The organism is Streptomyces sp. NPDC004838 (assembly GCF_053600955.1).
This window is the reverse complement of sequence record NZ_JBSGAW010000003.1, coordinates 226,895-284,565: the sequence shown is the minus strand read 5'-3', so window position 1 is coordinate 284,565 and position 57,671 is coordinate 226,895. Positions and strand designations below refer to the sequence as shown.

Below are 57,671 nucleotides of genomic sequence, written 5' to 3'. Positions count from 1 at the left end.
GATCGCCGATGTGCTCGCCCGGTTCCAGGACGAGCAGGCCGAACTGCTGGAGCACCAGCACCTCGGACTCGCCGACATCCAGCGGGCCGTCGGTCACGGTGAACTGTTCGACGCGCTCGTCGTGGTGGAGAACCTTCCCGCCGCGGGTGAACCGGCCGATCCGTCGGGGCGGGTACGCATCACCGGATCGCACATACGCGACGCGGTGCATTACCCGCTGGCGCTCACCGCCCTCCCCGGCGAACGGCTCGAACTGCGGCTCGAACACGATCTGGCGCGGCTGGACACGGCGACCGCCCAGCGGTTCGTCGACCGGCTGAGGGCACTTCTCGGCCAGGTGATCGCCGACCCCCGGCTTCCGGTCGCACGGCTGGCCACGCGCCCCGCGGACGAGCAGCCGAGCACGCCCGGCCGCCTCGCCGGAGCGGAACACGCCCTCCCCGGCGGCACGCTGCACGGAGCCTTCGCCGAACAGGTCCGCCGCACCCCGGACGCGACCGCGCTCGTCGACGAGGGCGCGCCGACGACGTACGCCGAACTGGACGAGCGGGCCGAGTCGCTGGCACACCGGCTGCTCGCCCACGGCGTGGGCCCCGAGACCGTCGTGGCGGTCGCCGTCCCCCGGTCGGCCGACTCGCCGGCCGCCCTGCTCGGAGTCCTCAAGGCGGGCGCGGCCTATCTGCCGGTCGACCTCGACCATCCGGCCGACCGGATCCGGTATCTGCTCGCCGACTCGGGCGCACGGACGGTCGTCGCCACCGGGGAGTCCTGGGCCCGCCTGCCCGAACTGGAGGGCGTGACCCCGGTCCTCCTCGGGGAGCGCGGGCACGGGGCGCCCGCCGCCCCCGATTCCGTACCGGCCGCACCCGGCCCCATGCCGACCGCGCCCGATTCCGTACCGACCGCGCCCGATTCCGTACCGGCCGCCCCCGGCCCCGTGCCGACCGCGCCCGATTCCGTGCCGACCGCCCCCGGCCCCGTGCCGACCGCGCCCGATTCCGTGCCGACCGCCCCCGGCCCCGTGCCGACCGTGCTCGGCCCTGTGCCTCCGGTGGCCGATCTCGTGTCCGCCGATCCGGACAGTGCCGCGTATCTGATGTACACCTCGGGGTCGACCGGCCGTCCCAAGGGCGTGGCGGTGACGCACCGGGCGGTCGTCGGGCAACTGTCCTGGGCGGCCGGACGGTTCGGGTTCGGCCCCGGCGAACGGGTGCTGCACCAGTACTCGACCGCCTTCGACCCGTCGGTGCAGGAGATCTTCGCCCCGCTGCTCACCGGCGGGACCGTGGTGATCGCCAAGCCGGACGGCCACCGCGACCCGGCGTACCTCACCGGGCTGATCCGCCGCGAGCGGGTCACCGTCGTCGACTTCGTGCCCTCGCTCTACGGCGCGCTGCTCGCCGAGGAAGCCGATGGGAGCCCGCCGTGGTGGGCGAGTCTGCGCAGGGCGTTCAGCGGGGGAGAGGCGCTGTCCGTTCCGCTCGCGCGGCGCTGGCGCGAGCGCACCGGGGTACCCCTGTTCAACGTCTACGGGCCGACCGAGGCGGTCATCCAGGTCACCGGCTGGGAGGCGGGCTCCGAGCCGGGCGAGCAGAGCACCGTGCCCATCGGACGCCCGGCGTGGAACACCCGGCTCCACGTCCTCGACCGGTACCTCCGCCCTGTCGCCGAAGGGGAGCCGGGCGAGCTGTACATCGCGGGCGCGCAACTGGCCCGCGGATACCACGGACGCACCGCGCTGACCGCGGAGCGCTTCGTCGCCGATCCGTTCGGCGGACCGGGAGAGCGGATGTACCGCACCGGGGACATGGTCCGGTTCAGTGGAGACGGAGTGCTCACCTACCTCGGGCGCACCGACCACCAGGTCAAGATCAGGGGAAACCGGGTGGAACTCGGCGAGATTGAAGCACTGCTGCGCGACGAGCCGGCCGTCGGCGACGCGGTGGTGGTGGCCCGCGGCGACGACGGGGGAGCCGGTCGGTTGGTGGCCTATCTGGTCCCCGCCGCGGGAACCGTGCTCGATGTCGCGGCCGTACGCGGCTCGTTGGCCGGTTCGCTGCCCGCGCCCCTGGTGCCCGGCCACTTCGTCACGCTCGACGCGCTGCCCCTGACTCCGGGCGGCAAGACGGACCTCCAGGCCCTGCCGGCCCCCGACGTCCACAGGAGCCGGGGACGGACCGCGCGCCAGGGCCGCGAAGAACGGCTCTGCGCGATCTTCGCCGCCGTGCTCGGACTCGAAGAGGTCGGCGCGGACGAGGACTTCTTCACCCTCGGCGGGGACAGCATCCTGTCCATGTCGGTCGCCTCCCGCGCCCGCGCGGCCGGGGTGCCGATCAGCCCCAGGGACGTGTTCGAGCACCGCACACCGGCCGCGCTGGCGGTCCGCGTCGCCGCGCCCGACGGCTCGGAAGCCCCCGACGGCACAGACGGGTCCGACGCCCCCGGCACCGCGGCCGCGTCGGCCCCCGCCTCCGACGGTGTGGGCGAAGTGCCGCTGCTGCCCATCGTCCACCAGCTCCGCGAGGACGGTGGCGCGATCGGCCGCTTCAACCAGTCGATGCTGCTCCAGACCCCCGCCGCCGCGGACGCCGACGCGCTGGCACGCGTCGTGCAGGCGGTCGTGGACCACCACGAGGGGCTGCGGCTCACGCTCTCCCGCATGGACCTCGGACCGGCGATCCCCGCCCTCTGGTCGGCACGGACGCGGGCCGTCGGCGCGGTGGACGCGACGTCACTGCTCCACAGCGTCGATGTCCGCGGTCTCGACGACGGCGGACTCCGCGCGGCGATCGCAGAGGAGTCCGACGCCGCCGCCTCGCGGCTCGATCCCGACAACGGCGTCATGCTGCGGGCGGTCTGGTTCGACGCGGGCGGCGACCGGCCGGGCCGGCTGCTGCTCACCGTCCACCACCTGGCCGTGGACGGCGTCTCCTGGCGCGTACTGCTCGGCGATCTCGCCACCGCCTGGGAGGCCGTCTCACGGGGGGAGCGGCCCGTGCTGGAGCCCGTGCCCACCTCGCTGCGGCGGTTCGCGCGGGACGTGGCCGAGCAGGCGACCTCACCGCTACGGCAGGCCGAACTGCCCTACTGGGCCCAAACCCTGGCGCCCGGAGCCGAACTGGCCCAGGACGCCACTCGTCACGGAACGGCCGGTACGGCGCGGGAACACCTCGTCACCCTGTCCACCGAGGACACCCGCGCGCTCCTCACCACGGTGCCCGCAGCCGCCGGAGCCGATGTCACCGAGGTCCTCCTCACGGGGCTGCGGCTCGCCGTATCGCGCCGGCGAGACGACCCGAACGACCCGTCCGGCCTGAACGACCTGTCCGGCCTGAACGACCTGTCCGGCCTGAACGACCCGGGCGGGCGCGACGGGCGGGACCGCGACCTGCTGGTGGACCTCGAACGCCACGGACGCGACGCCGCCGACCTCGACATGTCCCGTACCGTCGGCTGGTTCACCAGCCTGCATCCCGTACGGCTCCCCGCGACCGACGACGCCCGCGACGCCCGCGATGCACTTGACGCACTCGACGTGCTCGACGTGCTCAAGCTCGTCAAGGAGGCCGTGCGGTCCGCACCGGGATCCGGCGAGGGGTACGGCATGCTGCGCTACCTCAACCCGCAACTCGCCCCCGTCTTCGCCCGGCTCTCCACCGCACAGGTCCTGTTCAACTACCTCGGCCGGCTGCCCGCCGAGCAGACCAGCGACTGGGCCCCCGCCGCGGAGGCCGACGCCCTGTCCGCGGAACCCGACGACGACCTCGCCATGCCGTACGCACTCCAGGTCAACGCCGTCTGCGCGGACACCCCGCACGGCCCCGAACTCCGCGCCACCTGGACCTGGACCCAGGACGACGCCCTGACCGAGGACGATGTGCGGGCGCTCGGCCGCGCCTGGGCGGCGGCACTGCGCGAACTCATCGCGCGGACCTCGGAGTCCGGGGCACCGGCGCGCGCCCTCACCCCCTCCGACGTGCCCCTGGTCCCGCTCACCCAGGCCGACATCGACCTGATCGAGCGCGTCAGCCCCCTGCCCGTAGCCGACATCTGGCCCCTGTCACCGCTTCAGGAAGGCATCCACTTCCACTCCAGCTACGACACATCCGCACTCGACGTCTACACCGCACAGGACACCTTCGACTTCGGCCACCGCCTCGACGCCGAACGGCTCCGCTCCGCGTGCGCGGCACTGCTGCGCCGCCACCCGAGCCTCCGCGCCGGAATCACCGGCGACGGCCTCCCCTCACCCGTGCAGTTCGTCTGCCCGGCGGCCGACGTCCCCGTACCGCTGACCGAGGTCGACCTGAGCGGACTCGGCGAACAGCAGCGGCGGACACGGCTCGACCGGATCGCCGACGCCGACCGGCGGCAGCGGTTCGACCTGGCCGCGCCTCCGCTCTTCCGGCTGAAACTCATCCGGCTCACCGAGAACACCGACCGCCTGATGCTCAGCCACCATCTGGTGGCCTGGGACGGCTGGTCGCAGTCCCTCTTCCTCGACGAACTCCTCGCGCTCTACGCCACGTCCGGCGAGGACACCGCGCTGCCCGCACCCGGCAGCTACCGCGACCATCTCGCCCGCCTCGCGGAACGCGACGCCGACGACGCCCGTGACCGCTGGCGGCACGCGCTGGCCGGACTGGACGAACCGACGCTCATCGCACGGAACCGGGGAGACGAACCGACGATCCCACACCGCCGCGGCCTCGATCTCACCCCGGAGCTGAGCGACCGCCTGCGCGCCTTCGCCCGCGAGCACGGACTGACGATCAACGCGGTGCTCTCCGCCGCGTGGGCCCTCGTGCTCTCCGCGACCGTGGGCCGCACCGACGTCGTGTTCGGCACCACCGTCGCCGGAAGGCCGGCGGACCTGCCCGGAGCGGACACCACCATCGGCATGTTCCTCAACACCGTGCCCCAGCGCGTCACCCTCGACGCCGGCGAGCCGGTCGTGGACCTCCTGCGCCGCGTACAGTCCGAGCGGGTCGCGCTGATGGACCACGAATACCTCGGCCTGGCCGAACTCCAGCGCGCCGGCGGCCACCCGAACCTCTTCGACACCCTGTACGTGCTGCAGAACTTCGCCGACGAGGGCGCGTTCCGGCGACTGACCGAACGGCACGGCATCACCGCCGTGGGCAGCGTCGACGCCACCCACTACCCCATGACCCTGATCGTCAACCCGGCCGAAGTCATCAGGGTGAAGCTGGAGTACCGCCCCGACCTGGTCGACGACGAGCAGGCCGGGGCCGCGCTGGAGCGCTTCGGGACCCTGGTGGAGAGGCTGACCGGTGACCCGTCCGCATGCGTCGGCTCCCTCGACCTGCTGCTGCCCGGCGAACGTGCCGCCCTCCTCTCCGCATGGGCGGCCGGAGACGACCCGGTGCCGAACGAGACCGTCGCCGACATGCTCGCGGCCCAGGCCGTCCGCACCCCGGACGCGGTGGCGCTGGTCTTCGGCGAGCACGCACTCACCTACGCCGAGCTGGACACCCGGATCAACCGGCTCGCCCGGCGGCTGCTCGCCCTCGGCGTGGGACCCGAGAAGGCCGTCGCCCTCGCGCTGCCGCGCTCCATCGAGACGGTGGTGGCGCTGTTCGCGGTGCTGCGCACCGGCGCCGCCTATCTGCCGCTCGACCTCGACCACCCCGCCGACCGGCTCCGGCTGATGGTCGAGGACACCGGACCCCTGTGCCTGCTCTCCACGACGGCGGTCGCCCCCACGCTCCGGAGCCCCTCCGGCCCGCTCGCCCCCGAACTCCTCCTGGACGACCCGGCCGTCACCGCCGAGATCGCCGGCCTCCCCGGCGGAGCGATCACCGACGACGAGCGGCCCGCGTTCGCACTCGACCTGCCCGACCGGCTGGAACACCCCGCCTACCTCATCTACACCTCCGGCTCCACCGGTCGGCCGAAGGGCGTCGTCACCCCGTACCGCGGGCTGACGAACATGCAGCTCAACCACCAGAAGGAGATCTTCGCCCCGGCGATCGCCGCCGCGGGCGGACGACGCCTGCGCATCGCGCACACCGTCTCCTTCGCCTTCGACATGTCCTGGGAGGAACTGCTCTGGCTCGTCGAGGGGCACGAGGTCCACATCTGCGACGAAGAACTGCGCCGCGACGCCGAAGCCCTGGTGGCCTACTGCGACCGGCACCGCGTCGACGTGGTCAACGTGACGCCCACCTACGCCCAACTACTCATCGAGGAGGGCCTACTCGACCAGGACGAGACCACCGGCAAGCACCGGCCCGCCCTGGTCCTGCTCGGCGGCGAGGCCGTCTCCGACACCGTCTGGACCCGGCTGCGCCGCACCGAGGGCACCTACGGCTACAACCTCTACGGCCCGACCGAGTACACGATCAACACCCTCGGCGGATCCACGGAGGACAGCCCGACCCCCACGGTCGGCACACCCATCCGCGGCACGCGGGCCCGCGTGCTGGACACGATGCTGCGCCCCGTCCCGCCGGGCTGCCCCGGTGAGCTGTACATCGCCGGCGCCGGACTGGCCCGCGGCTACCACGGCCTGCCCGGCCTGACGGCACAGCGGTTCGTCGCCGACCCGTACGGCGCGCCCGGCGAACGCATGTACCGCACCGGGGACCTCGTACGGCAACGTCCCGACGGACTACTGGACTTCCTCGGCCGTACCGACGACCAGGTCAAGATCCGCGGCTACCGGATCGAACTCGGCGAGATCTCCGCCGCCCTGTCCGCCCACCCCGAGGTCGCCCACGCCGCCGTCGTCGTGGCGTCGACCGCCGGGACGAAACGCCTGATCGGCTATGTCGTACCGGAAAGCACAGAAGGCACAGAAGGCATAGAAGGCACAGAAGGCACAGAAGGCACGGAAGGCACGGAAGGCAGCGACGAACCGGCCGAGGAACTGCCGCGACGGCTGCGCGACCATCTCAAGGCCGGCCTGCCCGACTACATGGTCCCGGCCGCGCTGGTCGCCGTGGAGGCACTGCCGCTGACCGTCAACGGCAAGCTCGACATCGCGGCCCTCCCCGCCCCCGGACCCGCGCGTCCGAGCACCGCCCGCCCGCCCCGGTCGCCCGAGGAGGAGACGCTCCGCGCGCTCTTCGCCGAAGTGCTCTCCCTCCCCGAGGGCGACGTCGACATCGACAGCGACTTCTTCGACCTCGGCGGCCACTCTCTGCTGGCCACCAGACTCATCAGCCGCGCCCGCACCGCGCTCAAGGCCGAGCTGGCGATCCGGGACCTCTTCGAGGCACCGACCGTCGCCGAACTGGTGGAGCGCGCGACCGGCTCGCCGACCGCCGACCGACCGGCGCTGACCGCCGGGGAGCGGCCCGCCGAACTGCCGCTCTCCCACGCCCAGCAGCGTCTGTGGATGATCCAGCAGATCGAAGGCGCCTCGGCCGCCTACAACTTCCCGCTGGTGATGCGGCTGCGCGGCGCGTTCGACCCGGACGCCTGGCGCACCGCGCTCGCCGATGTGACGGCACGTCACGAAGCGCTGCGCACGGTCTTCGCCGAACGCGACGGGCAGGTGTGCCAGCGCGTCCTGCCCGTCGAGCGGGCGCACCCGGTCGTGGAGACCGTCCGCGCCACCGAGGACGAGGTCGCCGCCGTCGTGGACGCCGCCGTCAACCGCCCGTTCGACCTCGCCGCCGAACTGCCGCTCCGGGCGACGATCGCCGCAGTGGGGCCCGAGGACCACGCCGTCGTCCTCCTGCTCCACCACATCACCACCGACGAGTGGTCGGACCGGCCCTTCCTGCGCGATCTGGCCACCGCCTACGCCGCCCGCCGGTCGGGCTCGGCCCCGAACTGGGAGCCCCTGCCCGTCCAGTACGCCGACTACGCGCTCTGGCAGCAGCGGCTCCTCGGCGACCCGGCCGACGCCCGGAGCCTGGCCGCCCGGCAACTGGACTACTGGCGTACGACACTGGCGGGCGTCCCCGAGGAGATCGAACTGCCCGCCGACCGGCCACGGCCCGCCCGGCCCGCCTTCACCGGAGCCGAACTCGACATCGCCTTCGACGCCGAGGCCCACCAGGGGCTGAAGCGGCTGGCACGGGAGAGCGGCGCAAGCATGTTCATGGTGGTCCACGCGGCCGTCGCCGCGCTGCTCCATCGCATGGGCGCCGGTACGGACATCCCCCTCGGCTCGCCCATCGCCGGGCGCGGCGAAGAAGCCCTGGACGAACTGGTCGGCTTCTTCGTCAACACCCTCGTACTCCGCACCGACCTCACCGGCGACCCGAGCTTCACCGAACTGCTGGCGCGGGTCCGCGACACCGACCTCGCCGCCTTCTCCCACGCGGACGTCCCCTTCGAGTCCGTCGTCGAACGGCTGAACCCGACGCGCTCACTCGCCCGCAACCCGCTCTTCCAGGTGATGGTCGGCTACCACCACCGCACAGGCGACGAACTGGAGCTGCCCGGACTCGATGTGGAGTACGTGCCGTTCCGGATCGGATCGGCCAAGTTCGACCTCGTGTTCAGCTTCACCGAGCAGACGGCGGCCGGCTCCGACGGAACCGGCACGCTCGACTGCCGGCTGGAGTTCGCCACCGAACTGTTCGACCGGGAGAGCGCCGAGCGGCTCGCCGCCGCGCTGCGCCGGCTCGTCTCGGCGGTGGCCGCCGAACCGGAACAGCCCCTCTCCCACGCGGAGATACTCGCCCCCGACGAGCGGAGGCTCGTCCTGGAGGGCTTCAACGCCACCGGCCGGGCGGTCGAAGAGTCCTCGCTGCCCGCCCTGTTCGCCCGGCGGGCCGCCGAACGGCCCGACGCGGTCGCCGTCGTGGAGCCCTCCCGGTCGGTGAGCTACGCCCAGCTCGACGCCCGCTCCGACCGGATCGCCCGGCTGCTCGCCGCGAGCGGGGTGGGGACCGAGAGCGTGGTCGGCGTGGCCGTGCCGCGCTCGGTCGACATGGTCGCCACCGTGCTCGCCGTCCTCAAGCTCGGCGCGGCGTTCCTTCCCCTCGACCTGGTCCACCCCGCCGACCGGCTCGCCTACATGATCGAGGACTCGGGGGCCGCCGTCGTCGTCGGCACCGAACCCGTCGCCGGGAAGATCCCCGACACGGCGGGGGCGTCCATGGTCCTGCTCGACGCCCCGGAGACCGCCGCCGAACTCGACCGGCCGCTCACGACAGAAGCCGACGGCCCGCCGGTCAACCTGCACCAGGCCGCGTATGTGATCTACACCTCCGGTTCGACCGGCCGCCCCAAGGGCGTCGTCGTCCCGCACGAGGGCATCTCCAGCCTGGTCGCCACCGCCGTCGACCGGATGGGCCTGCGAACCGACAGCAGAGTCCTCCAGTTCGCCTCCATCGGCTTCGACGTCGCGGTGTTCGAACTGGCGATGGCGCTCTGCCACGGCGGCCGGCTCGTCCTCGTACCCGACGAGGCGCGCGTCGCCGGACCGGCGCTCACCGACTTCCTGGCGGACCAGCGGATCACCCATATGATCCTGCCGCCCTCCCTGGTGTCGGCGCTTCCGGCGGAGTGCGAACTGCCCGCGGGATCCACGGTCCTCGTCGGCACGGAGACGGTGCCCCCGGACCTCTTCGACCGCTTCGGCGCCACCGCCGATCTGATCGCCGCGTACGGACTGACCGAGGCCACCGTCAACTCCACGCTGTGGCCCGCCCGGCAGGCGGGCGGGCGCCCCGCCGGGCGCGTGCCCATCGGCCGGCCCGACCCCAACACCCTCTGCTATGTGCTGGACGACCGGCTCTGCCCGGTCCCGCCCGGTGTGGCGGGCGAGCTGTACGTCGCCGGGCGCGGGCTCGCCCGCGGCTACCTCGGCAAGTCCGCGCTGACCTCCGAACGGTTCGTCGCCGACCCGTTCGGCCCGCCCGGCAGCCGCATGTACCGCACCGGGGACCGCGCCCGCTGGCGCGGGGACGGCAACCTCGACTTCCTCGGCCGCGTCGACACCCAGGTCAAGATCCGCGGCTTCCGGATCGAGCTGGGCGAGATCGAGGCGGCACTCGCGGCACACCCCACCGTCGCCCAGGCCGCCGTGGTGCCCGACCGCCGGGGCGACATCGTCCGCCTGGTGGCGTACGCGGTTCCCGACGGCGTCCCCGGCGACGGCGCCGCGCACGGGGAACCCGATCCACGGACGCTGCGCGCGCACGTCGCCGGGCTGCTGCCCGAGTACATGGTGCCCGCCCTCGTCGTGCCGCTGGACGGCCCTCTGCCGCTGACCCCCAACGGCAAACTGGACCGCGAGGCCCTGCCCGTACCCGACTGGTCCGCGATGACCGGTGACGCGGCCCCGGCCACACCGACACAGACCCGCCTCGCACGGCTGTTCGGCGAGATCCTGAAGCTGGAGGACGTCGGCGTTCACGACGACTTCTTCGCGCTGGGCGGCCATTCGATGGCCTCCATGCGGCTCCTCGGCCGGATCCGCTCCGAGTTCGGGGTCGAGCTGAGCATCCGGGACGTCTTCGACGCGCTGACCGTCGCCGGCGTCGCCGCCAAGCTCGACGGCGCGTCGCCCGCCCGCCCACCGCTCCGCCCGGCCGGACACCGCGCGGATCGCGACGACGCCGAGTCGCCCGTCGCCCCCGTACAGCGCAGGCAGTGGTCCTCGTACCGACGGCGCACGGGCTTCGACCACGCACTCGCCCTGCGCTCGCCCGGCGGACTGGACGCGGCGGCGCTGTCGGCCGCACTGGCCGACGTGGCCGAACGGCACGAACCCCTGCGCACCGCCTTCACCGAGCGGGACGCGGCCGTGCACCGGCGGCCCGCCGAACCGCCCGCCCTCGAAACGGAGCACTGCGCCGAACTGGACGCCCGCCTCGCCGAACTCGCCGCCGAGACCCCCGGCCCGGACCAGCAGGTGCCCCTGCGCGCCCGGCTCCTCACCGGCGACGACGGCTCCCAGGCGGTCCTGCTCACCGCGCACTATCTCGCCGTGGACGAATGGTCGGTCGTTCCGCTGTTCCGCGATCTCACCGCCGCCTACGCGGCCCGGTCGCTGGGCCGAGCGCCCGCGTGGGAGCCGCTGCCGGTGACGTACACCGACTACGCCCACTGGGCGCACGAGGTGCTCGGCGACCTCGCCGACCCCGGCAGCGCGGGCGGACGGCAGCTCGCGTACTGGCGGCAGACGCTCAAGGACGCCCCCAGCGCGCTGGCGCTGCCCACTGACGGGCCGAGTGCGGCGGTGCCCGACGGCGGCTTCGGCCACCGCGGGGACCACATCGCGTTCGTTCTGGACGAGCGGCTCCACGCCGATGTGGACCGGCTCGCGCGGGCGAGCGGCACCAGCCTGTTCATGGTGCTGCACGCGGCCCTGTCGGCCCTCCTCACCGCCCACGGCTCGGGCACCGACCTGCCGATCGGCACCATGGTCGCCGGCCGGGGCGAGGAGCGGCTGGCCGATCTGGTCGGCTGCTTCCTCAACACCATGGTGCTCCGCACGGACACCGCGGGAGACCCGGCCTTCAGCGAACTCCTGGCCCGCGTACGGGAGACGACGCTGAGCGCTCTGGACCGGCAGGACGTCCCGTTCGACGAGGTGCTCCATGCGACCGGTCTGCCCCCCGAGGGACCGCAGGTCATGGTGATCCACCACGAGCAGGCCGACTTCGCGGAGCTGGAGGGCGGGATGGGCGCGTTCCACTCCCTGCCGACCGGCCGGGTCCCGGCGGAGCTGACGCTCAGCTTCTACGAGCCGCGCGGCGACGGGCCCGTGCACTGCGAGCTGCTGTACGCGACCGGACTGCTCGGCCGGGCCCGGGCGCGGCGGCTCGCCGACGAATTCCGGCTGCTGCTGCGGAGCGCGGCGGCCGACCCGGAACGGCCGCTCTCGCAGCTGTTCACCGCCCTGTCCGCGGGCGGCACCGCCGTGACCACGACGACCGACGCCCTGTCCATGCCTGTCCATGAGGAGTGACGACATATGACGAGCAACCCGTTCGACGACCCGGAAGGCCGCTTCCTGGTTCTGGTCAACGAGGAGAACCAGCACTCGCTGTGGCCGTCCTTCGCCGAGATTCCGGCGGGTTGGCGGACCGTCTTCGAAGAGAACACGCGGGAAGCCGCTCTCGCCTATGTGGAGGCCAACTGGACCGATCTGCGGCCCGCGAGCCTGATCGCCCGGCAGGGCTAGGTCGTTTCTGATGGATCAGGCTGGATCAGTGAGCGGGGTCTGGTGCCGTGGATCGCAAGGCGGAGGAGGGAATCCATGCGGTGGGGGTACCTCCCGGGCCGCCAGGCCCAGGGTGGGGGCACCTCCCCGGCCGCAGGGCCGAGGGGGCCCATAGGTGACCGACGACAACGCGGCGAGGCGCGGTGCCAGGGCACGCGAGCCCAGCAAGATCCATCAGAAGCGGCCTGAGCCTGCGGCGACAGCGCCGACGCCCGGTGGCGGGGTTGCCCTCGCCGCCGGGCGTTCGCGCGGGTCCGTGGTTGGGGGCGGGGCTCGCAGGGCGGATCGGGTCCGGGTGGCGCCCGGCGGACGGCTGCCGGCCGTCCGGGGCGGTCCGCCGACCAGCAGCCCACCGGCGGGGCGTCGCCTTGTTCGCCGTTCCGCTTGCGCGCGTATGTGCGTGGCGGCCTGCCCGCTGGCAGGTTCCTGCGCTACGGAGCAGGCCGGGGGCGGCGGCCGTCCAGCGGCGCGACCGCCGACGACCGGCCGTTTGGGGCGAACATCGCCCCCCGGCGGGTCGTGGCCTCATTCGTTGCCGCGCTGGCACGCGCGCGTGATGCGGCGGCCTGCGTGCGCCTGCCCGTCATCAGGGTCCTGCGTTACGGGGTGGGCCGGGGCGGCCGTGCGAGGGCGTGTCCGCCGACGACCGGTCGTCCCGGGTGGGACCGCCGTCCATCGGCGGGTCGTGGCCTCGTTCGCCGTTGCGCTCGCGCTTGTGTGTGGTGCGGCGGCCTGCGGGCCCGCCCGCTGTGAGGATCCTGTGCTACGGGGCTGGCTGGTGCGGCGGCCGTCCGAAGGCGCGACCACCGACCTCCGGCTGGCAGGGGCGCGACGGCCGGCCGCCGCCTGGTTCGCCGTACCGCCCGGACACGCGCGCGTGAGCGCGGCCGCCCGCCCGCCGCACCGCGGCTACGGCGCAGGCCGTCGGCTCTCCGACCACGCCGCCCACAGGGCGGCATAGCGGTCGCCCGCGGCCAGCAACTCCTCATGTGTGCCCGTCTCGACGACCCGTCCCCCGTCGAGGACGACGACACGGTCGGCGGTCGCGGCCTGCGGCAGCCGGTGGGCCACCAGCAGCGCCGTCCGCCCCTCCAGCGCGGCGAGGGCGGCCGACTCCAGGACGCGCGCGCCCGCGCTGCCCGCGTCCGCCGTGGCCTCGTCCAGGATCGCGACCGGAGGGTCGGCGAGCACGAGGCGGGCCAGGGCCAGCTGCTGGGCCTGGGTCACCGTGAGCCGGTGCCCGCCCTCGCCGACCACCGTGCCGACGCCGTCGGGCAGCGCCTTCGCCCACTCCAGGGCCCCCACGCGGGCCAGTGCCGTTTCCAGCTCCTCATCGGTGGCCTCCGGCCGGGCCAGCCGCAGATCCTCCGCCAACGGCCCGGCGAAGACATGGACTTCCTGGCTGATCAGCGTCACCGCCCGCCGGACCCCGGCCGGTCCCAGCTCCCGGATGTCGACCCCGCCGAGGGAGACCGAGCCCCCCGACGGCCGGTGGACGCCGGCGATCAGCTTGGCGAGGGTGGTCTTCCCCGCCCCGCTGGCCCCCACCAGGGCGACCCGCTCCCCGCCGCGTACCTCCAGATCGACCTCGCGCAGCACCGGATGCCCCGGTGCGTACGCGTGGCTGAGCGCCGACGCCTTCACGGAACCGTCCACCGGCACGGCAGGCCGGTCCGGTTCCCGCTCCGCAGGCAGACCCGACACGCCCACCAGGCGAGCCAGGCTCGCGCCGGCGGACTGCGCCTCGTCGATCAGGAAGAGCGCGGCGTTGACGGGATTGAAGAGGCTGTGGAAGTAGAGCGCCGCCGCGGTCGCTGTGCCGATGCTGGCGGAGCCGTCGTCGACCAGCAGGAACCCGGTGACCAGGACCGCCGCCAGACCGATGAACTCGGCGAGGTTGAGACGGGAGAAGAAGCCCGAGACCAGCCGGATGCCGCGCAGCGCGAGATCGACGGCCGCCCGCGACCGCCGCTCCAGCAGTTCCGCGTGCCCGTCGTGCAACCGGAACGCGCGCACGGTCCGGACGCCGCCGACGCTGTCGAGAAGTTGGTGCTGCAGGGCGCCGGTCGCCACCCGGTGCGCGGCGTACACGGGCGTGGAGCGGGGGATGTACCACCGTACGGCGAGGATCTGGAACGGCACCGCGAGCAGCGCGGCGAGCAGGAAGCGCCAGTCCAGCACGGCCATCCCGACCAGCGTCAGCGCGATGGTGAGGAAGGCGATGACGAACTCGGGCAGTGCCTGGCGCACCGCCTTCGTTATCAGGGTCACGTCATGGGTCACTCGGGAGGTCAGATCGCCCGAGCCGGCCTCTTCGACGCGTTCGAGCGGCAGCCGCAGCGCCCGCTCGATGAACGCCTCGCGGAGGCTCGCCAGCACGGTCTCGCCCAGCCGGGCGACGAGGGAACCGCCGACCGCGGTCCCGACCCCCCTGGCTATCGCCACGGCGACGAGGAGTCCCATCGGCAGCGCCAGCGAGCCGGTACCGCGCCGGTCGACGACGAGGTCGACGACATGGCCGAGCAGCGGGGCGGTCAGCAGACCGATGCCGGTTCCGGTGACCAGCACCAGCACGGCGGACACCGTGAGAAGCCGGTGACCGCGGAGCGACGCGCGGACGACGGCGAGGGTTTCGGCGCCGGTGGCGATCGGCAGGAGTTCGCGATCGTCCGTGCCGTCTCCGCTCATCGCCGCCCCTTCGCCGTCCCGTCTTCCGTCATCCGGCCGTCCGCCGCGCGAGGCTCGGCCCTCCGTGACCCGGTCGTCCGTGCCGTCTCCGTTCACCGCTTCGCGGTCGACGGCCGTCATGCCAGCACCAGCGAGCGGTACGCCTCATCGGCGGATACGAGGTCCGGATGGCGGCCGTCCGCGGTCACCGCGCCGCCGTCGAGCACCACGACGCGATCGGTCACGGCGAGCAATGTGGGACTCGTGGTGAACAGGATCGTGGTGCGGCCACGGCGGAGTTCCCTGAGACGGACGGCGATCCGTGACTCGGTGACCGTGTCGACGGCGGTGGTCGGATCGTGGAGGACGAGCACCGGGGGATCGGCGGCGAGAGCACGGGCGAGTGCCACCCGTTGTCGCTGTCCGCCGGAGAGCGACCTCCCCCGCTCGGTGAGCACGGTGTCCACGCCGTGGGGGAGGGCGTGCGCGACGTCGTCCGCCGCCGAGGCCGCCAGCGCCGCCGCGAAGTCGCTCTCGACGCCCGCGCTGTTCCCCACCCCGGCGCCCGCCCCCGCAGCGCCGTCCCCCACACCGACGCCCGCCGCGCCGCCGCCCGTTGCGGCCAGGACGTTGTCCCGGAGGCTGCTCTCGAACAGATCCGCGTCGTGGTGCGCCACCAGGATCGCCCGGCGCACTCCGTCGACGTCGAGGGAGGCCAGGGGAACGCCGTCCAGCTCGATCGTCCCTTCGGCGGGGTCCAGTTCCCGGCCCAGGCAGAGCAGCAGGTCCCTCGCGGCGGCCGGGTCCCTGGCGACGACGCCGATCATGTCGCCGGGGCCGAAGTCGAGGTCGACCCCGCGCAGCACGCCCTGCGTGACGCCGCGCAGCCGGACCCGTCCGGCGACCGGTTCCGCCGGCGCGGACGAACCCGCCGTCACGGCCGGAGGCGACGCCAGCACCTCCGCGACCCGGCCGGCCGAGGCACGGCCCTGGGCGAACTCGCCGCTGACGTAAGTGAGGAGCTGGAACGGGCCCAGCAGGAACTGAGCGAGTCCGACCGCCGCCACCAGGTCCCCGACGCTGATCGTGCCGCGCATCGCCAGATGCGCGCCGACCAGCCCGATGAGCGCGATGAAGATCCCGGTCAGGGCGAAGATCGCCCCGTCGTGCCAGGCCCGGCTCCGGGCGGCGCGGAGCGCCGCCGCCAGCGAGTCCCGGCTGGTCCGCCGGTACCGTGCCACCGCGGCCGGTTCGGCGCCGATCCCCTTGAGGACCCGCAGGCCCGCGACGAGGTCGGCGGCGACACCCGAGGCGTGCGCCGCGTGCTCCTGTTCGACCTCGCTGCGCCGTTCGAGCGGGCGGCTGATCCGGTGACCGAGCCAGAGCAGGGGCGGGACGCCGAGCAGGATGAGCAGGCCGAGGGGGATCGAGATCCGCAGCAGGGCCACCGCGCTGATGACGAGTCCGGCCAGCGCCGACATCCCGTACGGCAGCGCCGCCGCGACCGCGCCGACCCGCTTGGCGTCGCCGGTGGCGACGGCGGTGAGCGCGCCGGGAAGCCGGCCCGTGTCCGCCCCGCCGCGTGGATCGAGCACCCTCGCGCCGAGTTGGAGCCGGATCCGGTGTGCTGCCTGCTCGCCGGCCCCGTCGGTGATCCTGGCGCCGGTCCGATAGCACGTGGACAGTACGGCGAAGAGCACGGCCAGCACCAGCAGCCAGCGCAGCAGAGCGCCGGAGGAGCCGGTCGCCACCGCTTCGTCGATGATCACGCCGATGACGACGGGAACCATCGCCTCGCAGGCTTGATGGGTCATGCCGAGGAGCGACGCTCCGGCGATGCGGCGACCCTGGCTCCTGATCGCATCCCCGAGGACTCGGCCCCCCGTCGGTCCTCCATCGAGCATGCGATTCCTCCGACGGAGCTGAATGATTAGGTAAGGCTACTCTAACCAGTTTTCTCCGTCGGGGCCGGTGGTCGCGGGTATCCGGCCGCCGTACTGGCGGGAAACGCAAGGGCGTTGACCCTGCATCACGGGTTCGGTTAGGCTCACCTAAGTTGGCTTTGCTCGGTGCGTCGGATCTCTCGCGCACGTTTCCCGCGCACGAAGCGCGATCCGCCCGGGGGGTACTTCTTGTTGTCGGTCCAGGCCCGGACGGCATCCGCGAGCGGTGCGGACGGACCGGTCGCGCCCCGCGCGCGCCGGGGGGCGGCGGCACTTCGGGGTCTGGGACTCCTGGTGGCGCTCGGCGCACTCGTCCTGGTCGCCCTGCTCGGGGTGTGGACGGGCACCAAGGACATCCCGTTCACCTCGACATGGAGCCTGCTGTGGCGGCCCGACGGCTCACAGGCTGCCGTCATCATCCACGACTACCGCATACCGCGTACTCTGCTCGGCCTCCTGGTGGGCATGGCCCTGGGCCTCTCCGGCGCCCTCATGCAGGCGCTGACCCGCAATCCGCTCGCCGATCCCGGTCTGCTCGGCGTGAGCCTGGGAGCCTCGACCGGCGTGGTCGTGGCCATCGCGTTCTTCGGTATCGGGACGGCTCTCGGCTATGTCTGGTTCGCCTTCGCCGGTGCGGCGATCGCGTCCGTCGTGGTCTATCTGCTCGGCTCGTCCGGACGGACGATCGCCACCCCCGACCGTCTCGTCGTGGCGGGCGCGGCGGTCACCGCGGTGCTGTACGCCTTCAACTCCGCGGTGCTGCTGCTCAATCCGCGGGCGTTCGACCAGTTCCGGTTCTGGACGGTGGGCGCGCTCGCGGGCCGGAACCACGACATGGTGTACGTCGTCCTGCCCTTCGTCGCCCTGGGTCTGCTGATCGCCCTGGGCCTGGCCCCGTCGCTGAACGCCCTGGCGATGGGGGACCAGGTCGGACGCGCGCTGGGCGTCAACGTCAGCCGGACCCGGGCCCTTGGGGCCGTCGCCGTGATGACGCTGTGCGGCGCGGCCACGGCCGCGGCGGGACCGATCGTCTTCGTCGGTCTCGTGGTGCCGCACATGGCCCGCTTCATCGTGGGTCCCGACCAGCGCTGGGTGATGGCGTACTCGACGCTGCTCGCGCCGATCCTGCTGATCGGAGCGGACGTCCTGGGCCGGGTGATCGGTGCCCCCGGCGAGGTCCAGGTCGGCATCGTCACCGCGTTCCTCGGAGCACCGCTGTTCATCGTGCTGTGCAGCCGCCGAAAGCTGGCCATGCTGTGAGCGCCGCCCGGAAGACCGGAACCTCGCCGACCGATGCGCCCCCTGAGCCCCCTGCGGCTGAAGTGTCCGCTGCGAGTAATACGAGCAATGCGAGTGATTCCGTGGCTGTTCCGAAGGTCCGCGTGGTGAGCGGTCTCGTCGTCCGCGACCCGAGCGGACGGCTCTCCCTGCGCGTCCAGGGCCGTGCGGTGGCCGTGACGGCGGCACTCCTGGTCATCCTCACCGTGGTCATGGGAGCCACCCTGACCACCGGGGACTTCGAACTGTCGGTCGCCGAAGTGCTCCAGGCGCTGACGGGCAACGGAACGGCTGCCACGGACTTCATCGTCAACACCCTGCGCATGCCACGGCTGGTGACCGCCCTCTGCGTGGGGGCGGCGCTGGCGGTCAGCGGGGCGATTCTGCAGAGCCTGACCCGTAACTCACTCGGCAGCCCGGACTTCATCGGGTTCACGAACGGATCGGCGACCGGAGCGCTGGTGGTCATCGTCGTGCTCAACGGGAGCATGACCGAGATTGCGCTCGGGGCGCTGATCGGCGGGCTGGGCACGGCCGCCGCGGTCTATCTGCTGGTGTTCCGCAACGGCCTGCACGGGTTCCGGCTCGTCGTCATGGGCATTGGTGTGAGTGCCCTCCTGCTCGCCGTGAACTCGTATCTGATCACCCGCGCGAGCTGGCAGGAGGCGCTGGAGGCCCAGGCGTGGCTGATCGGCAGCCTGGGCAACCGAGGCTGGGGCCACGCCGTCGTGGTCGGCACGGCGGTCGCGGTCCTGCTTCCGCTCGCCTTCGGCCTCGGCCGCCGCCTGTCCATGGTGGAGATGGGCGATGACACCGCGACGGCGCTCGGCGTCGACGTGGCCCGCAGCCGACTGGTCCTGCTGGTCATCAGCGTCACGCTGGCCGCGCTCGCCACCGCCGTGACCGGCCCCATCTGGTTCATCGCGCTCGCGGCCCCCCAGGTCGCCCGGAGGCTGATCCGCTCGCCCGGCCCCGGACTGGTCCCGGCCGCCTTCATGGGCGCCGTACTGCTGGCCGGAAGCGATCTCGCGGTGCAGCGCGTCTTCTCGCCCGCTCTGCTGCCCGTGGGCACGGCGACCGGCACCATCGGCGGTCTGTACCTCATCTGGCTGCTGGTCACCGAATCGCGGAGGAGCCGCGCCTGACGGACGGACCGGGTGTGACGGACGGACCGGGCGTGACGGACCGCGGCTGACGGCGGGGCCGCGCCTGCCCCGTACCAGGCCGGCGGACGCCACCCCGGCCGACCGCGCCCGCCGTCCGCGCACGATGTCGTCCGTCGCGCGGGCGGCGGCCGGGCACCGCCACCCCGGCCCCGACCGCGCCCGCTCGTCGCGTACTGTGCCGGGCACCTCCCCGGCACCGAACCGCGGCATGCCCGAGCGTGCCCGGCTGTTGATTGCTCTACTACAGGCCGGACCCGCCGACGGCGTCGGAACGGAAGCGCGCCTCGCCGAACCCGCTCAGCGGCGCAACAGGGCCGTGGCGATCGCGACCTGGTCCGGCCCCAGCGCGGTCTTGCCGTCCTCGATGTCCCAGAGGGCGTTCTGCAGGACTCGGCCCAGCGTCCAGCCGGTCGCCCGCTGCCGGTCCAGACCGAGCGCCTCGGTCAACAGGTCGAAGCGGCGGAGCACCCCGCGCGTGACGTCCCCGGTCGCCACGACCTCGTCCCACCGGTTGTCCAGCGCGGGCAGCAGGTCGAATCCGGGGTCGCCCGCCAGCGGTTCGGGGTCGATGGCCAGCCAGGGCTCCCGCTGCCCGGCGAGGATGTTGTCGTAGTGCAGGTCCCAGTGCAGCAGGCGGTCGCCCGGCTCGCCGATGAGTTCGGCCACCGCGGACGCGCAGGTCCGCACCAGCCGCCGTTCGGCCGGATCGCTCAGCGCGGGCACCGCGTGCGGCACTTGGTCGAGCATGGCGGCGGCGATGTCGCCCAGCCGCCGCACACCCTCGGGTGCGGGCAGCGAGACCAGCCGACCCAGCAGTTCGGCAAGAATCCGCAAGGCTTCGGTGTCGTCCGCCACCGACGACAGCGGCCGGGTCGCGTCCAGCCTCTCCAGCAGCGTGGTGCCGGTGCCCCGGTCGTGGTCGAGCAGGCGGACCGCGCCGTCGCCGTTCCAGGCGAGCAGACCGGCCACGGCATGGGCGTTGTCCTCAGTGGCCGGCTGGAGCTTCAGCGCGGCGGGTGTGCCGTCCGCGCGGATCACCGGCAGGACGAGCGAGGCCATGCCGTATCCGGCGGCTCCGTCCGGCCGCAGCGACCATCGGTCCAGGAATTCCGCGGCCAGCGAGGGCAACGCGGAGATCCAGGCACGCTCGGCGGCGCCTCGCGCGCTGAACAACGCGGCGAACGCGTCAGGGATGTCGATGGGCGGCGATGTGTTCATGGGTGTGTCTCCTTCGTGGGCTCCGAATTCGATGCGGGGGTCACGAGGGAGACGATGGAGGCGCCCGGCTGCCGGGCAGGCGTCAAAGCATGCCCTCACCCTACCCGGACGCCGTCGCGCCCGGCCGGGGTGGGCGTCGGAGCGGACTTCCAGGCGGACTCCGACGACGCGCGTCCACTCCCGCACCGGATGGCCCGCAGGGGCCCTCACCCTCCCGACCGGCGATCCCCGGAGCCGCGAAGACGACGACCGGCCGCCGCCCGCCACGGCGGCTGTCCCTCTCGCCCCGGCCCGGTGAGAGATACGGAACGTGAACGTCGAGAGATACGGAACGTGAACGTCCCCGCGGGCCCGCCGAGGCCCTCCACCGTGCACTGCCACAGGTTTCCCGGCGTCCCGCCCACCGTGCACCGCCACAGGCTTCCCGGCGTCCCGCCCACCGTGCACCGCCACGGACTCCCCGGCGTCCCGCCTGCCGGGGACGACGACGCGGTCCAGGCGGGTCGGGTCATGACCGGTCACCTCGGCCGCGTACCGGACCCGTGGGCGAAGTAGCCTCGGCACCATGTCCTCCGGTCCCCGCGCCCACCTCCTCGTCCTCGGCGGCACGGCCGAAGCCCGGCGACTCGCCGACCGCCTGGCCTCGCGTACGGATCTCAGGATCACCACCTCGCTCGCCGGAAGGGTGGCCCGGCCCCGGCTGCCCCCCGGCCAGGTCCGCATCGGCGGCTTCGGCGGAGCCGACGGGCTCGCCCGCTGGCTCCGCGAGCACCGGGTGGCCGCCGTCGTCGACGCCACCCACCCCTTCGCCGCCACCATCAGCGCGAACGCCGCCCGCGCCACCGCCTCGCTGGGAATCCCCCTCTGCGCCCTGCGCAGGCCCGGCTGGACCGCCGGCCCAGGCGACCGATGGCACGACGCACGGACCCTCGCCGACGCGGCCGACCTGCTGCCGACGCTGGGCACCCGCCCCTTCCTCACCACCGGCCGGCTCGGCCTCGCCGCCTTCGCACACCTCGACGGGCCGCGCTTTCTCGTACGGTCCGTGGAACCGTGCGAGCCACCGCTGCCCCCGCACACCGAGACGATCCTCGACCGGGGGCCCTTCACCGTCGAAGGCGAGCGGGAACTGCTGCGCACCCACCGCATCGACGTCCTCGTCACCAAGGACAGCGGCGGCCCGGCCACCGCCGCCAAACTCGTCGCCGCGCGCGAGGCCCGACTGCCGGTCGTGGTGGTCCGGCGACCGCCCGCGCCCGAGGGGGTGCCCACCGCCGAGGACGTACCCGGCGTACTCGCCCTGCTCAGCAGCGTCGCAGCTCAGCCGCGTCGCAGCAGATAGGTGTCCATGATCCAGCCCTTGCGGGCCCGCGCCTCGGCCCGTACCTCCTCGATCCGGTCCGACACCTCCGCCAGCGGCCCCGAGATCAGGATCTCGTCCTCGGTGCCCACATAGGCGCCCCAGTAGATGAAGAGATCCTGATCGAGATGGCGGGTGAACGCCTGCCGGGCGTCCAGCATCACCACGACATCGTCCACACCCTCCGGCCAGCCCTCGGCGAGCCGGCGGCCCGTGGTGATCTGCACCGGGCGCGCCACCCGGTTCAGCCCCGTGCGATGCCGGGCCAGCAGCGCGGAGACACTGCTGATCCCCGGCACCACCTCATGGTCGAAGGCGACCGTGCCCCGGCCGATGACCTCCTCCAGCACGCCGAGCGTCGAGTCGTACAGCGCGGGATCGCCCCAGACCAGAAACGCCCCGCACTCGTCCTCGGCCAGCTCCCGCGCGATGAACCCCTCGTACAGATCGGCACGGCGGCTGCGCCAGTCGTCGACGGCGGGGGAGTACTCCGACGTCCCGCGGTCCCGCTCGGGGTCACGGGCCTGGACCAGACGGTACGGACGGTCTCCCGCGTGCGCGTCGAGAATGTCCCGCCGCAGCCCCGTCAGATCCGCCTTCTCCTCGCCCTTGTCGAGGATGAAGAACGCGTCCGCCTTGTTCAGCGCCTTGACCGCCTGAAGCGTCAGATGGTCGGGATCGCCCGCCCCGATGCCGATCACATAGATCTTCCTCACCCGGCGAGTCTCCCCCACCCGCCTCCCCGTGGCGCCTACCGGGGTCCTCGGCGGCGGCCTATCCTCCGATCATGCGTGTCGCACTCTTCGTCACCTGCGTCAACGACGCCCTGTTCCCGGCCACCGGCATCGCGACCGTGGAACTCCTGGAGCGGCTCGGCGTGGAGGTGGACTTCCCGGCGGAGCAGACGTGCTGCGGACAGCCCCAGTTCAACACCGGCTACCGGCGGGAGACCGAACCCCTCATCCGGCGCACGGCACGCGCGTTCGCGCCGTACGAGTACATCGTCACCCCCTCCGGATCGTGCGCGGCCATGGTGCGCGAGCAGTACCCGAAGCTCGGGGAGACCACGCTGCCGGCCCGGATGTACGAGCTGACCGAATTCCTGGTCGACATCCTCGGCGTCACCGACGTGGGGGCGTACTACCCGCACACCGTCACCTACCACCCCTCCTGCCACGGCCTGCGCACCCTGGGCCTCGGCGACCGGCCGCGCCGGCTCCTCCGCGCAGTCAAGGGCCTCGAACTGCGCGAACTCCCCGGCGCCGACGAATGCTGCGGATTCGGCGGCTCCTTCGCCGTCAAGAACGCCGCGGTGTCCGCCGCCATGGGCCGCGACAAGGTCCGCAACGCCGTCGCGACCGGCGCGTCCGTGCTCTGCGGCGCGGACAACTCGTGTCTGACGCACCTCGGCGGCATCATCCGCCGCCAGGACGAACCACTGCGCCCTCTGCACATCGCGGAGATCCTCCGCGCCACCGAGGACCCGCCGCTCCGCGGACCCGGCACGGACACCGAACCGCACCCGCCGCACCCCTCGCAGCCCCTGGAGCCCTCCGCATGAGCGGCACATATCTCGGCATGCCGTCCTTCCCCGAAGCGGCCGGCCGCGCGGTGGCCGACCCGGTCCTGCGCGCCAATCTGCGCCACGCCACCCACACCATCCGCGACAGACGCGCCCGCGCCGTCGCCGAGCTGGCCGACTGGGAACGGTTGCGGACGGCGGGACAGCGGATCAAGGACCACACCCTCCGCCATCTCGACCGCTATCTGGAACAGCTGGAGCGGGCCGTCACCACCGCCGGGGGCACGGTCCACTGGGCCGCCGACGCGGACGAGGCCAACCGGATCGTCGCCGACCTGGTGAAGGCCACCGGCGAGAGCGAGGTCGTCAAGGTCAAATCGATGGCCACCCAGGAGATCGGACTCAACGAGGCACTGGAGGCCGAGGGCATCACCGCGTACGAGACCGACCTCGCCGAACTCATCGTGCAGCTCGGCCACGACCGGCCCTCCCACATCCTCGTCCCCGCCATCCACCGCAACCGGGGGGAGATCCGGGAGATCTTCGCCGACGAGATGGGGCGCTGGGGCAGGCCCGCCCCGGACGGGCTGAGCGACAGCCCCGCCGACCTCGCCGAAGCCGCCCGCCTCCACCTCCGGGAGAAGTTCCTCCGCGCCCGCGTCGGCGTCTCCGGAGCCAACTTCATGGTCGCCGAGACCGGCACGCTGGTCGTCGTCGAGTCCGAGGGCAACGGCCGGATGTGCCTGACGCTGCCCGAGACGCTGATCTCCGTCGTCGGCATCGAGAAAGTGGTGCCCTCCTGGCGGGATCTGGAGGTCTTCCTCCAGACGCTGCCCCGCTCCTCGACCGCCGAGCGGATGAATCCGTACACCTCCATGTGGACCGGCACGACGGACGCCGACGGACCGCGGGCCTTCCACCTCGTCCTGCTCGACAACGGCCGCACCGCGACCCTCGCGGACGACGTCGGCCGCCAGGCACTGCGCTGCATCCGCTGCTCGGCCTGCCTCAACGTCTGCCCGGTCTACGAGAGGGCCGGGGGCCACGCGTACGGATCGGTCTACCCCGGCCCGATCGGCGCGATCCTCACCCCCCAACTGCGCGGCGTCGAGAGCGAGATCGACGCCTCCCTGCCGTACGCGTCCTCCCTCTGCGGCGCGTGCTACGAGGTGTGCCCCGTCGCCATCGACATCCCCGAGGTCCTCGTCCACCTGCGGGAGCGGGTCGCCGCACGCGGCGGAAAGGGCCACCGCGTGGAGAAGACCGCGATCAAGGCGGCGGGCTGGGTCCTCGACCATCCGGCGGCGCTGGCGGCGGGGGAGAGGCTGATCTCGAAGACCCGCAGGTTCCACCCCCGCCGGCCTCCGGGAACCACGGCATGGACCGAGAGCCGGGAACTGCCCGAACCGCCCGCCGAGTCCTTCCGCGACTGGTGGAAGAAGAACCGCGGATGACCGGCACCGCGCGTGACCGCGTCCTCGCCCGCATCCGGACCGCCCTCGCCGGTGCGCCCGATGCCCCGCCGCCCCCGCGCGACTACCTCACCAGCCACACCCCCGACGACCCGGCGGCGCTCCTCGACCTCCTGTACGAGAACCTCGCCGACTACCGGGCGTCCGTCCACCGCGCCACCACCGCCGAGCTGCCCGAACTGGTCGGACGGGTGCTCCGCGCCCATCAGGCCCGCTCGGTGGCCGTCCCCGAAGGCGTACCCGACGCCTGGCTCTCCGACGCCGACGCGACCCTCCACCGGGACCCCGGCCCGTTCGCTCCGCTCACCGCGGCAGAGCTCGACGCCATCGACGCCGTCCTCACCGGCTGTGCCCTCGCGATCGCCGAAACCGGCACGATCGTCCTCGACGGGGGCCCCGGCCAGGGCCGCCGCGCCCTCACCCTCGTCCCCGACCTGCACATCTGCGTCGTACGAGCCCCCGAGCAGATCGTCGCCTCCGTGCCGCTGGCGATGCCGCGGCTGGACCCGACCCGCCCCCTGACCTGGATCTCCGGCCCCTCGGCCACCAGCGACATCGAACTGAACCGCGTCGAGGGCGTCCACGGCCCCCGCACCCTGGAGGTCCTCCTGCTCCAGGATCAGCCGTAGGTGAGCCGGGGCGCCTCGGCCCGCGCGTCCACCGGCCCCCCGCCCCCGTCGAGCCGGTCCGCGAGATCCCGGGCCCAGGCGGTCAGCCCGGACACGTCGACGTCATACGGATCCCCGAACCCGGCGATCCGGTCCGCGCCCCGCACCAGCAGCCGCACGCCCCCCTTCGTATTGCCGCGCGCGGCATGCGTCAGCCCGACCGCCAGCTGCGCGAGCCCCCGCCACAACTCCCGCTCCGGCTCGGGCCGTGACTTCCACGCGTCCTCGAACACCTCATGGGCATGGAACGGCTTTCCGTCGTCCAGCAGCCGCTGGGCCTCCGCCAGGGTCCGCCCCGGAGACCGCACGACCCCTTCGGGCTGGCGCTCCACCCCCGCCGCTCCGTACGGCAGAGGCCGCCCGAGCCCGTCCCGCGGCCGCGCGCTGCGCGCCCGTCCCTCGTCGTCCCGATCCCTCGCTGTCCGGCCCATCCCCCGATTCTCCCCGAAAGGGCCACGCGACAGCAGACCGGACGTCCGTACCCCTGCCCGGAGTGAGGTAATGTTGCCCCTGCGCGTCCGGCCCCGACAGGCCAGGGCGGGCATCGGGACGTGGCGCAGCTTGGTAGCGCACTTGACTGGGGGTCAAGGGGTCGCAGGTTCAAATCCTGTCGTCCCGACCAGCGTTTTCGCAGGTCGTAGGCGGTATCGGAGTAATCCGGTACCGCCTTTCCGTATGTCTTGGGGACCGTTTGGGGACCACGGGGTCCAGCGACGCCTTCCGGGGAGGGGCTGGACGGCGAGGCTGAGGGGCGCGCGGACGGGGGCGAGGTGGGCGGTGAGGGCAGCACCGGCGTTCGCGATCCGGGACATGTCCGGGTGGAGGCAACGCTGGGCGGTGAGGAGAGAGCCGTGTCCGGCGATCTCGCGGAGGACATGGGCGAGGACTCCGGCGTCGGCGAACCAGGTGAGGCCGGTGTGGCGCAGGCCGTGGCGGCGCAGGTGTTCGAGGCCGAGTGAGGTGACGACCTCGTCCCAGTGGGTGGCGTCGCGCAGCACGGCGGTGGAGACGCGTCCGCCGCGCGGCCCGGTGAAGAGCCGCGCGCCGGGTTGGGGCCGGCGGCGAGAATGCGTTCGCTGGTATTGAGGTCAGCCTCGGCGTTTCGGTTGGGGTGATGAGGCGTCGTCGATCGTCGGCTGTCGGGTGAGTGAGCGGTGCTTGGGCATGGCGGATTCCCGGCTCGGTGGCTGGGTTCTCCAAGGTCCTCCGGGTCGTGGGCGGGCAGGGGTCTGCCGGTCGGCCGGCCCAACTGCGTCGCGCCCGGCCCCATCGCGACCGGCCGCCTGCGGATGCGGGCACGGGAGATCGGCGAACGCGACCCCCAGCGTGCCGAGGCTCTGATGGCCGGCGTGGGTACCGAGGCCGACGTGGCCCGCGCCATCCGCTACCTGGCCTCCCCGGAGTCGCGGTTCATGTCCGGCCAGGTCCTCCACCTGTACCGCTGACCCGGCCTTCCTCCGCCCGGCCGGAGAACGACGGGCCGGCCGGGCCTTTACCATCGGTTTGGCGACGCAGGGAAGTGAACAGAGAAGAAGGCGAACCGATGACCGAAGCCCGGCCGAGGAGCACGCGCCCCCGGAACCGGAAGCAGCAGATCATCGCTGCCGCCTCCGAGCAGTTCCGCACGTCCGGATTCCACAACGTCGGCATCTCCGACATCGCCGAAGCGGTCGGCATCTCCGGCCCCGCCCTGTACCGGCATTTCAGCGGCAAGCAGGAGCTGCTGTACGCCACCCTGGTCGACACGATCGACAAGAACACCGAACCCTTCCGCGGTGAGTACCGCGACCTGCGCGAGATGCTCGACGCCGTCGCCGCGGCCATGCTGGACCGGCGCCACACGGACGTGTCGTGGGAGCGGGAACTGGCCCATCTGCCCCAGGAACAGCGGCACGAGCTGCGTGCGCGCTACGTCGCCACCGTAGAGCCGCTGCACTCCGCGATCGCCGCCTCCCGCCCGGACCTGTCGGCCGACGGCGTGGAGCTGCTGCTGAGGGCGGTCATCTCCGTCTTCGCCACCATGAGCCAGCACGCGGGGAAGGCCGAACCGGCGCGGGCACGGCCGCTGATGACCGATCTCGCCTTGGTCGTCTGCGAGTTCCGGGGGCTTGAGCCGCGGGAGGGCGCGGAGGGAGGCCGGCGACCGGTTCCACGCGGGCGACTGCTTCCGGTCTCCCGGCGCGAGGCGGTCCTCGCCGCCGCGACCAAGCTCTTCGCCGAGCGGGGCTACGAGGCGGTCGGCATGGAGGACATCGCCGCGGCCGCGGCCGGGATGGCCGGACCCAGCCTCTACCACCACTTCGCCGGCAAGTCGGCGATCCTGGTCGCGGCGCTGACCCGCTGCCTGGAGGCGATGCTCTTCGACCTTTCGGCGGCCCTCGAGTACGCGGAGGAACCCGGGCAGGCACTCGACGCCGCCCTGAACTCCTTCGTCCGGATCAGCCTCCAGCACGGTGACGCCATGAGGGCTCTGCTCCACGAAATCGTCAACGTACCCGCGGAGGAGCGCCGGATCGTCCGCCGGATGCAGCACGACTACGTGGCCGAGTGGACGGCGCTGCTCACCGGCCATCGGCCCGAACTCCTCCCGGCCGAGGCCGAGTTGCTGGTGCACGCGACGCACAGCGTGGTGAGCACGCTCAGCCGGAACAGTGAGGTCTGGCCCCGTCCGGCGCTCCGCGACGAGATCGTCGCACTGGGCCGCGCCGTGCTGGGACTTCCCGCCGACGTGCCTTCTTCGGGCTGAACCCGCCGGAGACCGCACGGGTTCACTTCATGGGCGGCGGCCCGCCTGTGAGGCGCATCTCGGCGAGGGCGTCACCCAAGTGAAGGCCGGCGACCAGGTCATCTGACGGCACCCCTACCGGCACGGCCTGGACCGACTGGCTGGCGAACCGGGCGATCCGAGCGGGCGACCGCGCACCAGTCCTCGGGCCAGTCGGCCGTCGCCTTGTCGTCGAGCCGGCCGTGCAGGCCGTGCTGGGAGGGCATCAGGCCGGTGAAGAGGGTGGCTTGGCCCGGCGAGCACATGCCGTTGGAGGCGAAGCTCCAGGCGAACCTGGTGCCCTCCGCTGCCGGCGGTCGATATGCGGGGTTTCCACATCGCCGTTGCCGTAGCAGCCGAGCAGGGTGGCCGGCTGGTTGTCGGCGGTGATCAGGACGATGTCGGGCGGCGTGCCGGTCGTGCGGTTCCTCAAGGATGGTCGTGGGCGCACAGGCTCGGCGGGCGGTTCACGGTGCCACCGGCTCGGGACGGGCTCCGGCGGCATCGGCGTCCAGTGCCCGGTAGGCGTCCGGGTGCCGCCGACGCAGCCAGAGGGCACGGCCCGCGCCGCCGGCCGCGGCGACCAGGAGAAGGACCGGCAGGCCGTTCACCACGGGCGAGTCAGTGCCGGTCAGGTTGGAGTAGTGCCCGATGACCAGGACGATCGCGGTGCCCAGGCCGAGCAGGGCGAGCAGCGGGGCGAGCACGGTGCGCCACCAGTGGCGGTCGGCCGGGTTCCGGGCGAAGTAGACGACGACGGCCAGCGAGGTGCCCAGCAGCAGCACCATGATCCCGACGGTGCCCAGGGTGACCAGGCTGATGCCGAGCGTGGTGTACGGGTGCAGACCGGCGACGGCGAAGACGGCGATCACCAGGGCCGCCAGCACGGACTGCACGGCGCTGGCCCGGTGCGGGGAACCGAACTTCGGGTGGGTGGCGCCCAGCACGCGGGGCAGCATGCTCTCGCGCCCCAGGACGTACATGTACCGGCTGGTGGCGTTGTGCAGGGCCACGACGGAGGCGAACACACTGGTGATCATCAGCAGTGCCATGATCGCGGTGACCCACTTGGCCGTGTACTCGGTGGTGAGGTTGAACACCAGGTCGCCGAGTTCCTCGTCGGCCCGGGTGCGGACGTTCTCCGGACCCACGCCGCCGACCGCGATCCAGCTGGTCAGGCCGTAGAGGAAGGCGACGATGCCCACGGCCCAGTACGACGCCAGCGCCACCGACCGGCGCGGGTCGCGGGCCTCCTCGCCGTAGAGCGCCGCGGACTCGATTCCGGCGAAGGAGGTGAAGGCGAAGGAGAGGGTGACGGCGAGGCCCGTGCCCAGCGCGACCTCGGGCTCGAAGGAGACCGAGGGGAAGGCGGCGGCGCCCTTGTGCGCGACGATCCCGATGTCCAACACGACCAGGATGGCGACCTCCGCACCCATCAGGATGCCCAGCATCCGGGCGGAGAGGTCGATCTGCCGTCGTCCCAGCAGGGCGGTGAGCCCGATCGCGGCGGCTGTGTACCAGTACCAGCTCGGGCCGCCGAGGGTCAGGTTGGCGAAGTAGCCGAAGGCCGCGCACAGGCCGATGGTGAGCGCGTTGTAGGCGAGAGCGGCCAGATAGGCGGCGGCCGCGCCGGGGACGCGGCCCAGGGCCGCGCGGATGTAGGCGTACAGCGCACCGGCGTTGACGATCCGCCGGCTTATCGCCGCGTAGCCCGCTGCGAAGCAGAACATGATCGCGCCGGCGATCAGATAGGCGACGGGCACACCGGCACCGGTGCCCAGGGAGAAGCCGTAGGGCACGCTGCCGACCATCGCGGCCATCGGCGCGGTGGCCGCGATGATGAAGAACGTGATCTTCGGCGCGGTCAGGGTGCGTCTGGCGGGCGGTTCGGAGGAATCGGGCATGGCGGGTTTCCCTTTCAGCGCGTGGCGGTGGCGGTGGCGGACAGAGCGGCGTGGATCTCCGCGGCGACGCGGTGACCGGACCGCACCGCGCCGTCCATGTAGCCGTTCCAGACGGCGGCGGTCTCGGTGCCGGCCCAGTGGATGACGCCGACCGGCTCCCGCAGTTGCGGACCGAAGGCCGTCCAGACGCCGGCGCCGAGGTGGCCGCCGTAGCAGCCCCGGCTGTACTCCTCGGCGCTCCAGTCCAGTTCCAGGTACTCCAGCGGCTCGGCGGCCTCGGGGCCGAAGAAGTCCACCAGGCATTCCACCGCGAGGGCGCGCCGTTCATCCCGGCTCGCCGCGCTCAGCCGGCGCGCGTGGGCGCCCTCGAAGAAGCCCGCCAGCACGCCGTGCCCGGACCCGTACGGGGTGTTGTCGGCGACGGCGGACAGCGCCCGGTCCGGTGCCGAAACCAGGCCGCTGAGTCCGGCCTCGCGCCAGAACGGCCGACCGTAGCGGATGGTGACCTTGATGACCGAGCCCATCGGGACCTGCTGTGTGAGCTGGTCGCGCAGAGCGGGCATCGCCGGCGAGTAGCGCAGCCGGCCGGCCAGGGTCGGCGGGAGCGCGACCACGACCCGGCCTGCGGCGACCGCGCCGCCCTCGTGGCGGACCACGGCGCCGTCGGCCGTGTGCTCGATCGCGTGGACGGGCGAGGAGAGCCGCACCGCCGCGCCCAGTGATCCGGCGAGAGCCTCGGAGATCAGGTGGGATCCGCCGACCACGCGGCGGTCCTGGGCGCAGCCCTTCAGGCCGAGCAGCATGTCGAGCATCCCGCCGGAGGCGATGTAGAAGAGGAAGTGCAGCAGCGACATGTCGCGCGGCTCGGCGGCGAAGATGCCGGGCACGATGAACCGCCAGAAGGCCAGGGCGTCCTCGTCCGCGGTGGCGTCGTGGAGCCAGGAGTGCAGGGTGATCGCATCCCATTCGCGGGCCCCGGGCGCGGCCCACGGCTTCTCCAGGTCCAGCGTCGCCGCCATGGCCTCGAGCTCGGTCTTGGTCCGGACGAACTCCGCGGCCGACTCGGGGGCCAGCCGCATCTCGCCCTCGCGGTACCGCCTGGCCTCGCCGCCCCAGCTGAAGACGTGGTCACCGGCCGCGTACTGCGGATAGGTCTTCACACCGTAGGCGTCGCACAGGGCGAGCACAGCGCCCTGGGTCGGGCCCAGCCACTGGCCGCCCACCTCGATCGGGTGCCCGTCCGACATCACCTGGCCGGCGGTCCGGCCGCCGACCCGGTCGCGCGCCTCCAGGACCACCACCCGACGCCCCCGGTCCGCCAGGTCCACCGCCGCGGTCAGGCCGGCCAGGCCCGCGCCGACAACGGCCACGTCAAAACGTTCCATCTGTGCGCTCCTCGTGATCGCGAGAGACCGTGATCGTCGGCGTCCGCCGTACCGTGGCATTCCGGCACAAGTTTCTTGGTCGGACGTCCGACTCTTCGAGAGATTGGCACGCTGGCGACCCGCACCACAAGAGGCGAGCCGGATATTCTGAGGTACCGGATGAAGGGCGGGACGTTGGCAACGGTCTATGTGAAGGCGGACACGCGGCGGCGGCAGCTGGTCACCGCGGCGCGGCGGGTAGTCGCCCGGCAGGGCCTGGCCGCCAGCACGCTGCGCGCCGTCGCCGCCGAGGCGGGCGTGGCGCTGGGCACGGTGCACTACGCCTTTCCCAGCAAGGAGCAGTTGCTGCACGCCGTGCTCGAGGACGTGGTGGAGGACATCTCGACCGTCCTCCGCGAGGCATCCGAGACCAGCACCGACCTGGAGTCCGGGATTCTCTCCGGCGCCCGTACGATCTGGTCCGCTGTGTTCAAGGGCGAACCCGACGAGCATCTGATGCAGTACGAGCTGTCCATATGGGCGCTGCGCACGGCCGGCATGGCGGACATGGCACGGTGGCAGTACGACCGCTACCTGGATCTGATCACCATGCACTGGCAGCAGGTCGCCGCGCGCGTCGGCGTCACCCTGGCGGTCCCCGCCGAGCAACTCGCCCGGTTGCAGCTCGCCGGGACCGACGGACTGCTGCTTCAGTACCTCGTCTCCCGAGACGCCCGGCGCAGCCTGGCCGACCAGGAGACCCTCGTCCGCCAGTTGGTGCGGTACGCCGACCCGCAGCCGATCGCCCCGGAGCGGTGACCCGGCCCCGCTGATCCGCGCGGTGGCGGAGCTTCACACCGCCCGTCGGCACCAGCCGGCGGGCAAGGCCGCGGTCGTCGCACGCGTCGGCATCAGAAGGCCGGTGTACTTCGCCGTCCCAAGAGCGATGGCAGATGGTGGGGCTGGGGACGCGGTTCGGGGGAGCCTGGGCCACTGTCCGAATCCGGAGTTCCGTCCCGCCGAATCCCTTGCGGAAGTGGTCGGATGTTCCGTCACCCCGCCCACAGCGGCATCCTCGTGTGCCGTGCCCGCGGGACAGACGAGGGGATGAGGGGCCTCGTTGGAGTTCCGGGTGACGGGGCTGGGCGGGGGCGGGTGCGGGTGCGGGGCCGACATCGACCGGGTGGATGGCGGGTTCCCGCCCCTGGCGGGGCAAGTCCGATCCGGGCAAGCCCAAGAGGGGCGAGGACGCGCTCGCCGATCGCCGCACCGGCACTCCGACGCTCCCAGGGGCCATGCGCAGCGTCGTGCGCCGGAGGGGGAGCGCCCCGGAGCGGGCCGCCGCTCTGAGCGCTGAGTCTCTCAACGCTCGTGGCACGGGCCGCGCCTCCTCACAAACCTGCGCCCCAAAAGGAGTCCATTGTTTTGGCCTATGGGCGACCATAAGAAGTTCCATATTGACCCTCGAAGGTGCCCGGAAGTTAACTTTGCGAACATGCCCGACGAGGTGAGGAAAAACTCTCATGGCGAGTCCGAATTCGCGTGACCGTGCGCCCGAAGACCTGCTTTTCGCTTTCGCTGTAATTGCGGATTCGCATGTCAATCCCGGTGACGACCACTCGTCTTCACCGTGGGCGAGCAATCGTCTGGCCAACGAGCGGTCCCGGCGCGCGGTCGCGGAGCTGAACCGTCTTTCGCCGGACTTCGTCGTCCATCTCGGAGACCTCGTCCATCCCGTGCCCGCGCTGGAGACCTTCACGAAGGCGGCGACCAGCTTCCAGGAGATCTACTCCGGGCTGACGTGTCCGCTCTACCTCGTGCCGGGCAACCACGACGTGGGGGACAAGCCGGGGGAGTGGCTTCCCGCGAAGAGCGTGACCGAGCCCTTCCTCGAGAAGTACCGGTCCATCTTCGGACGCGACTACTACTCCTTCGACCACGGCGGATGCCACTTCGTCGTCATCAACGCCCAGTTGCTGAACTCGGGTCTCGAGGCCGAGCGGCAGCAAAGGAGCTGGCTCGAGGACGATCTGCGGCAGAGCGGGGGGCGGCGCACCTTCGCGTTCACGCACTACCCGGCGTTCATCACGTCGCCCACCGAGATCGGGCACTACGACAACATCGACGAGCCGGCCCGGTCGTGGCTCCTGGACACGTTCGCCGAGTACCAGGTGGAGGGGGCATTCGGCGGGCACGTCCACAACTTCTTCTACAACCGGCACCGCGACAGCGACCACTACGTCGCTCCGTCTGTGGCTTTCGTGCGGCACGACTACAGCGAGTTCAGCCGGATCGCGCCCGAAGAAAGGCACGAGTACGGACGGAACGACACCGCCAAGTTGGGGTTCTTCCTCGTCGAGGTCTATCCGGACCGGCACGTCACCCGGGTGGTGCGGGACTATCTCCGCCACGACGAAGCCGAGGCGTCGATGGGCGGAGCGGGCGGGCAGCCGCTGCTGGGCGCGGCCGAGCAGCCGTCCGCGATGGGGGTCGACGCCCGTCAGCTCTGGGCGGAGGAGACACAGATCCCCTACTCGGGCGTGGTCGACGAATTCGCGCGCAAGACGGTTCGCAACGACTACCCCCTCATGGCGCTGTGGGAGATGGGCGTCAACCGGCTGCGTGTGCCGGTCCAGGACCTGCTCGACGACCGGATCCGGGGCCGGATGGAGCAGCTCGCGCACTCCGGCCACCAATTCCAGGTGTTCACCTACGGGGTGCCCGGGGACGAGGCCGTACGCCTCCTGACCGAGTACCGGTGGTTCACAAGCGCGCTGGAGGTCGTCCTTCCGCCGAGCCTGCTGACCGCGCGGTTCGCGGAGATCTCCCGGATCAGCCGTGCGACGGGGCTCCCGGTGCATCTGTCGGCGGTGAGGACGTCAGCCGGTGACGAGCACGGTGGCGACGACTACGCGCACCACATCCGCCACGGGTTCACTCCCGACGACCAGGCGGTGCTGAAGGAGCTGGCGGGCACGGCCGGCTTCCGCGACGCCGTGTCAGGTCTGGCGTTCACGGTGGCGAGGAGCGAGAGCCCCGTGCCTTCCCTCGCCGCCATCCACGCGTTGGTGGCCGACCTCGGGCTCCGCGCCACCGTGCTCGTCAAACTCGCCGCCGACCACCCGGGCTCGTCCGAGCACGACGACCGCACGACGGCTCGCCGGGTCGCGGAGACACTCGTCGCGGCGCACGAGCTGCACAGCCTCGAGATCAACCTCGACACCTTCGGCGACATGGACCGCGGCTACTTCCCGCGGAACGGACTGGTCGACCGTCGCTCCAACCTGCGCCCGGCGGGGCTGGTCGCCAAGCACCTCACGGCGGCACTGCCGACGCGGACGGGTCGGGGCCCCTCCCTGGCACAGCACCGGTCCGAGGATCTGACCTGGATCGACTTCGGTGACGGCATCGTCGTCACCCCCGACGAGACATGCTCGTGGGATGCGGTCCGGTCGGCCGTGGGCGCCGCTGCCGAGCCCGCGGCACGAGTGGTCGACCTCGCTACAGGGCGCGTGGGAACGGTCGAGGGCGCGCAGGGCCTCTGCGGCGGACCGGCACTCGTGCTGAGAGGCACCGCATGACCGCGCGGGAAGAGGGCGGGCAGCACGCCGTTGCCGAGCCCGAGCACGCCGAAGGCGGGTTCCTCCAGCGGGTGGCCCTCCGCATCGCCGCATGGATGGAGCGGTGGTTCCCCGACGCCTTCGTGTTCGCACTGATCGCCGTCTGGATGCTTCCGGTTCTCGGCGTGCTGGGCCTTCGTGCCCGCCACGTCATCGGCTTCACATTCGTCCAGTTCCTGGTCCACTTCCCCATCGTCCTGGTCCTCGTGTGGCTTCTCGCGGGCACGCTGGACTACGAGCCACCGGTCATTCCATGACGAGTCAGCGCAATGCGACAGAAACGAGGAAGCGATGACACATGACGTCATGACGGTGCGGGGCCCCGTCACCGCGGAGGAGATCGGCTCGACGCTGATGCACGAGCACCTTCTCGTCGACACGATGCGGGAACACCGCGCAGCGGGTCTCCTCAACGACGGGATCCAAGCACTGGCCGAGCTGGTCCGGTTCCGCGCGGAGGGCGGCCGAACGGTCGTGGACCTGACCAATCGGTCCCTGGGGCAACGGCCGACCGGCCTGCGGAGGCTGAGCGAGGAGTCCGGGGTGAACATCGTGCTCGGCACGGGGTTCTACCGGCAGGCGTACTTCGACCGCGACTGGATGGACCGGACCAGCACACGCTCGATTGCCGAGCTGTTCGTCCGCGACCTGACCGTGGGGATCGATGACACGGAGGTCCGGGCGGGCATCATCGGCGAGATCGGCTGCGAGCAGTACATCTCCGCCCAGGAGGAACGCGTCTTCCGCGCCGCCGCGTTCGCCCATCGTGAGACCGGAGTGACGATCAGCACACACGCCGCCCACTGGCCGGTCGGACTGGAGCAGCTCGATCTGCTGGAGTCGGCCGGCGTCGATCCCCAGCGCGTGATCATCGGCCACTGCGACAGCGTCGGATCCCCTGACTGGACACGGCTCCAGGACATGACGGCCTACCACTGTGCGATCGCGCGACGCGGCGCGTACGTCGAGTTCGACCACATACGCAAGGGCGTCGACCTCGACCGCCGCGTCGACTACGTGCTCGCCATGGCCGAGGCGGGACTGATCGATCACGTGCTGCTCTCGCACGACCTTGCGTTCCGCCCCGACCTGTCGTCGCACGGCGGAGCGGGGCTGACCGTCATCGCGACGACCATCGTCCCCCGGCTGCGGGAGCGAGGGCTCTCGGCGAAGGAGATCGACCGTCTCCTCGTGGAGAATCCGCGGCGCGCGCTGACCGGGACGGGCTGACCGGCTCTCGCGCCATCCAGTGCGCTCCGGGCCGACGTGGGCGAGGAGAGCGGCCTCCTCGCCCACGTCGGCATTCCGAAGAGGTGCCGTCGGACGCCATGGGTGCCACCGGCTCCGCGCGAATCTCCTCGGCCCAGGAATGACGATGGTAGTCGCGGGTTTCCTTCGCCAGGACCGAAACCTCGGCGTCAGAACTCGAAGGAATTCGGTATAGCCCGGGGCCGTGGCGCGCTGTCATAATGCGCGAATGGAACGGCGACAAATCGAATACTTCGTGGCGGTCGCTGACTCAGGAAGTTTCGGTCGGGCCGCCGCCGAATTGCACGTCACCCAACCGACTCTTTCTCAAGCGATGGCGCAGCTCGAAAAAGAACTGGGCGTGCAGTTGTTCAGGAGAACCTCGAAAGGCGTTGTGCTCACACCGGGCGGCAAGGCCGCGATCGAGCCCGCACGGCGCGCGCTGCGCGGGATGAGCGCGATCCGGTCGGCCGTCATGGACGTGGTCGGGTTGACCGGTGGGACTCTGGACATCGCCTCCCTCCCCACCCTGTCGCAATCTCCCGTGAGTCCGCTGATCGCCGAGTTCCGGATGCGTCACCCGCAGGTGAAGGTGACGATCCGGAGCCCCTCGCAGCCGAGGATCCCGGAGATCGCCGAGATGGTGCGGATGGGAGTGTGCGAGCTCGGGTTCACCGAGCAACTCGATGACGCTCAAGGACTGCAGACACTCCCGCTCGGACATCAGGACTTCGTCGCCGTCGTACCGCCCGAGACGCAACTACAGGAACCGGGTGTGGCCACATGGGACGAGGTCCTCGCCTGCGGCCTCGTCATCGGGCCGTGGTGGGAATCATCCAGGCCCGCCGCTTGCCTCGACCAGCGGTACGGCCGCCACGAGTGGCGCAAGCACGTGGCGGTGCGAACCGATCACCGAGAGGCATACGTCCCCCTTCTCGTCGCGGGCGCGGGCGCGACGTTCCTGCCGCGGTTCGAAGCGGAACTGGCCGGAGCGGCCGGTGCCCTGGTAGCCGACCTGACGCCGAAAATGACGCGATCCGCCGCGCTCGTCCGCTCCGACGAGGCGCTCTCCCCCGCGGCACGGGAGTTCTGGGACATGGTCGGGCAACGGCCGACCGTACTGGCTCGGTACTTTTCGCCATGAGTGGGTGGTCGCTGCTTGGGGAGGTTGCGGATGCGTCGGTTGTAGGGCTATTGCACGAGCACGAACTCGCTGCTCGCCGTCGCGTGGACGGGCTGCGGGAGGAGACCGGACCGTATCCGGGCCGAGCCGGCTGCGAACGCATGCTGGTGCACCCCCTGTGGTTCGGCATTCTGGCAGCCCAGGTGGGCCCGCTTGCCCCGACCGAGTACATGCAGCAGCCTTGAATCATGGCTGCTTCGGCATCCGCTCCCGCCGCGCACAGTGGCTGGGCCGTAAAGACACCGGGGCCGATAGGCGCCGGGCCTTTGGAGCGGGTCCGGCGGGATGCACCGGAGCCGAGCCCGGGCGAGCTGGTGCTGCGGGTGGAGGCGTGCGGTGTGTGCCGCACTGATCTGCATCTGGCCGAGGGGGATCTCGTGCCGCACCGTCCGTCGACGGTTCCCGGGCATGAGATCGTCGGCCGGGTCGAAGCCGTGGGTGAAGGGGTCGGTCTCTTCCGCGTCGGTGACCGGGCGGGCGGGGCGTGGTTGCGCGGCACTTGCGGGAGCTGTCGGTACTGCCGGGCCGACCGGGAGAACCTCTGCCCCCGCTCCGTCTACACGGGGTGGGACGCCGATGGTGGTTTCGCCGAGACGGCCGTGGTTCCGGAGGCGTTCGCCTACCGGCTACCCGAGGACCGGGATCCGGTGCTGCTCGCCCCTCTCCTGTGCGCCGGGATCATCGGCTTCCGGGCGCTGCGGCGCAGCGCGCTGCCTGTGGGTGGGCGGCTGGGTGTCTACGGTTTCGGTGCGTCGGCCCATCTGGCCGCTCAGGTGGCTCTTGCGGAGGGTGCCACGGTGCATGTGCTGACCCGGTCGGAGCGGGCCCGGGAGCTTGCCCTGGAACTCGGGGCGGCTTCGGCGGGCGGCGCCTGGGACCGGCCGCCTGAGCCATTGGACTCGGCGATCCTCTTCGCTCCGGTGGGCGACCTGGTGCCGGTGGCGCTGGAGGCCCTGGACCGGTCGGGCACTCTCGCCGTCGCCGGCATTCACCTCTCCGACATCCCGGTGCTGAACTATCAGCGCCATCTGTTCCAGGAGCGGAATCTGCGCAGTGTCACCTCCAACACCCGTCAGGACGGACGGGACTTCCTGGCGCTGGCCGAGCGTGTCGGCATCCGGGTCACGGTGAGCCCCTACCCCTTGAGCCGCGCCGACCGGGCGCTCGCCGATCTGGCGGCCGACCGGGTCAACGGCGCCGCCGTACTGGTGCCCGGCTGACGTCCACCGTCGGAAACCCGGGAGTCGACCCGGCATCCGGGCTTGGTATCACCCGGGTTCGTCGCCGGCAGCAGCTGTCTGCCGTGGCGGGTCCGCTGGGCCGGACCCTGCCCGATCTCTTCGCGGTCGCCGGTGAGCCGTATCCGGAGGAACTCCGTCCGATGCTGCACTGCCACCACCTCGGGCGGGTCTTCGCCGCGGCCGTCCCCGTGACCACCACTCAGCCGATCGAGACCGCACAGGAAGCGGATCGACTGAGCGTGCGTGAGGACCACGGCATATGGCATCCCGTCTCACAGGGCCTTGCCGGGGAGTGCCCGGACTTCCCCTGACAGCAAGCGCTGCCTCGGTGCCCTCTGGCATACGGCGTACGCGTGGGCCCAGTGGCCTGCTGTGAGAGTGCCCCGGGTCGGCGGCGGGCGCCGATTCCGGGTGACGTTCAGTTGTCCGCGTCGACGACGACGTCGTAGTGGGGTGTGGTGAGTGAGTTGATCGCCGTGTCCATTTTCTCTGTGCGGAGGATGTAGGCGCCCGGGTTCAGATCGGAGATGTTCTGGTACCGGCCGGTGAAGAAGGGTTCGGTACCGGTCCAGTACCCGGACCCCAGGCTCTGCTTGAGAATCCAGCCGCCGGGCAGGATGACGGCCGGGTACACCGGGCCGATTCTGTCCTGGTCGATGGTGAAGGACGCGCCGGCGTGGGCGTTCGCGCCGGGTGCGGCGGGCAGTGTGAAGGAGAAGTAGCGGACGTTGAACGGTGTGCCGGGAGTCAGCGGCAGGCAGCCCCGGGCGGTCACCGGGCTGTTGACGACCCCGAGTTGCAGCGGGTCGGTGAAGGTGCCGCTGCCCGGGAGAGTGCCGCAGTCCAGGGACCCGGAACCCGTCGACCGGTCGGTGTCGCCGGTCGAGCCGCTGTCGTCGAACGCGTCCGCCTCGTCGGGCGTCGGGCTGTCCTCGGTGACGGTCTCTTCGGTGGGTTCCTGCTCGGCGAGTCCGGAGGCCGGGGAGGATTCGCTGATGTCCGGGGCTGGTGTGCCGGTCGCGGGAGCGGGTGCGGAGGAGACCGTCGGCGGCGGCGAATCTGCCGCGGTCCGCCGCTCGGGCGGGTCGCCGCATCCGCTTGCGAGTAAGAGAACGCCGAGTATCGGTATGCTCTTTCGGATCACGAATGTCCCCCTGGCCGTCGGAGCGGCCTCGGTGGCCGCTCCGCACGCGGGATGGTATCTCCCTTCGTGGTCGGGATCATGTGAAACGAGGACATCTGCCCCGTCTTGTGGCTCCGAGTGCTACAGCATTCCCTTCCGGCCTCGCTCGTCCCAGCCGGGCCCGCTCACGGCAGACAGGTTGAGCGCGCAGCATCAAGGGGGCGGCTGAGATCCGCGTGACACCCGGCGCTTTCCTACGCGACCGCCCTCTCCGTCACGGTGATCCTGCCCCTGCTGATGGTCGCCAGCCGTGGGGCCTTCTTCGCGATCGCGGTGTCGTGGGTGACCATGACGAAGGTCAGCCCGTGCTCCTTCCACATCTGTTCGAGGACCTCCATGATCTCGTCGCGCATGCCCTCGTCGAGGTTGCCGGTGGGTTCGTCGGCGAGCAGCACCTTGGGCTGTTTCACCAGCGCGCGGGCGATGGCGACACGCTGCTGCTGGCCGCCGGACATCTCGGACGGCAGGTGGCCGAGGCGTTCGCCGAGGCCCACCGAGGTGAGGGCTTCGGCGGCCCGTTCGCGGCGTACCTTCGTCTTCACGCCGAGCGGGACGAGAGCTGTCTCCACGTTCTCCTGGGCGGTGAGCGTGGGGATCAGGTTGAAGGACTGGAAAACGAAGCCGATGGTCTCGCTGCGGACCTTGGTCAGCCGTGCCTCGGACAGCTTGGCCAGGTCCGTGCCGTCCAGGACGACTTCGCCGGAACTCGGACGGTCCAGGCCGCCGAGCATCTGGAGCAGGGTGGACTTGCCGCCGCCGGTGGGGCCCTGAATGACCAGGCGGTCCCCGTCGCCGATGGTGAGGTCGATGTCGTCGAGTGCGTGGACGGTGCCCTTGCCGCGGGTGTAGCTCTTGGTGACGTTTCTCAGCTGGTACATGGTCGCTCCTGTGGTCTCGGGGTGTCGTGTGCGGTCCGGTCGCCGCTACTCCACTCGGCGCAGCGCGTCCGCGGGGCGCAGGCGGGACGCGCGCCAGCCGCCGAACCCCCCGGCGATCAGACCGCCGGCCACCGCCAGACCCACCGCGAGGAGGATCGTCGTCACACTGACCGGTGCGGTGAGGGCGACCTCCAGGGACTTGGCCGCCTCTCGGCCCGGGCCGAAGCCGCCACCGCCGGGGCCGCCGAAGCCACCGCCCGGTCCGCCGAAGCCACCGCCCGTGCCGCCGAGTTGTGCTTGGAGGCCGGGGCTGATCGCGGTGACGGCGTAGGCGCCCGCCAGGCCGAGCGCGATGCCCAAAGCGCCGCCGACCAGACCGTTGACGACGGCCTCTCCGACGACCTGCCGGGTCACCCGGCCCGACTTCCAGCCCAGTGCCTTGAGCGTGCCGAACTCGCGTACGCGGCGGGAGACGGCGGAGGAGGTGAGCAGGCCGGCGACCAGGAACGCCGCGATGAGCACCGCGACGGACAGCCACTTTCCGACGCTGGTGGCGAGGCCGGAGGCCGTGGACAGTGATCCGGAGACCGTCTCGGCGAGGTCGGCGGAGGTGGTCACCGTCGTACCGGAGACGTTCTTCTGGATGGTGCTCTTGACGGAGTCGATCTGCTGCGAGTCGGTCGCCTTGACGTAGACGGTCGTGACCTTGTCCTTCTCGCCGGCCAGGGTCTGGGCCTGCTGGAGCGGCATGTACAGGTTGGCGGCCGGGTCACCGCTGGTGGCGGTGGCGAGGCCGATCACCTCATACGTGGTGCCCTTGACCGCAACCTTGCTGCCGACCTCGTACTTCTTCGTCTTGGCGTACGCCGCGTCGGCGACGACGACCTTGGCGTCGGTCTCGGTCGTCTTGAAGCCGCGGCCGCTGGTGATCTTCGACGAGGTCAGCGGGCCGAGCGCCGTCTTGGTGACGTCGGTGCCGTAGACGGTGTACTGGTTGATGTCGAAGTCGGCGCCGCCGCCGCGGACTTCTCCCGACGGCTGGCCTCCGCCCGGGCCCTGACCGCCCCGTCCGCCGGGGTTCTGGTTGGGCTCGAACTCGCCCCGCGTGAACTCTCCGCTGACCTTCACCACGTTCAGGCTCAGGCCGCCGGCGGCGTCGGAGACGCCCTTCTGCGAAGAGACCTGGCCGACCGTGGAGGAGGCGAGGGTGGTGAAGCCCTGCACCATCACGCGGTCGCTGCTCTGCGATGCGGAGCCGTCGCCGTCCTGCGCGTCGAACCTGAAGCGCGGCCGCTGCGCGTCCCCGGTGGCCGCCGGAGCCGCCTTGGTGACGGTCATGTCCGTGCCGAGGCCGTAGAGCGACTGGAGGATCTCGTCCTGGGCCTTCCCCATGCCGTTGGAGACGGAGTTGACCACGATGACCAGTGCGATGCCCAGCGCGAGCCCGGAGGCGACGACGAAGGCCGCCTTTCTGCGGCGGCGTAGTTCGCGCCTGAGGTAGGTGAAGAACATGGTCGCAAGTTAGGGGCGGTTTGTGAGGGTGTGGTAAGGCCGTTCTGAGAGATCCGTGAGAAGGCCGTGGAGCCGTCGGCAGGACCAGAGCCACGCTGTGGGCCGGAGCGTGACCGGACGTCAGGGCGCGTCCGGAACACCCGCGGTACGGGACGACGGGGCCGGGAACACCATGTCGCTCACTTCCGACGCGTCCGGAAGGCCGGCGCCGGATCTCCGCGGGCAGGAGGAGGGCGTGGCTCCGGTGCGCCCGGGCTCGGGCTTTGGCCGCCGGGCTCACGCGTCGCTCGGCCGGCCTGCGGTCGGTCGGGTCTGTGCGTCCCGGAAGGCACCTGGGGTCTGGCCGGTCGCGCGGGTGAAGAACTTGCCGAAGTTGGTGGGTTCGGTGAAGCCCAGTCGGTGGCCGATGCCGGCGACGGGCAGGTCGGTGTGGGCCAGCATGCGCTTGGCCTCCAGGGCGACGCGGGCGTCGATGAGCTGCTTGGCGGTGTGTCCGGTGGCGCTCCGGCAGGCGCGGTTGAGGGTCTTGAGGGAGTAGCCGAGCCGGGTCGCGTAGTCGTGGGCCTGACGCAGAACGGCGAAGGAGCGCTCCAGTTCGTGCTGGAAGAGGTGGTACGGCTTCTGCGCCTGGGCCTGTGAGCTGCCGTCGGGGGCGGGGAGGCGGGCGATGCGCAGCAGGATCCCGGCCAGTAGTTGGCGCAGGAGTTCCCTGGTGGTCTCCGGGTCCTGGTCCGGGAGCTCGGCGTACTCGGTGGCGAGGTCGGCCAGTGCGCGGCGGAAGCGGTCGTGGTCACCGGGGCCGAGTTCCCAGAAGGCCGGGCCGAACGGGTCGTCGGTTACCCGGATGCTCGCGGGGAGCCGGGGCGGGAAGTCCGAGGTGAACAGGATGACCGCGGCGTCCAGGTCCGCGGGAGCGCCGTCGGGTGCTGTGGGCAGGCGCTGGACCTGTCCGGGACGGACGTGGAGCAGAGTGCCCGGTCGGCAGGGACGGTCGACGAAGTCGACCATGGCGGTGCCTTCGCCCTGGTGAACCAGGGTGAGGTGGTGGAAGTCCAGCCGGTGCACTCGTTCGTACTCCTCGCCCGGCAGGCGGCGGGTGAGGTCGGCGAAGGTGAGCACTTCCAGGCGCAGACCGGGTCGGCTGGGGTTGCGGTAGCCCCGTTCGATCACCGAAGTCTGTCCCATTTCGACCATAGCCATACCTGAGCCTACCGTGCGCGGGGGCCGGGGTGACGGAAGAGTGGGAAGCGGGCCGGTGAACGAGGCGACACCGGAATGTGCAGATCGGAGACATGACATGAGCAGCAAGAAGAACGTGCTCACGGCGGCTGGTGAGTTGTTCGGGGACAGGGACCCGGGCGCGGTGGACCGCTGGGTGGCCGCTGACTACCATCAGCACAGCAGCCTGGTCGCGGACGGTCCCGAGGCGCTGCGGCAGCTGGTGGCGGGTCTGCCGGAGGGCTTTCGCTACGAGGGCGCGCGGGTGATCGCCGACGGGGATCTGGTGGCGCTGCACGGGACGTACCACGGCTTCGGCCCGGAGCCGGTGGTGGCTTTCGATCTGTTCCGTGTGGATGCGGACGGCAAGCTGGCGGAGCACTGGGACGCGCTGGCCCCGCTCGTCGCGGACACGGCCTCCGGTCGCTCGCAGACGGACGGCCCGGCCGCGCCGAGCGACCTGGACAAGACCGAGGCCAACCGCGAGCTGGTGACCGCGTTCGCGGAGAAGGTCCTCAAGGGCGCCGACTACTCGGTGCTGACCGACTACATCTCCACAGAGACCTATCTGCAGCACAATCCGGAGGCCGCCGACGGTCTGGACGGCTTCGGGGCCGCGGCCGCCAGGTGGGCCGAGCAGGGCAGGAACCTGGTCTACCGGACCGTTCACAAGGTCCTGGCCGAGGGCGACTTCGTGCTGTTGCAGTCCGAGGGGGAGTTCGGCGTGCCGGTCGCCTACTGGGACCTGTTCCGCGTGGCCGACGGCAAGATCGTCGAGCACTGGGACGTCATAGCCCCGGTCCCGGCCGAGCTGCCCCACTCCAACGGCCTTTTCTGAGCGAGCGGAAGAACACCGTGCGCACCAGGACCGGTGCTGCTCCACCGCTCGTCCGGGGCACGTACCGGGCCACCGAGCGCACCTTCCGCGAAACCCGTAGCGCCCCTACTCGCTCGGCCGCGCACACGGCGCTGACGTCTTCGACCGGAGCGGCGAACGTCGCCGTCCGTTCAGCGCGTTCGGGCAGCCTCTCTCCTTCGCAGATGTCCCGGACGCGTCGGGCCAGCGCGGGACTTTCGCCGTCCAGCCTAGGTGAACAGGCTCCTGGTCTCGCCTCGCCGTCCGGCCTACGGATCACACGGAGGCCGGCGGGCGGCGGGCGGCTCCGCGGCCGCGTTCCGCGCCGGTGGCGCAGCCGGAGCAGGAGGGCGTAGAGAACGGCGAACGCAGTCCAGGCCGCGTACAGCCCGGGGAGGCCGAGGCCGGCGTGGACGCCGAGCAGCCAGGCGACCGGGATGAGCAGCACATAGTCGGAGGTGACCGACGCGATCATCACCGACTTGGTGTCCCCCGCGGCCCGCAGCAGCGCGCCGAGCGGCATCGCGAACACCATGGGCGCCATGCTCAGCAGCGCCAGGGGCACGCTCTCCCAGGCCCGTTCGGCGACCGCCGGGTCGGCCGTGACCGCGGACACCAGCGGTCGGCCGAGGGCGAGGACCGCGACCGACGGCAGAACGAGCATGAGCAGCAGCAGTCGTGTGCCCGCGCGTCGCCAGCCTTCGGCGCGGGTCCGGTCGCCGCCGCCGATGTCCTGTCCGGCCAGCACCGTCACCGCCGAGGCTCCGGACGCCAGGACGGTGAAGACCACGAGCAGCAGATTGTCCACGATGCGGTAGGCCGCCAGGTCGTGGGTGCCCATCCGGGCGGCGAAGCCCGCCAGCAGTGCCTCGTTGAAGTAGCCGATGCCCAGGGTGCTCATCTCGGGCCAGCCGAGGCGCCACAGGCCGCGGGTGATGTCCCGGGCCCCGTCGCCGTCGCCGTCGCCGGCGGGGCGCCGGAGCAGACGTGTGCGGCAGTACAGCAGCAGCCAGCCGGTTCCGGCGGCTGTGGCGACGAGGGTGGCGACGGCGGCGCCGGTGACACCGAGGCCGGTCCGGAAGATCAGGAGCAGACCGAGCGGGAGGTTGACCGCGTTGACCAGCAGGGCGGTGTACATCGAGACCCGGGTGGCGCCGATCCCGGCACAGGCTCCCTGAAGGGTGAAGGAGGCCGCGGCGAGCGGCACCGCCCAGGCGAGCACGCGCAGATAGGCGGTACCGGGCCCGACCAGCTCCCCGGGAGCCCCCAGCAGGTTCAGTACGGGCGTGGCGGCGGCGTACAGCAGCGCCCCGACGGCAACACCGGCGAGAGCCGCGGTGACCGTGCCGACCCGGACCACCCGGGCGACCTCGTCGGAGCGTCCCGCACCGTGGCGCTGGGCGACCTGCACCTGAACGGCCGTCGCCCAGCCGCGGACGACGATCAGGGCCACCAGGTACACGGGCGCGGCGAGCGCGAACGCGCTCAGTGCCCGGGTGGACAGCCGGGCGAGCATGACCGTGTCCACGATGTTCAGCACGATCTGGGTCAGCCCTGCGATCAGCAGCGGGTACGCCAGTGTCCACACGCGCCGTACGGACGGGTGCGCGGGGCCGTCGGCCGTGGGGCCCTTCCCGGCGGTGGCGTCCGGGGGCTTGTCCTCCCCCGGGGGTCCGGCCGGGTGGTGAGCGGTGTCGGAGCGGTCGTTCACAGCGCGGTCTGGGCGGCTTCCAGGAGTTCGACGTCGCGGTCGAGGAGGATCAGGGTGTCCACGCGGGAGTCCTTCCAGGCGAGGATGCGGTCGGTGATGGCGGGAAGGGGCCCGACGAGCGCCGCCTCGTCGAGGAGGGAGTCTGGGACGGCGGCGGCGGCGTCCTTCCGGTGCCCGTCGGCGAGCAGTGTCCTGATCGCACGGGCCGGGCCTTCGTACCCCATCTGGCACGCCACGTCGAAGTAGGTGTTGCGGGCCCCGGGGCCGACCGCTCCGATGAGATGGGCGAACAGCGGGCGCAGCCGGTCGCGGCCTTTCTGGACGGTGTCGGCGCGGGCCACGTACAGGATGGGGCAGATCCGGACGTCCTCCGGTGCCCGGCCGGCCCGGGCGAGCCCTTCGTCGAGCGGGCGGGTCAGCGCCGCTTCGTGCTCGGGCGCGTACAGCGCGCAGAGCCAGCCGTCGGCGATCTCGCCGGTCAGGGCCACGCTGCGGGGGCCGATCGCCCCCAGGTAGAGCGGGATCCCGGAGCGCGGCGGAGTCATCTCTGACCTCACCGGACGGGCGTGTCCGCTGGAGCCGGGTCCCCGGTAGGGGAGCTGGTAGACCTCGCCGTCGTACTCGACGCGTTCGGTACCGGCGACGGCCCTGCGCACGATGTCGGCGTACTCGCGGGTCCGGCGCAGCGGCCGGTCGTAGGGCTGGCCGTGCCAGCCCTCGGCGATCCATGGGACGGAGAGGCCGAGGCCGAGCCGGAAGCGGCCTTCGGACAGCACGTCCAGGGTCATCGCGGTCATCGCGGTGGCGGCCGGGGTTCGCGCGGGGATCTGCATGACGGCGGTGCCGAGTCCGATCCGCCGGGTCCGGGCGGCCAGGTAGCCCAGCACGCTGACGGCGTCGGGGCCGTACTCCTCCACGCTCCAGACGGAGTCGACGCCGATTTCCTCGGCGCGTTCGACGATCGGGAGTATCTGCTCGACGGGTTCTCCGCCGTAGCCGAGGGCGAGTCCGAGGCGCATACAGCGGCTTCCTTCCTTGTGTCGGAACGGCCGGGCCGGTCCGTGGGACGGGTGTGTGCCGGAGGGTGGTCGCGGGCGGTGGTGTCAGGAGAAGGGCAGGGGGTCGAGCACCAGGTCCTTCTCCCGCAGCGGTCCGGGCACCCAGCCTCGGGCGGCCGGCTCCTCGTACAGCCGGTGTCCGCCGAGGAACGGGAAGGCCGCCGGGGCGTTGCAGCTGAGACCCGGGACCAGGACCCGGACGACGTGCATGCCGGCGGCCCGGACGCGGGGTGTCGTCAGATCGACGGCGAGTGCCCGCAGCCCCTGTGCGGCCAGTTGCCGGAGACCTCCCGCGAGTCCGGTACCGGCGGCCGGCGCAGGGGGGCGGGTCGTGGCGGGCGCGCGCAGCCGGCGGACCCGGACATCCCGCGTGCCCGGGTCGAGATGGAGCTGGAGATGGAGGCGGACGTCGTTGACGTCGCGCAGGTCCGGGCGGAAGTCCCGCCGGTAGGCGCGGTCGGGCCGATGGGGCCGGTACGGCCGCCGGTCGACGCGTCCGGCACGGACACCGCTCCAGAAGTCACTGCCGTGATCGAGCAGTTCGAGCCCGGTCTCGTGCGTGCCGACCGCCTCGGTGAGGGCTTTGGCAGCCGCGGCGTCCGTGGTGGGGCGGCAGGCGCTGCCGAAGGCGACCAGTTGCCGCGCCGGGTCCTCGATGAACGCGCCGACGACCATGACGTCGAAGGCCGAGGGGATACGCAGGAAGGTCACCCGGAGCCCCGCCGCTTCCGCCTCGCCGACGGCCACCGCGACCGGTCCCGACGGCTCGGGGACGAGGGCGGTGGCCTGTGCGCCGCTCAGCCACCACAGCGTCACCGCGTCGCGCTCGAACACCTCCTCCAGGGCGGCGCGCTGTGCCTGTCCGGGGCTCGGTCCGGCCGCGGTGCCCGCCAGGAGCGGGTAGTTGAGGGGCGGCTCGCCCGCGTGGGCGCCGCGGAAGTAGTTGACGTAGGCCAGCGACGCCGGGACGAGGACCGGTTCCCCGTCGCCGAGGTCCGTGCCCGGCACCCAGGCGATCTCCAGATCGGGGGTCGGCGCGACGAAGGGGAATCCCCGGTGCGCGTACTGCGACGGCGAGTACAGGGCGAACTCGCGCGGGTCCACCGCGGGTCGGCCCGTCCGCGTCAGCCGGCGGTGGGAGGCGGTGGGCAGCACGGCCGGGACGGCGTTGCCGCAGTACCGCTCGACGGCCTCGCCCAGAGCCGCGTCCCGCGCCTGCTCGTGGTCGCCGAGCGCTGCTCCGCCGGTGACGGTGTCGACCACCCAGGGCGCGAAATCGGGGTGCGCCGACAGACGGGCGCTGTACGAGACACAGCTCGGCACAGTCACCACCCGGGGCCTGTCACGGGTGATCCGTTCGACCAGATCTGGCACCACGGCGCTTCGTGTTCCTCTCCGGTGCTCGGGCGGCGGGGCCGCGGCGGGGGCGACGCGATGCCGCCCCGCCGCACTGTTCAGTCCTCGTGCTGCTCGTGCGCCTCGTCCTCACGCCACTCGAACGGTGCGTCTACCGCCGGGGTGTGGGACTTGAGCCCGTTCTGGGGCTCCTCGGGTTCGGCCCAGCCGTGGTGCGCCATGTGAGTCCTCCTCAGACCGGCACAGGACACGCCTGCACTGCCACACATCCTGTGCACCTGCAATGCATGTGCATTAAGAGGTTAGGGTGGAGTCGCGGAAATTCTCAACACCTCTTTCCGGACAGATATTTCAGGCAGGAATTCGAGCAGGGATTCACGCGAATCAACCGGACAGTGAGCAGTCCCCGCACTTCTCTCCCGCGGGCACCCGGTAGTAGAGGCAGCAGCTGCGGCGACGAAAGTGGAGATCCGCTCCGGTGACACTTCCCGACTCGGCCAGACGGCCCGTTTCCAGCAGGCCGCCGACGATTTCGTGCAGCTTCTCTCGAAGATCCGGTCTGACCGCCAGAACGCCACGCGCGGCCTCGGCCAGCGCCGACGCCGCGTTCCCGGCCAGCAGCCGGGGAGCCACCTTGACGCGCAGTCCGGCGGCGAGAGCGTCCAGCCGCCGGACCACCACGACCTCGTACAGCGCGTCCGTCAGGGACGGAGGGCCGTCGGCGTACCAGCCGGTGGGGGACGCGGGCAGCCGCAGGGCCGGGCCGCTGTCGGCGCGCCGCAGCCCGCCCAGGTCGGGGACGATCCCGTGGACGACGGCGCAGGCCAGCACCGGGGACCACAGGCGGGCGGCGTGCCCGAGCTGCACGATGGAGGCGCCGACGCGCAGTTCGCCGGTACCGTACCGGTCGCATGTCGCGGTGATCAGGTCCGTGCATCCGGCGGCGTACGCGTCCTCGACCGGGTGCCAGCCGTCGTCCGGGCCTCCCAGCCGGACGGTGAAGAACGTGCCGAAGGCCGCGACCTCTTCCAAGGCGGCGGCGACAGATCGGGCCGGGGCGGGCCGCAGGGCGTACACATCGACTCCCGCTTCTCGGTTCGTCGGGTACGAAGGAATGGATCGCACTCGATTTCCGGGTGATTTCGATTGCTTGTGGTCGAGGGGAGAACCGGCGCGGGGCATGACGGGAAAACCTCCTCGCCTTTTCCGTCGAGGCGGAGAACGCGACGCCGCCGGAATGTGTGAGGGCTTTTGGGATCACCCCTTTCCGAAGTAGTCGCCGGAAACCAGGGTGATGTGCGGGATTCCGGTACGGGGGTGCGTCGTGATGTCCGCTTCGACCCGGTAGACCTCGGCCAGGAGTTCCTTCGTGAGGACCTCGGCGGGGGACCCCGTGGCCATCAGGCGGCCTCCCGCCATGACGCAGATCCGGTCGCAGAACGCCGCGGCCAGATTGAGATCGTGGAGGGCGACGAGCGCGGTCACGCCCAGCTCCCGGACGAGACGAAGGGTGTCGAGCTGATGCCGCAGGTCCAGGTGGTTGGTCGGCTCGTCCAGCACCATCGTCCCCGCGCGCTGGGCGAGAGCACGGGCGATGAGCACCCGCTGCTTCTCACCGCCCGACAGCCGGCTGAAGGGGGCGTGCACCAGGTCCGCGGCTCCGAGTCCGGCCAGCGCGCTCATGATGATGCTACGGTCGTCGGCGTCGTCGCCCTCGAAGGCCCGCTTGTGCGGAGTGCGGCCCATGGCCACGACCTCGTACACCGACAGATCGAACTCTCCGGCGGACTCCTGCAGGACGGCGGCGAGTCGGCGCGCCAGGCCCTTGCCGGACATACGCCGGACGTCCTCGCCTTCCAGCAGCACCCGCCCCGAGGTGGGGCGCAGCGCGCGGTAGACGGTACGCAACAGGGTCGACTTGCCCGCGCCGTTGGGCCCGACGAGTCCCACCACCTCGCCGGGATCCGCCCGCAGCGAGACATGGTCCACCAGCGCCCGTCGTCCGGCGACCACCGAGACGCTCTCCACGGCCAGCGTGCCCGGCGCATCCCCTTCGGTACGCGTCATGCCTGCCTCCGCCGCATCAGCCACAGGAAGAAGGGACCGCCGACCAGGGCCGTGAGAATGCCCACGGGAATCTCCTCCGGGCTCATGACCGTACGGGCCGCCAGATCGGCGGCGATGAGGAAGGCCGCCCCGAGCAGCGCCGCGGCGGGCAGCGCGCGGCGGTGGTCGGCGCCGACCACCAGCCGCACCATGTGCGGCATGATCAGTCCCACGAAGCCGATCTGGCCGCTGACGGCGACCATGGTGCCGATCATGAGGGCGACCAGTGTGAACAGGGCGGCACGGAAGCGGTGCACGTCCAGGCCGAGCGCGACGGCGGCCTCCTCACCCGCGAGCAGCAGATTCAGCGCGCGGCAGACACCGAGGAGCACCGCCGTGCCGAGGAGGACCGCGCCTGCGGGGATCCACACCACCGTCCAGGTCGTGCCCGCCAGACCGCCGAGCATCCAACGCAGCGCCGACTGCGTCTTGTGCGGGTCGCCGGAGGTGACGACCAGGAAGCTGGCGAGCGCGGACAGCACTTCCGCCGTCGCCACGCCCGCCAGCACCAGCCGCACCGTCGTCATCCGCCCACCGGACCTGGCCAGGAAGTAGACGGCGACGAGGGCGGCCAGCGCGCCGATGAACGCGGCGACCGGCAGGGAGAACACCCCGAACACGGTGACGTGGAACACGACGACCAGCACCGCGCCGACCGAGGCGCCGGACGACACTCCGAGCAGCATCGGGTCCGCGAGGGGATTGCGCACGAGTGCCTGCAACGCCGTGCCGCACACCGCCAGACCCGCGCCCACGAAACCGGCCAGCAGCACCCGGGGCAGCCGCACGTCGACGACGATCGTCTCGCGGACGGGCGTCCAGTCCCGCTCGGCCAGCGACGGATGCACCCGGTGCAGCAGGATGCCCCAGACCTCGTCGGCCGAAACGCCGACGGACCCGGCCGCGATCCCGGCGGTGACCGAGGCGCCCAGCAGCGCGATCAGCACCACGAGCACGATCGGATAGGGAACACCCGGGCGGCGGACCGCCGCCGGCTCGTACTCCGCCGCGTCCGGCCTTCGCGTCTGCGGCACGTCCGTGGTGCCGGTGACGCGGGTCACCGGAACCGTTCCGGGTGCAGCTGCCGGGCCAGGGACTCCACACCGGACGGCACCCGTACGCCCAGCACCGTGGACGACAGCGGCAGTACCGCGAACCGTTTGTTCCGGATGGCCGGAACGTCCTTGAGCGCGGGGTTGGACAGGAGGAACTTCCTCTTGTCCGCGGCCGGCCGATCACCGTAGTCGTAGATCACGATCACCTCGGGCGCACGCTCGGCGACCTGTTCGAAAGAGACGTCACCGAACGACTTGTCCAGGTCGCCGAAGACGTTGACCCCGCCGGCCCGCTTGATCATCTCGTTGCCGATGCCCGCGCCGCCCGCGGTGAAGGCGGTCTTGTCGCCGCTGTCGTACACGAAGAGCTTCACGGGGGAGGCACCGGCGAGGCGGTCATCGACCTCGTCCAGGGTGCGGTGGAGCTGTCTCAGGTGGCGCTCCGCCCGGTCCGGAACCCCGAAGATCCTTGCCACGTTCCGGATCTCCTGGTCCATGGTGGCCGTCGTGACCGGTCCGGACGGGCACTCCTCGATGTTCAGATAGGTGCTGACCCCCGCCTTGGCGAGTGCGTCGCGGCCCCGCCCCTCCTGCCGGTCGAAGGTGTCCGCGAAACCGCCGTAGGCGAAGTCGGGTTCGGCGGCCAGCAGCGTCTCGAACGAGGGGTACTCCTTCGCCAGGATCTCGATCCCGTCGTAGACCTGTCGGTACTCGGGGAGGATCCGGTCGTCGAGATAGGCGGTGCCCACCATCGACCCCTGAAGCCCGAGCGCCAGCATGACCTCGGTCGCGTGCTGGTTCAGCGAGACAGCGCGCCGGGGCGGACGCTCGTAGGTCGTCTTCACACCGCAGTTGGACACGGTGACCGGGAACCCCTCGGCGGCGGTGCCCGCTGGCTGGGCGTCGTCGCGGTCCGCCGCACCTCCGCAGCCGGACATCAGCAGGGCGGCGGCCAGGGCCATGGCAGCCGACAGGCGGGTCATCGGGCGCTTGACCTTCATCTGAGAGTTCCTTTCGCCGCGGTGCGGTGCCGAGCGGTCCGGACGGTGGTCCGGAGGCCGGGCGGGATCAGAAGGCTCGCCGAAGGAGCGGGTCGGGCACGGGGGAGGGACCCTGGGCGTTCAGGGGCGGAGGGCGCGGGGGAGCGGTTCGCCTTGGACGGCGTGGCCATGGGAGGGCGTCGGGGCATGGGAAGTCGGCCGGGGCGACGGCGTCCGGTCCGGCCGCCCGGACCCGGTCGACGGAGTCCCCTCTCGTGGCGTTGTCGTCGACGAGCCCGGAGAAGGGCGGGAGACAGCCCCTGAGCCGGGCTCGGAGGGTTACCCGAATCCGTACGACCGTGAACGGCGCGTTCCCTGGGCGACGGGGTGTACGGCAGCCGGGCTGTCCCGCCTGCGGGGGCATCGGGGACGGTGGACCGGGGGGTGCCGTGTGGGACGCCCGGTCCGTGCCCCGGCGAGCGGGTGGGGTCCTCTCGAAGCAGCCGCGGCGGTGGTTCCCCCACACCATGAACCGGCGCGGAGCGGCGCCGACGGGCGTCGTGCTCGCGGGCATCGCTACAAGCCCCCCTCTCCGGGGAACTCCGCCCCGGTCGTTTCGAGGAGGCGACCGCGTGAGTCTCCTGGCTCTCGGGTCAGTGCTCGTCCCGGCCTTCCCACCCCAAAGGGGCAGTGGTCTGTTCGGGATCCGCTCGCCGATCACAGTGGCGGGACCGCGCCGGATTCACACCGGCTTCCTCGTTCCGCCGTCGCCCTTGCAGTACGACAGCATGACAGAAGGGCACATCGGACCATAACCCCGCAGGCCGGGAACCGGCCGATGCGCGGAGATGTGCGCCCCGGGCGCCGTCACCGCGCGGTTGAAAACACCGGACCAGACCTGGGGAGCGCACAACAATCGGGAAATGTAAGGGAGTTGACTGTGATTCACATCTCTATGCGCCCTCTGGCCGGATCGTGCGTCCGTCCGTACGATGCTTTTCGCCCGGTCCGTCCGGGTCACAACCGCATAGCCGCATGACTGGGGGAAGCCGGTGAGAGTCCGGCGCTGACCTGCAACCGTGTGGGGCGTTGTCGCGTCCCGAGCCGGGGCGCCCGGCATGCGGCCGGTCTCCGCTTCCGTCTGTCATGGTCTGCAGCGCGAAGCCCTCGGGCCCCGGCTCGCGGTGGCACCGGTCTCCACTCGGGGCCCGGTACGACCGCCGCCCGCGCGGTCCTGGTCGCGGTGCGGGCCGACCAGCCAGAAAGGCAGTCATGCGCCCGAACACCACCCGACGCGCCGCCGTCACCACCGCGGCCCTCGCCCTGCTCTTCGCCACCGTGCCGACCGCGACCGCCCAGGCGTCGCACACACCCGGAACCAACGCACCCGTCAAGGTCGGAGTCACCGTGGCCGGCCCGGACGGGCTGCTGTTCAAGGGCAGGATCAAGACCAGAGGGCACGACGTGACGACCGCCACGGGCGGTACGCACCAGTGCGACGGAACCAACGGCGGCGCGAACCCGAGTCCCGTCCCGACGCCGACCGCCGCACTCGACGACGCCGCCCGCAAGCACCACTTCACCTGGGACGGCACCTGGTACCCGTCCTTCGACGATTTCACGGTGGACACCATCAGGAACGTGAGCGGCGGCGCCGGCGCGTACTGGAGCATCGCGGTGAACGGGGTGCCGACGCCGGTGGGCGGCTGCCAGTTCAAGCTGGAGGCCGGTGACAAGGTGTCCTTCACCTGGACGTCCTTCTAGGCACGTTACGGAGTCCCGCCTCGCGATGCCGCGTCGCCGGGCCGCCCGGGCACGTCCTCGTACGAGGACGTGCCCCCGGCGTGCCGCCGTACTCCGCGCCGGACCGCGCTCGCCCGGCGGTCGATGACACGACCCGGGCTCAAGGGGCCTGGAACATCCGGGCGTTCCCGGACCTGGGCTCCGCCGCGCGGTGGTCCGTCCGGCGGAGCCCGGCCGGGTCAGGCCCCCCAGCGCAGGGCGATGGTGTCGCCCACGTTGATCACCGTGCCGCGGGTGGCGGTGGTGAACGCGGATCCGTCGATGCTGGCCTTCCAGGTGTTGGAGCCGCTGTTGGCCTTTCCGTTGACGGCGGTGACGGTGCCGGTTCCGGAGGAGGGGGTGACCGAGGTCACGCACCCGGAAGGGGTGGCGCCCGAGCCCGCCGCGGTGAGGACGTCGCCCAGGGTGGTGGTCGTGGCGGTCGGGGTGAAGGAGACCGAGCAGACCTTGAGGCCGCCCGCGCCGTCGTCGACGGTGAGCGCCAGTCTGGTGGCCGTACCGGCGGTGAACGACGACTGGGCGACCCACTGCGAGGCGCCCGCGGTCGTCGGAAGGGGCGGGGCGGAGGTGAATCCGCCGCCGGCGACCGCACGCAGGGCGTCCGTGGAGGAGTAGGCGGACGGGACGCCGTCGCTCGGCTTGTACTTGAAGCCGCCCGCGGGGTTGTACTGGTTGGCGATGAGGAAGTCGACGGGGGTCTTGCCCGCCGGGGTGAGGAAGTCTCCGGTCTGGGGGTTGATCCCGCAGGCGTTGAGTCCGGCGACGGCCCAGCCGTTGGAGCTGGTGTTCACTCCGTACAGGGAGTTGAAGGCACCGGAGAGGTTGGCCAGCTTGCCCTTGAGGAAGTTCTTGCCCTGGACCACGTCGGTGTCGGTGGCGGGAACCCCGGATACGCAGAGCGCGGCCATGGCGGCGCCGGTCATGTCGATGTCGCCGGGCTGGGCGAGTACCGCCGGGTTGCCCTCGGCCTTGCCGTAGGCCCAGCCGCCGTCGGTGTGCTGGTTGGCGCGGATACGGGTGACCATGGAGTCGGTGAGCGCCTGGGGGATCCGGGTGGCGCCCGCCTGCGTCTTCGCGCCGCCGAGCGCGAGTGCGGCGAACACCGTGCCGTTGAAGTTGGCGGAGGGGCCGAAGTACCCGGGTTCCGCGGTCTGCCAGTAGCCGTAGACGTTCGCGATCAGATTGCGGGAGGCGGAGACCCGGGCCGGATCGATGCCCGCGGCGTAGGCGTTGAGGGTCGCGCGCTGGTAGTCGGTGACCACCGGGGAGGCCGAGGGCCAGGCGGCCGTGGAGAGCAGATCGCGGTACACCTTGCGGGCGTTCTTGGTGGGGTCGCCGGGATGGACATCGACGACCGCCGTTCCGGCCGCCGCGAAGGCGCTGAACGCCCACTCGTTCGACAGCCCCGATCCCGCGTACGAACCGTCCGCGGCCTGAAGGGACTTCAGATAGGCGACGCCGTTCGTCTTCGAGATGGCGATCTGGGCGGGGGTGGAGGTCGCGCCGGCCGGCGGCGCGGCCAGGGCGAGAGCCGTGACGACGGCGGGCACCGCGAGCGCGAGACGGTGCGTGGGACGACGGGTTGGCGACATGGGCCTGCTCCTTGTGGAGTGGGGACGCGGCCAAGCCGTCCTTCCCCGGCCGCGCTGGGCGGGACGGGGGAGTCGGGGCCGCTGTCCGGATCGCGTGAATACGGCTTCCAAGTGATGCCTCACCGCACGGGTATTCGGGCTCGGAACGGCTCCCCGCCGTCCCACACCGTTGCGCGTCAGCCCCGGATTCCCACCGGATTCCCCTCGTGCGGCAGCCTGGGACGCTACCCCAGCCGCCCCGCCCGCGCCAGGTGCCCCACGCCACGTGCGGCGGTGTCGCCGCAGGTGAGAGCCACGCCATCTTGACGGCCCCCGTTCACCCGTGTTGCACTCCGGCTGACAACTGTTCAGCACCAGGGGAAGCCGGTCGAAGTCCGGCGCTGACCCGCAACCGTAGGTTCCGCGCATCCGTGCGCGGGGCGAGCCGGACTGCCTGGTGCCCGAGAAGCAGCACGAGCACAGCGCCGTCGCGGACTACGGCGTGGTCGTCCCGCCCCTGTGGCCGGTTCACACCGGATCCGGGGCCGTCGCCACGTCCCGTCCGTGTCCGGCCGGGACCGAGGGGCAGCGGTGGGGACGGGAACTCGAACGGATCAGGACAGAGGGACGGGCAGACGCCTGCTGTCCCTGGGGACGGCGGCACTGCTGACGCTGGGCGCGGCCGTGTCCTTCCTCACAACGCCCGCGATCGCTGCGCCCGTCGAGGAGTGCACGGCGCAGAAGGGCGCGGTCGTCGCCGTCGACTTCGGCAAGTTCGGCGGCAAGGTCGAACGCGGCTGCGACACCACCCCCACCACCGGCTACGAACTGCTCCACGAGGCAGGGTTCACCACCGCCGGGACCCAGTCCCACGGCGACGCCTTCATCTGCCGGATCGGTCACGGCCCCACGGGCACCCAGTACCCGACCCCCGCTCAGGAGGACTGCGCCCAGACCCCCCAGCCGAGCGCCTACTGGTCGTACTGGATCGCCTCGCCCGGCCAGAAGAGCTGGACCTACAGCCCGCTCGGCGCCATGTCACGAACCCCACGCGCGGGCGACGTCGACGCCTGGGTCTTCGGCGCCACCGACATCGGCGGCACCACCGGAAAGCCCTCGTTCTCCCCGGACGACGTCAGAGCGGGCGGCGGAACCGGCCCGGTGGACCCCGGGAACCCCGGTGGGCCGCCCGGGACGGTCGACGTCCCCGCCGCCGCAGGCTGGCTCGGCCGGCAGCTCAAGGACGGCGAACGGGTCGTCGACGACAGCGGCGTTCCACGGTTCGCGGACACCGCGGACACGGTGCTCGCGCTCGCAGCCGCAGACCGGAAGAGCCCTGCCGCCGCCAAGGCCGCCGACTTCCTCGCCGTGCCCGAGCAGACCGAGGCGTACGCCTACCCGGCGGGAACGGACCAGGCACCCGACGCGACCGCCGCCGCCCGGCTCGCCCTGGTCGCTCTCGCCACCGGCCGTGACCCGCGTTCCTTCGGCGGCCGGGACCTCCTCGGCGACCTGCTGAAGTACGCCTGCCCGGCCGTCCCCGCAGGCGCCGAGCCGGTCCCCGGCTGCCTCACCGAGGGCGACTTCCGCACCACCTACCAGTCCGAGGGCC

At 71.9% G+C, this 57,671-nt stretch carries 40 protein-coding genes, 1 tRNA gene and 2 riboswitches (2 of these 43 running past the window's edge); of the genes, 21 read left to right on the top strand and 20 right to left on the bottom strand.

From position 1 onward, the window contains the following. Positions 1 to 11,899, top strand: partial view of an amino acid adenylation domain-containing protein gene (locus ACWEFL_RS05785; RefSeq protein ID WP_451707910.1) — the 3' portion only. The gene continues 4,193 nt to the left of window position 1, outside the view; 11,899 of the gene's 16,092 nt are visible here — the last part of the coding sequence; the start codon falls outside the window, past its left edge; the stop codon is at positions 11,897 to 11,899. Between the two features lie 6 nt (positions 11,900 to 11,905). Continuing rightward, a complete protein-coding gene (locus ACWEFL_RS05780) occupies positions 11,906 to 12,115 on the top strand; it encodes an MbtH family protein (protein WP_451707907.1) in 210 nt (69 codons plus the stop codon). Between the two features lie 948 nt (positions 12,116 to 13,063). On the opposite strand, the gene ACWEFL_RS05775 is transcribed toward ACWEFL_RS05780, so the two are convergent. Next, positions 13,064 to 14,842, bottom strand: a complete 1,779-nt coding sequence (locus ACWEFL_RS05775; protein ID WP_451708120.1) for an ABC transporter ATP-binding protein — start codon at positions 14,840 to 14,842, stop codon at positions 13,064 to 13,066. A 116-nt stretch (positions 14,843 to 14,958) separates the two neighbouring features. Next, positions 14,959 to 16,725 carry an ABC transporter ATP-binding protein gene (locus ACWEFL_RS05770; protein ID WP_451707904.1) on the bottom strand — a complete coding sequence of 589 codons (1,767 nt, stop codon included), beginning with the start codon at positions 16,723 to 16,725 and terminating at the stop codon, positions 14,959 to 14,961. A gap of 231 nt (positions 16,726 to 16,956) precedes the next feature. On the opposite strand from ACWEFL_RS05770, the gene ACWEFL_RS05765 reads away from it, so the two are divergent. Together ACWEFL_RS05765 and ACWEFL_RS05760 are read left to right on the top strand one after the other, a co-directional pair. Then, positions 16,957 to 18,024, top strand: coding sequence for a FecCD family ABC transporter permease (locus ACWEFL_RS05765; RefSeq protein ID WP_451708118.1), 1,068 nt, complete (start codon positions 16,957 to 16,959; stop codon positions 18,022 to 18,024). Between the two features lie 194 nt (positions 18,025 to 18,218). Continuing rightward, the gene (locus tag ACWEFL_RS05760; protein ID WP_451708114.1) at positions 18,219 to 19,187 is read left to right on the top strand and encodes a FecCD family ABC transporter permease; all 969 of its coding nucleotides are present in this window, start codon (positions 18,219 to 18,221) and stop codon (positions 19,185 to 19,187) included. A gap of 318 nt (positions 19,188 to 19,505) precedes the next feature. Here the strand turns inward: ACWEFL_RS05760 and ACWEFL_RS05755 are convergent, their stop codons facing one another. After that, positions 19,506 to 20,426 carry an aminoglycoside phosphotransferase family protein gene (locus ACWEFL_RS05755; RefSeq protein WP_451707901.1) on the bottom strand — a complete coding sequence of 307 codons (921 nt, stop codon included), beginning with the start codon at positions 20,424 to 20,426 and terminating at the stop codon, positions 19,506 to 19,508. Positions 20,427 to 20,991: 565 nt separating this feature from the next. Here ACWEFL_RS05755 and ACWEFL_RS05750 point away from each other — a divergent pair. Continuing rightward, positions 20,992 to 21,768, top strand: coding sequence for a cobalt-precorrin-6A reductase (locus ACWEFL_RS05750; RefSeq protein WP_451707898.1), 777 nt, complete (start codon positions 20,992 to 20,994; stop codon positions 21,766 to 21,768). Here ACWEFL_RS05750 and cobF read toward each other — a convergent pair. After that, complete coding sequence (gene cobF, locus ACWEFL_RS05745) at positions 21,747 to 22,502, bottom strand: precorrin-6A synthase (deacetylating) (RefSeq protein ID WP_451707896.1); 756 nt, start codon at positions 22,500 to 22,502, stop codon at positions 21,747 to 21,749. The genes ACWEFL_RS05750 and cobF overlap by 22 nt on opposite strands. A gap of 71 nt (positions 22,503 to 22,573) precedes the next feature. Between cobF and ACWEFL_RS05740 the strand changes: the two genes are divergently transcribed. Genes ACWEFL_RS05740 through ACWEFL_RS05730 form a run of 3 tightly spaced genes read left to right on the top strand, consistent with a single transcriptional unit; the run spans position 22,574 to position 25,409 of the window. After that, positions 22,574 to 23,347 carry a (Fe-S)-binding protein gene (locus tag ACWEFL_RS05740; RefSeq protein ID WP_451707894.1) on the top strand — a complete coding sequence of 258 codons (774 nt, stop codon included), beginning with the start codon at positions 22,574 to 22,576 and terminating at the stop codon, positions 23,345 to 23,347. Next, entirely contained in the window at positions 23,344 to 24,762 is a 1,419-nt protein-coding gene (locus tag ACWEFL_RS05735; protein WP_451707891.1) for a LutB/LldF family L-lactate oxidation iron-sulfur protein, read from the top strand. Before ACWEFL_RS05740 ends, ACWEFL_RS05735 begins: the two co-directional genes overlap by 4 nt. Beyond that, positions 24,759 to 25,409: a LutC/YkgG family protein gene (locus ACWEFL_RS05730; RefSeq protein WP_451707888.1), complete on the top strand. Its 651-nt coding sequence runs from the start codon at positions 24,759 to 24,761 to the stop codon at positions 25,407 to 25,409. Before ACWEFL_RS05735 ends, ACWEFL_RS05730 begins: the two co-directional genes overlap by 4 nt. Here the strand turns inward: ACWEFL_RS05730 and ACWEFL_RS05725 are convergent. Continuing rightward, entirely contained in the window at positions 25,400 to 25,879 is a 480-nt protein-coding gene (locus ACWEFL_RS05725; RefSeq protein WP_451707885.1) for a DUF309 domain-containing protein, read from the bottom strand. The two genes, ACWEFL_RS05730 and ACWEFL_RS05725, sit on opposite strands and share 10 nt — an antisense overlap. A gap of 114 nt (positions 25,880 to 25,993) precedes the next feature. Here ACWEFL_RS05725 and ACWEFL_RS05720 point away from each other — a divergent pair. From ACWEFL_RS05720 to ACWEFL_RS05710, 3 genes are all read left to right on the top strand, one after another. Next, positions 25,994 to 26,070 (top strand) — tRNA-Pro (locus ACWEFL_RS05720). Between the two features lie 532 nt (positions 26,071 to 26,602). Continuing rightward, complete coding sequence (locus ACWEFL_RS05715) at positions 26,603 to 26,893, top strand: SDR family oxidoreductase (RefSeq protein WP_451707883.1); 291 nt, start codon at positions 26,603 to 26,605, stop codon at positions 26,891 to 26,893. A gap of 98 nt (positions 26,894 to 26,991) precedes the next feature. Further along, positions 26,992 to 28,194 carry a TetR/AcrR family transcriptional regulator gene (locus ACWEFL_RS05710; RefSeq protein WP_451707881.1) on the top strand — a complete coding sequence of 401 codons (1,203 nt, stop codon included), beginning with the start codon at positions 26,992 to 26,994 and terminating at the stop codon, positions 28,192 to 28,194. Between the two features lie 485 nt (positions 28,195 to 28,679). Here ACWEFL_RS05710 and ACWEFL_RS05705 read toward each other — a convergent pair whose 3' ends face one another. Both ACWEFL_RS05705 and ACWEFL_RS05700 read right to left on the bottom strand, forming a co-directional pair. Further along, positions 28,680 to 30,116, bottom strand: a complete 1,437-nt coding sequence (locus ACWEFL_RS05705; RefSeq protein WP_451707878.1) for an APC family permease — start codon at positions 30,114 to 30,116, stop codon at positions 28,680 to 28,682. Between the two features lie 14 nt (positions 30,117 to 30,130). After that, entirely contained in the window at positions 30,131 to 31,501 is a 1,371-nt protein-coding gene (locus tag ACWEFL_RS05700; protein WP_451707875.1) for a flavin monoamine oxidase family protein, read from the bottom strand. A 174-nt stretch (positions 31,502 to 31,675) separates the two neighbouring features. Between ACWEFL_RS05700 and ACWEFL_RS05695 the strand changes: the two genes are divergently transcribed. The 7 genes from ACWEFL_RS05695 (at position 31,676) to ACWEFL_RS05665 (ending at position 39,083) form a co-directional block, all read left to right on the top strand. After that, on the top strand, positions 31,676 to 32,299 hold the full coding sequence (locus ACWEFL_RS05695) for a TetR/AcrR family transcriptional regulator (RefSeq protein WP_451707872.1): 624 nt from the start codon (positions 31,676 to 31,678) through the stop codon (positions 32,297 to 32,299). Positions 32,300 to 33,003: 704 nt separating this feature from the next. Continuing rightward, positions 33,004 to 35,061 carry a metallophosphoesterase gene (locus tag ACWEFL_RS05690; protein WP_451707869.1) on the top strand — a complete coding sequence of 686 codons (2,058 nt, stop codon included), beginning with the start codon at positions 33,004 to 33,006 and terminating at the stop codon, positions 35,059 to 35,061. Then, complete coding sequence (locus ACWEFL_RS05685) at positions 35,058 to 35,357, top strand: hypothetical protein (RefSeq protein ID WP_451707866.1); 300 nt, start codon at positions 35,058 to 35,060, stop codon at positions 35,355 to 35,357. The genes ACWEFL_RS05690 and ACWEFL_RS05685 overlap by 4 nt, the downstream gene beginning before the upstream one ends. Before the next feature lie 34 nt (positions 35,358 to 35,391). Next, positions 35,392 to 36,330 carry a phosphotriesterase family protein gene (locus ACWEFL_RS05680; RefSeq protein ID WP_451707863.1) on the top strand — a complete coding sequence of 313 codons (939 nt, stop codon included), beginning with the start codon at positions 35,392 to 35,394 and terminating at the stop codon, positions 36,328 to 36,330. 223 nt (positions 36,331 to 36,553) lie between these two features. Beyond that, complete coding sequence (locus ACWEFL_RS05675) at positions 36,554 to 37,492, top strand: LysR family transcriptional regulator (protein WP_451707860.1); 939 nt, start codon at positions 36,554 to 36,556, stop codon at positions 37,490 to 37,492. 227 nt (positions 37,493 to 37,719) lie between these two features. Continuing rightward, a complete protein-coding gene (locus ACWEFL_RS05670; RefSeq protein ID WP_451707858.1) occupies positions 37,720 to 38,751 on the top strand; it encodes a zinc-dependent alcohol dehydrogenase family protein in 1,032 nt (343 codons plus the stop codon). An 83-nt stretch (positions 38,752 to 38,834) separates the two neighbouring features. Continuing rightward, positions 38,835 to 39,083 (top strand): hypothetical protein, encoded by a 249-nt coding sequence (locus ACWEFL_RS05665; protein ID WP_451707856.1) that lies wholly within the window; start codon positions 38,835 to 38,837, stop codon positions 39,081 to 39,083. A gap of 107 nt (positions 39,084 to 39,190) precedes the next feature. Here the strand turns inward: ACWEFL_RS05665 and ACWEFL_RS05660 are convergent, their stop codons facing one another. The 4 genes from ACWEFL_RS05660 to ACWEFL_RS05645 all read right to left on the bottom strand — a co-directional run bounded on the left by ACWEFL_RS05660 (position 39,191) and on the right by ACWEFL_RS05645 (position 43,545). After that, the gene (locus tag ACWEFL_RS05660) at positions 39,191 to 39,916 is read right to left on the bottom strand and encodes a hypothetical protein (protein WP_451707853.1); all 726 of its coding nucleotides are present in this window, start codon (positions 39,914 to 39,916) and stop codon (positions 39,191 to 39,193) included. A 233-nt stretch (positions 39,917 to 40,149) separates the two neighbouring features. Next, entirely contained in the window at positions 40,150 to 40,833 is a 684-nt protein-coding gene (locus ACWEFL_RS05655) for an ABC transporter ATP-binding protein (RefSeq protein WP_451707851.1), read from the bottom strand. Positions 40,834 to 40,878: 45 nt separating this feature from the next. Next, positions 40,879 to 42,345 (bottom strand): ABC transporter permease, encoded by a 1,467-nt coding sequence (locus ACWEFL_RS05650; protein WP_451707849.1) that lies wholly within the window; start codon positions 42,343 to 42,345, stop codon positions 40,879 to 40,881. 276 nt (positions 42,346 to 42,621) lie between these two features. Beyond that, entirely contained in the window at positions 42,622 to 43,545 is a 924-nt protein-coding gene (locus ACWEFL_RS05645; protein ID WP_451707846.1) for an AraC family transcriptional regulator, read from the bottom strand. A 97-nt stretch (positions 43,546 to 43,642) separates the two neighbouring features. Here ACWEFL_RS05645 and ACWEFL_RS05640 point away from each other — a divergent pair, with 97 nt between their 5' ends. Continuing rightward, on the top strand, positions 43,643 to 44,401 hold the full coding sequence (locus ACWEFL_RS05640) for a nuclear transport factor 2 family protein (protein ID WP_451707843.1): 759 nt from the start codon (positions 43,643 to 43,645) through the stop codon (positions 44,399 to 44,401). Here the strand turns inward: ACWEFL_RS05640 and ACWEFL_RS05635 are convergent. From ACWEFL_RS05635 to ACWEFL_RS05600, 8 genes are all read right to left on the bottom strand, one after another. After that, positions 44,352 to 46,130, bottom strand: coding sequence for an MATE family efflux transporter (locus ACWEFL_RS05635; protein ID WP_451707840.1), 1,779 nt, complete (start codon positions 46,128 to 46,130; stop codon positions 44,352 to 44,354). The two genes, ACWEFL_RS05640 and ACWEFL_RS05635, sit on opposite strands and share 50 nt — an antisense overlap. Beyond that, positions 46,127 to 47,149, bottom strand: a complete 1,023-nt coding sequence (locus tag ACWEFL_RS05630; protein WP_451707837.1) for an LLM class flavin-dependent oxidoreductase — start codon at positions 47,147 to 47,149, stop codon at positions 46,127 to 46,129. Before ACWEFL_RS05630 ends, ACWEFL_RS05635 begins: the two co-directional genes overlap by 4 nt. A gap of 84 nt (positions 47,150 to 47,233) precedes the next feature. Further along, complete coding sequence (locus ACWEFL_RS05625; protein WP_451707834.1) at positions 47,234 to 48,565, bottom strand: YcaO-like family protein; 1,332 nt, start codon at positions 48,563 to 48,565, stop codon at positions 47,234 to 47,236. Positions 48,566 to 48,642: 77 nt separating this feature from the next. After that, complete coding sequence (locus ACWEFL_RS05620; protein ID WP_451707831.1) at positions 48,643 to 48,765, bottom strand: hypothetical protein; 123 nt, start codon at positions 48,763 to 48,765, stop codon at positions 48,643 to 48,645. A 163-nt stretch (positions 48,766 to 48,928) separates the two neighbouring features. Beyond that, positions 48,929 to 49,660 carry a (2Fe-2S)-binding protein gene (locus ACWEFL_RS05615; protein WP_451708111.1) on the bottom strand — a complete coding sequence of 244 codons (732 nt, stop codon included), beginning with the start codon at positions 49,658 to 49,660 and terminating at the stop codon, positions 48,929 to 48,931. A 141-nt stretch (positions 49,661 to 49,801) separates the two neighbouring features. Beyond that, positions 49,802 to 50,611: an ABC transporter ATP-binding protein gene (locus ACWEFL_RS05610; RefSeq protein ID WP_451707829.1), complete on the bottom strand. Its 810-nt coding sequence runs from the start codon at positions 50,609 to 50,611 to the stop codon at positions 49,802 to 49,804. Beyond that, the gene (locus tag ACWEFL_RS05605; RefSeq protein ID WP_451708108.1) at positions 50,608 to 51,684 is read right to left on the bottom strand and encodes a FecCD family ABC transporter permease; all 1,077 of its coding nucleotides are present in this window, start codon (positions 51,682 to 51,684) and stop codon (positions 50,608 to 50,610) included. Before ACWEFL_RS05605 ends, ACWEFL_RS05610 begins: the two co-directional genes overlap by 4 nt. A 23-nt stretch (positions 51,685 to 51,707) precedes the next feature. Beyond that, on the bottom strand, positions 51,708 to 52,706 hold the full coding sequence (locus ACWEFL_RS05600; protein WP_451707826.1) for an ABC transporter substrate-binding protein: 999 nt from the start codon (positions 52,704 to 52,706) through the stop codon (positions 51,708 to 51,710). Between the two features lie 598 nt (positions 52,707 to 53,304). Then, positions 53,305 to 53,494, bottom strand: a riboswitch (cobalamin riboswitch). 463 nt (positions 53,495 to 53,957) lie between these two features. Between ACWEFL_RS05600 and ACWEFL_RS05595 the strand changes: the two genes are divergently transcribed. Beyond that, positions 53,958 to 54,449, top strand: a complete 492-nt coding sequence (locus ACWEFL_RS05595; protein ID WP_451707824.1) for a DUF4430 domain-containing protein — start codon at positions 53,958 to 53,960, stop codon at positions 54,447 to 54,449. A gap of 218 nt (positions 54,450 to 54,667) precedes the next feature. Here ACWEFL_RS05595 and ACWEFL_RS05590 read toward each other — a convergent pair whose 3' ends face one another. Next, entirely contained in the window at positions 54,668 to 56,080 is a 1,413-nt protein-coding gene (locus ACWEFL_RS05590) for a hypothetical protein (protein WP_451707822.1), read from the bottom strand. Between the two features lie 128 nt (positions 56,081 to 56,208). Next, a riboswitch (cobalamin riboswitch) is annotated at positions 56,209 to 56,284 on the bottom strand. Positions 56,285 to 56,650: 366 nt separating this feature from the next. Between ACWEFL_RS05590 and ACWEFL_RS05585 the strand changes: the two genes are divergently transcribed. Beyond that, a protein-coding gene (locus ACWEFL_RS05585; RefSeq protein ID WP_451707820.1) for a prenyltransferase/squalene oxidase repeat-containing protein crosses the window boundary here: on the top strand, positions 56,651 to 57,671 show its 5' portion. The gene runs 1,772 nt beyond the window's last position; 1,021 of the gene's 2,793 nt are visible here — the first part of the coding sequence; its start codon is at positions 56,651 to 56,653; its stop codon lies off the right edge, out of view.

Bases quoted from the DNA above. Each gene is read 5' to 3' on its own strand.
- ACWEFL_RS05780 (WP_451707907.1), top strand. From the start codon at position 11,906: ATGACGAGCAACCCGTTCGACGACCCGGAAGGCCGCTTCCTGGTTCTG.
- ACWEFL_RS05775 (WP_451708120.1), bottom strand. From the start codon at position 14,842: ATGAGCGGAGACGGCACGGACGATCGCGAACTCCTGCCGATCGCCACC.
- ACWEFL_RS05770 (WP_451707904.1), bottom strand. From the start codon at position 16,725: ATGCTCGATGGAGGACCGACGGGGGGCCGAGTCCTCGGGGATGCGATC.
- ACWEFL_RS05755 (WP_451707901.1), bottom strand. From the start codon at position 20,426: ATGAACACATCGCCGCCCATCGACATCCCTGACGCGTTCGCCGCGTTG.
- ACWEFL_RS05750 (WP_451707898.1), top strand. From the start codon at position 20,992: ATGTCCTCCGGTCCCCGCGCCCACCTCCTCGTCCTCGGCGGCACGGCC.
- ACWEFL_RS05740 (WP_451707894.1), top strand. From the start codon at position 22,574: ATGCGTGTCGCACTCTTCGTCACCTGCGTCAACGACGCCCTGTTCCCG.
- ACWEFL_RS05735 (WP_451707891.1), top strand. From the start codon at position 23,344: ATGAGCGGCACATATCTCGGCATGCCGTCCTTCCCCGAAGCGGCCGGC.
- ACWEFL_RS05730 (WP_451707888.1), top strand. From the start codon at position 24,759: ATGACCGGCACCGCGCGTGACCGCGTCCTCGCCCGCATCCGGACCGCC.
- ACWEFL_RS05725 (WP_451707885.1), bottom strand. From the start codon at position 25,879: ATGGGCCGGACAGCGAGGGATCGGGACGACGAGGGACGGGCGCGCAGC.
- ACWEFL_RS05710 (WP_451707881.1), top strand. From the start codon at position 26,992: ATGACCGAAGCCCGGCCGAGGAGCACGCGCCCCCGGAACCGGAAGCAG.
- ACWEFL_RS05705 (WP_451707878.1), bottom strand. From the start codon at position 30,116: ATGCCCGATTCCTCCGAACCGCCCGCCAGACGCACCCTGACCGCGCCG.
- ACWEFL_RS05700 (WP_451707875.1), bottom strand. From the start codon at position 31,501: ATGGAACGTTTTGACGTGGCCGTTGTCGGCGCGGGCCTGGCCGGCCTG.
- ACWEFL_RS05690 (WP_451707869.1), top strand. From the start codon at position 33,004: ATGGCGAGTCCGAATTCGCGTGACCGTGCGCCCGAAGACCTGCTTTTC.
- ACWEFL_RS05685 (WP_451707866.1), top strand. From the start codon at position 35,058: ATGACCGCGCGGGAAGAGGGCGGGCAGCACGCCGTTGCCGAGCCCGAG.
- ACWEFL_RS05680 (WP_451707863.1), top strand. From the start codon at position 35,392: ATGACACATGACGTCATGACGGTGCGGGGCCCCGTCACCGCGGAGGAG.
- ACWEFL_RS05670 (WP_451707858.1), top strand. From the start codon at position 37,720: ATGGCTGCTTCGGCATCCGCTCCCGCCGCGCACAGTGGCTGGGCCGTA.
- ACWEFL_RS05655 (WP_451707851.1), bottom strand. From the start codon at position 40,833: ATGTACCAGCTGAGAAACGTCACCAAGAGCTACACCCGCGGCAAGGGC.
- ACWEFL_RS05650 (WP_451707849.1), bottom strand. From the start codon at position 42,345: ATGTTCTTCACCTACCTCAGGCGCGAACTACGCCGCCGCAGAAAGGCG.
- ACWEFL_RS05645 (WP_451707846.1), bottom strand. From the start codon at position 43,545: ATGGCTATGGTCGAAATGGGACAGACTTCGGTGATCGAACGGGGCTAC.
- ACWEFL_RS05640 (WP_451707843.1), top strand. From the start codon at position 43,643: ATGAGCAGCAAGAAGAACGTGCTCACGGCGGCTGGTGAGTTGTTCGGG.
- ACWEFL_RS05630 (WP_451707837.1), bottom strand. From the start codon at position 47,149: ATGCGCCTCGGACTCGCCCTCGGCTACGGCGGAGAACCCGTCGAGCAG.
- ACWEFL_RS05620 (WP_451707831.1), bottom strand. From the start codon at position 48,765: ATGGCGCACCACGGCTGGGCCGAACCCGAGGAGCCCCAGAACGGGCTC.
- ACWEFL_RS05610 (WP_451707829.1), bottom strand. From the start codon at position 50,611: ATGACGCGTACCGAAGGGGATGCGCCGGGCACGCTGGCCGTGGAGAGC.
- ACWEFL_RS05600 (WP_451707826.1), bottom strand. From the start codon at position 52,706: ATGAAGGTCAAGCGCCCGATGACCCGCCTGTCGGCTGCCATGGCCCTG.
- ACWEFL_RS05595 (WP_451707824.1), top strand. From the start codon at position 53,958: ATGCGCCCGAACACCACCCGACGCGCCGCCGTCACCACCGCGGCCCTC.
- ACWEFL_RS05590 (WP_451707822.1), bottom strand. From the start codon at position 56,080: ATGTCGCCAACCCGTCGTCCCACGCACCGTCTCGCGCTCGCGGTGCCC.